Source organism: Microbacterium sp. NPDC077391 (assembly GCF_040686955.1).
Taxonomy (GTDB): Bacteria; Actinomycetota; Actinomycetes; order Actinomycetales; family Microbacteriaceae; genus Microbacterium; species Microbacterium commune.
In genome coordinates this window covers 169,132-224,343 of the sequence record NZ_JBFBMI010000005.1, presented here as the reverse complement: position 1 = coordinate 224,343, position 55,212 = coordinate 169,132, and the positions used below count along the sequence as shown (strand labels likewise).

General features: G+C 67.6%; 60 protein-coding genes (2 of these 60 cut by a window edge). 28 read left to right on the top strand and 32 right to left on the bottom strand.

All coding sequences use genetic code 11. The annotated features are described in order from the left end of the window. The 14 genes from AB0O65_RS13590 to AB0O65_RS13525 form a co-directional block, all read right to left on the bottom strand. A protein-coding gene (locus tag AB0O65_RS13590) for a TraM recognition domain-containing protein (RefSeq protein ID WP_363385866.1) crosses the window boundary here: on the bottom strand, positions 1 to 499 show its start. 1,229 nt of this gene lie to the left of the window's left edge; the window shows 499 of its 1,728 coding nt (coding positions 1-499); it begins with the start codon at positions 497 to 499; its stop codon lies off the left edge, out of view. Between the two features lie 20 nt (positions 500 to 519). Beyond that, on the bottom strand, positions 520 to 1,002 hold the full coding sequence (locus AB0O65_RS13585; RefSeq protein ID WP_313480972.1) for a hypothetical protein: 483 nt from the start codon (positions 1,000 to 1,002) through the stop codon (positions 520 to 522). A gap of 71 nt (positions 1,003 to 1,073) precedes the next feature. Continuing rightward, positions 1,074 to 2,564 (bottom strand): ATP-binding protein, encoded by a 1,491-nt coding sequence (locus AB0O65_RS13580; RefSeq protein ID WP_363385863.1) that lies wholly within the window; start codon positions 2,562 to 2,564, stop codon positions 1,074 to 1,076. A gap of 72 nt (positions 2,565 to 2,636) precedes the next feature. Then, positions 2,637 to 4,106, bottom strand: coding sequence for an SCO6880 family protein (locus AB0O65_RS13575; RefSeq protein ID WP_179430668.1), 1,470 nt, complete (start codon positions 4,104 to 4,106; stop codon positions 2,637 to 2,639). 3 nt (positions 4,107 to 4,109) lie between these two features. Next, positions 4,110 to 5,573: a conjugal transfer protein TrbL gene (locus AB0O65_RS13570; RefSeq protein WP_363385858.1), complete on the bottom strand. Its 1,464-nt coding sequence runs from the start codon at positions 5,571 to 5,573 to the stop codon at positions 4,110 to 4,112. Positions 5,574 to 5,612: 39 nt separating this feature from the next. Next, on the bottom strand, positions 5,613 to 5,885 hold the full coding sequence (locus AB0O65_RS13565) for a DUF6112 family protein (protein ID WP_071644218.1): 273 nt from the start codon (positions 5,883 to 5,885) through the stop codon (positions 5,613 to 5,615). Positions 5,886 to 6,092: 207 nt separating this feature from the next. Next, positions 6,093 to 6,407: a DUF6112 family protein gene (locus AB0O65_RS13560; RefSeq protein WP_071644125.1), complete on the bottom strand. Its 315-nt coding sequence runs from the start codon at positions 6,405 to 6,407 to the stop codon at positions 6,093 to 6,095. 7 nt (positions 6,408 to 6,414) lie between these two features. After that, positions 6,415 to 8,034, bottom strand: coding sequence for a M23 family metallopeptidase (locus AB0O65_RS13555; protein WP_363385855.1), 1,620 nt, complete (start codon positions 8,032 to 8,034; stop codon positions 6,415 to 6,417). 13 nt (positions 8,035 to 8,047) lie between these two features. Beyond that, on the bottom strand, positions 8,048 to 8,737 hold the full coding sequence (locus AB0O65_RS13550; RefSeq protein WP_071644127.1) for a hypothetical protein: 690 nt from the start codon (positions 8,735 to 8,737) through the stop codon (positions 8,048 to 8,050). 79 nt (positions 8,738 to 8,816) lie between these two features. After that, on the bottom strand, positions 8,817 to 9,992 hold the full coding sequence (locus AB0O65_RS13545; RefSeq protein WP_071644129.1) for a ParB N-terminal domain-containing protein: 1,176 nt from the start codon (positions 9,990 to 9,992) through the stop codon (positions 8,817 to 8,819). Next, complete coding sequence (locus AB0O65_RS13540) at positions 9,989 to 10,792, bottom strand: hypothetical protein (protein WP_363385850.1); 804 nt, start codon at positions 10,790 to 10,792, stop codon at positions 9,989 to 9,991. Before AB0O65_RS13540 ends, AB0O65_RS13545 begins: the two co-directional genes overlap by 4 nt. A 625-nt stretch (positions 10,793 to 11,417) precedes the next feature. Next, positions 11,418 to 12,269 (bottom strand): AraC family transcriptional regulator, encoded by an 852-nt coding sequence (locus AB0O65_RS13535; protein WP_143187215.1) that lies wholly within the window; start codon positions 12,267 to 12,269, stop codon positions 11,418 to 11,420. A gap of 138 nt (positions 12,270 to 12,407) precedes the next feature. After that, on the bottom strand, positions 12,408 to 12,659 hold the full coding sequence (locus AB0O65_RS13530; protein ID WP_071644135.1) for a serine hydrolase domain-containing protein: 252 nt from the start codon (positions 12,657 to 12,659) through the stop codon (positions 12,408 to 12,410). A gap of 438 nt (positions 12,660 to 13,097) precedes the next feature. After that, complete coding sequence (locus tag AB0O65_RS13525) at positions 13,098 to 13,748, bottom strand: M23 family metallopeptidase (protein ID WP_256221118.1); 651 nt, start codon at positions 13,746 to 13,748, stop codon at positions 13,098 to 13,100. 457 nt (positions 13,749 to 14,205) lie between these two features. Here AB0O65_RS13525 and AB0O65_RS13520 point away from each other — a divergent pair, with 457 nt between their 5' ends. From AB0O65_RS13520 to AB0O65_RS13455, 14 genes are all read left to right on the top strand, one after another. Further along, positions 14,206 to 14,658, top strand: coding sequence for a hypothetical protein (locus AB0O65_RS13520; RefSeq protein WP_363385845.1), 453 nt, complete (start codon positions 14,206 to 14,208; stop codon positions 14,656 to 14,658). Positions 14,659 to 14,751: 93 nt separating this feature from the next. Further along, the gene (locus tag AB0O65_RS13515) at positions 14,752 to 15,459 is read left to right on the top strand and encodes a thioredoxin domain-containing protein (protein WP_363385842.1); all 708 of its coding nucleotides are present in this window, start codon (positions 14,752 to 14,754) and stop codon (positions 15,457 to 15,459) included. 26 nt (positions 15,460 to 15,485) lie between these two features. Then, positions 15,486 to 17,192, top strand: a complete 1,707-nt coding sequence (locus AB0O65_RS13510) for a copper resistance protein CopC (protein WP_363385839.1) — start codon at positions 15,486 to 15,488, stop codon at positions 17,190 to 17,192. Then, positions 17,176 to 17,700, top strand: a complete 525-nt coding sequence (locus AB0O65_RS13505) for a signal peptidase II (RefSeq protein WP_363385836.1) — start codon at positions 17,176 to 17,178, stop codon at positions 17,698 to 17,700. The genes AB0O65_RS13510 and AB0O65_RS13505 overlap by 17 nt, the downstream gene beginning before the upstream one ends. Further along, a complete protein-coding gene (locus AB0O65_RS13500) occupies positions 17,697 to 18,032 on the top strand; it encodes a DUF6804 family protein (protein WP_071644150.1) in 336 nt (111 codons plus the stop codon). Before AB0O65_RS13505 ends, AB0O65_RS13500 begins: the two co-directional genes overlap by 4 nt. Before the next feature lie 8 nt (positions 18,033 to 18,040). Further along, a complete protein-coding gene (locus tag AB0O65_RS13495; RefSeq protein WP_363385832.1) occupies positions 18,041 to 18,628 on the top strand; it encodes a TlpA disulfide reductase family protein in 588 nt (195 codons plus the stop codon). Continuing rightward, positions 18,625 to 19,389 carry a cytochrome c biogenesis protein CcdA gene (locus AB0O65_RS13490; RefSeq protein ID WP_292735321.1) on the top strand — a complete coding sequence of 255 codons (765 nt, stop codon included), beginning with the start codon at positions 18,625 to 18,627 and terminating at the stop codon, positions 19,387 to 19,389. Before AB0O65_RS13495 ends, AB0O65_RS13490 begins: the two co-directional genes overlap by 4 nt. Next, positions 19,370 to 21,076: a cytochrome c biogenesis protein ResB gene (locus AB0O65_RS13485; RefSeq protein ID WP_292735324.1), complete on the top strand. Its 1,707-nt coding sequence runs from the start codon at positions 19,370 to 19,372 to the stop codon at positions 21,074 to 21,076. Before AB0O65_RS13490 ends, AB0O65_RS13485 begins: the two co-directional genes overlap by 20 nt. Beyond that, complete coding sequence (locus tag AB0O65_RS13480; protein ID WP_071644158.1) at positions 21,060 to 21,299, top strand: zf-TFIIB domain-containing protein; 240 nt, start codon at positions 21,060 to 21,062, stop codon at positions 21,297 to 21,299. The genes AB0O65_RS13485 and AB0O65_RS13480 overlap by 17 nt, the downstream gene beginning before the upstream one ends. A gap of 22 nt (positions 21,300 to 21,321) precedes the next feature. Continuing rightward, positions 21,322 to 22,260, top strand: a complete 939-nt coding sequence (locus AB0O65_RS13475) for a cytochrome c oxidase assembly protein (RefSeq protein ID WP_292735329.1) — start codon at positions 21,322 to 21,324, stop codon at positions 22,258 to 22,260. Positions 22,261 to 22,263: 3 nt separating this feature from the next. After that, positions 22,264 to 23,844, top strand: coding sequence for an apolipoprotein N-acyltransferase (lnt, locus tag AB0O65_RS13470; protein ID WP_292735331.1), 1,581 nt, complete (start codon positions 22,264 to 22,266; stop codon positions 23,842 to 23,844). 11 nt (positions 23,845 to 23,855) lie between these two features. After that, positions 23,856 to 24,881, top strand: coding sequence for a c-type cytochrome biogenesis protein CcsB (ccsB, locus tag AB0O65_RS13465; RefSeq protein WP_292735334.1), 1,026 nt, complete (start codon positions 23,856 to 23,858; stop codon positions 24,879 to 24,881). A 75-nt stretch (positions 24,882 to 24,956) separates the two neighbouring features. Next, positions 24,957 to 25,859 carry a cytochrome c oxidase assembly protein gene (locus AB0O65_RS13460; RefSeq protein ID WP_292735337.1) on the top strand — a complete coding sequence of 301 codons (903 nt, stop codon included), beginning with the start codon at positions 24,957 to 24,959 and terminating at the stop codon, positions 25,857 to 25,859. A gap of 60 nt (positions 25,860 to 25,919) precedes the next feature. Next, positions 25,920 to 26,297, top strand: a complete 378-nt coding sequence (locus AB0O65_RS13455; RefSeq protein ID WP_292735340.1) for a hypothetical protein — start codon at positions 25,920 to 25,922, stop codon at positions 26,295 to 26,297. An 8-nt stretch (positions 26,298 to 26,305) separates the two neighbouring features. On the opposite strand, the gene AB0O65_RS13450 is transcribed toward AB0O65_RS13455, so the two are convergent. The 7 genes from AB0O65_RS13450 to AB0O65_RS13420 form a co-directional block, all read right to left on the bottom strand. Then, complete coding sequence (locus AB0O65_RS13450; protein WP_363385823.1) at positions 26,306 to 26,746, bottom strand: hypothetical protein; 441 nt, start codon at positions 26,744 to 26,746, stop codon at positions 26,306 to 26,308. Between the two features lie 219 nt (positions 26,747 to 26,965). Continuing rightward, positions 26,966 to 27,301: a metal-sensitive transcriptional regulator gene (locus AB0O65_RS13445; RefSeq protein ID WP_292735346.1), complete on the bottom strand. Its 336-nt coding sequence runs from the start codon at positions 27,299 to 27,301 to the stop codon at positions 26,966 to 26,968. A gap of 43 nt (positions 27,302 to 27,344) precedes the next feature. Beyond that, positions 27,345 to 27,635: a YHS domain-containing protein gene (locus AB0O65_RS13440; RefSeq protein WP_349675957.1), complete on the bottom strand. Its 291-nt coding sequence runs from the start codon at positions 27,633 to 27,635 to the stop codon at positions 27,345 to 27,347. A gap of 47 nt (positions 27,636 to 27,682) precedes the next feature. Further along, positions 27,683 to 29,956 (bottom strand): heavy metal translocating P-type ATPase, encoded by a 2,274-nt coding sequence (locus AB0O65_RS13435; protein ID WP_292735349.1) that lies wholly within the window; start codon positions 29,954 to 29,956, stop codon positions 27,683 to 27,685. A 46-nt stretch (positions 29,957 to 30,002) separates the two neighbouring features. After that, positions 30,003 to 30,578, bottom strand: a complete 576-nt coding sequence (locus AB0O65_RS13430) for a YdhK family protein (protein ID WP_363385818.1) — start codon at positions 30,576 to 30,578, stop codon at positions 30,003 to 30,005. A gap of 41 nt (positions 30,579 to 30,619) precedes the next feature. Beyond that, positions 30,620 to 30,829 (bottom strand): heavy metal-associated domain-containing protein, encoded by a 210-nt coding sequence (locus AB0O65_RS13425; RefSeq protein ID WP_292735354.1) that lies wholly within the window; start codon positions 30,827 to 30,829, stop codon positions 30,620 to 30,622. A 251-nt stretch (positions 30,830 to 31,080) separates the two neighbouring features. Continuing rightward, entirely contained in the window at positions 31,081 to 31,464 is a 384-nt protein-coding gene (locus AB0O65_RS13420; protein WP_292735414.1) for a metalloregulator ArsR/SmtB family transcription factor, read from the bottom strand. Between the two features lie 176 nt (positions 31,465 to 31,640). On the opposite strand from AB0O65_RS13420, the gene AB0O65_RS13415 reads away from it, so the two are divergent. Then, on the top strand, positions 31,641 to 32,585 hold the full coding sequence (locus tag AB0O65_RS13415) for a cation diffusion facilitator family transporter (protein WP_292735357.1): 945 nt from the start codon (positions 31,641 to 31,643) through the stop codon (positions 32,583 to 32,585). Between the two features lie 71 nt (positions 32,586 to 32,656). Further along, positions 32,657 to 34,297 (top strand): acetolactate synthase large subunit, encoded by a 1,641-nt coding sequence (locus AB0O65_RS13410; protein ID WP_292735360.1) that lies wholly within the window; start codon positions 32,657 to 32,659, stop codon positions 34,295 to 34,297. 349 nt (positions 34,298 to 34,646) lie between these two features. On the opposite strand, the gene AB0O65_RS13405 is transcribed toward AB0O65_RS13410, so the two are convergent. Genes AB0O65_RS13405 through AB0O65_RS13395 form a run of 3 tightly spaced genes read right to left on the bottom strand, consistent with a single transcriptional unit; the run spans position 34,647 to position 39,218 of the window. Then, a complete protein-coding gene (locus AB0O65_RS13405; protein ID WP_363385813.1) occupies positions 34,647 to 36,938 on the bottom strand; it encodes a heavy metal translocating P-type ATPase in 2,292 nt (763 codons plus the stop codon). After that, positions 36,935 to 38,998: a cytochrome c oxidase assembly protein gene (locus AB0O65_RS13400; RefSeq protein ID WP_292735365.1), complete on the bottom strand. Its 2,064-nt coding sequence runs from the start codon at positions 38,996 to 38,998 to the stop codon at positions 36,935 to 36,937. Before AB0O65_RS13400 ends, AB0O65_RS13405 begins: the two co-directional genes overlap by 4 nt. After that, positions 38,991 to 39,218, bottom strand: coding sequence for a heavy metal-associated domain-containing protein (locus AB0O65_RS13395; RefSeq protein ID WP_292735368.1), 228 nt, complete (start codon positions 39,216 to 39,218; stop codon positions 38,991 to 38,993). Before AB0O65_RS13395 ends, AB0O65_RS13400 begins: the two co-directional genes overlap by 8 nt. Positions 39,219 to 39,374: 156 nt before the next feature. Between AB0O65_RS13395 and AB0O65_RS13390 the strand changes: the two genes are divergently transcribed. Next, positions 39,375 to 39,992, top strand: coding sequence for an isoprenylcysteine carboxylmethyltransferase family protein (locus tag AB0O65_RS13390; RefSeq protein WP_292735371.1), 618 nt, complete (start codon positions 39,375 to 39,377; stop codon positions 39,990 to 39,992). Between the two features lie 47 nt (positions 39,993 to 40,039). On the opposite strand, the gene AB0O65_RS13385 is transcribed toward AB0O65_RS13390, so the two are convergent. Genes AB0O65_RS13385 through AB0O65_RS13375 form a run of 3 tightly spaced genes read right to left on the bottom strand, consistent with a single transcriptional unit; the run spans position 40,040 to position 41,911 of the window. After that, complete coding sequence (locus AB0O65_RS13385) at positions 40,040 to 40,801, bottom strand: M48 family metalloprotease (RefSeq protein ID WP_363385808.1); 762 nt, start codon at positions 40,799 to 40,801, stop codon at positions 40,040 to 40,042. Positions 40,802 to 40,850: 49 nt separating this feature from the next. Further along, a complete protein-coding gene (locus AB0O65_RS13380) occupies positions 40,851 to 41,234 on the bottom strand; it encodes a BlaI/MecI/CopY family transcriptional regulator (protein ID WP_363385933.1) in 384 nt (127 codons plus the stop codon). Positions 41,235 to 41,293: 59 nt separating this feature from the next. Then, the gene (locus AB0O65_RS13375) at positions 41,294 to 41,911 is read right to left on the bottom strand and encodes a DUF5134 domain-containing protein (RefSeq protein WP_363385805.1); all 618 of its coding nucleotides are present in this window, start codon (positions 41,909 to 41,911) and stop codon (positions 41,294 to 41,296) included. A 98-nt stretch (positions 41,912 to 42,009) separates the two neighbouring features. Here AB0O65_RS13375 and AB0O65_RS13370 point away from each other — a divergent pair, with 98 nt between their 5' ends. The 5 genes from AB0O65_RS13370 (at position 42,010) to AB0O65_RS13350 (ending at position 47,115) form a co-directional block, all read left to right on the top strand. Further along, entirely contained in the window at positions 42,010 to 42,387 is a 378-nt protein-coding gene (locus AB0O65_RS13370; protein WP_363385802.1) for a metalloregulator ArsR/SmtB family transcription factor, read from the top strand. A 221-nt stretch (positions 42,388 to 42,608) separates the two neighbouring features. After that, positions 42,609 to 44,498, top strand: coding sequence for a cation-translocating P-type ATPase (locus tag AB0O65_RS13365; RefSeq protein WP_363385930.1), 1,890 nt, complete (start codon positions 42,609 to 42,611; stop codon positions 44,496 to 44,498). 192 nt (positions 44,499 to 44,690) lie between these two features. After that, positions 44,691 to 45,347 (top strand): thioredoxin domain-containing protein, encoded by a 657-nt coding sequence (locus AB0O65_RS13360; RefSeq protein WP_363385799.1) that lies wholly within the window; start codon positions 44,691 to 44,693, stop codon positions 45,345 to 45,347. Positions 45,348 to 45,434: 87 nt separating this feature from the next. Next, positions 45,435 to 46,715: an Nramp family divalent metal transporter gene (locus AB0O65_RS13355; protein WP_363385927.1), complete on the top strand. Its 1,281-nt coding sequence runs from the start codon at positions 45,435 to 45,437 to the stop codon at positions 46,713 to 46,715. Between the two features lie 13 nt (positions 46,716 to 46,728). Beyond that, positions 46,729 to 47,115, top strand: a complete 387-nt coding sequence (locus AB0O65_RS13350) for a hypothetical protein (protein WP_363385796.1) — start codon at positions 46,729 to 46,731, stop codon at positions 47,113 to 47,115. 38 nt (positions 47,116 to 47,153) lie between these two features. On the opposite strand, the gene AB0O65_RS13345 is transcribed toward AB0O65_RS13350, so the two are convergent. Continuing rightward, positions 47,154 to 49,184, bottom strand: a complete 2,031-nt coding sequence (locus AB0O65_RS13345) for a heavy metal translocating P-type ATPase (protein WP_363385793.1) — start codon at positions 49,182 to 49,184, stop codon at positions 47,154 to 47,156. A 79-nt stretch (positions 49,185 to 49,263) separates the two neighbouring features. Here AB0O65_RS13345 and AB0O65_RS13340 point away from each other — a divergent pair, with 79 nt between their 5' ends. Beyond that, complete coding sequence (locus tag AB0O65_RS13340; RefSeq protein ID WP_363385790.1) at positions 49,264 to 49,593, top strand: metalloregulator ArsR/SmtB family transcription factor; 330 nt, start codon at positions 49,264 to 49,266, stop codon at positions 49,591 to 49,593. 97 nt (positions 49,594 to 49,690) lie between these two features. On the opposite strand, the gene AB0O65_RS13335 is transcribed toward AB0O65_RS13340, so the two are convergent. From AB0O65_RS13335 to AB0O65_RS13320, 4 genes are all read right to left on the bottom strand, one after another. Beyond that, positions 49,691 to 49,921 (bottom strand): hypothetical protein, encoded by a 231-nt coding sequence (locus AB0O65_RS13335; protein WP_071644184.1) that lies wholly within the window; start codon positions 49,919 to 49,921, stop codon positions 49,691 to 49,693. A 59-nt stretch (positions 49,922 to 49,980) separates the two neighbouring features. Next, positions 49,981 to 50,199, bottom strand: coding sequence for a zinc-binding dehydrogenase (locus tag AB0O65_RS13330; RefSeq protein WP_071644186.1), 219 nt, complete (start codon positions 50,197 to 50,199; stop codon positions 49,981 to 49,983). A 75-nt stretch (positions 50,200 to 50,274) separates the two neighbouring features. Beyond that, entirely contained in the window at positions 50,275 to 50,709 is a 435-nt protein-coding gene (locus AB0O65_RS13325) for a hypothetical protein (protein ID WP_363385785.1), read from the bottom strand. Further along, positions 50,706 to 51,260: a helix-turn-helix domain-containing protein gene (locus AB0O65_RS13320; protein WP_363385782.1), complete on the bottom strand. Its 555-nt coding sequence runs from the start codon at positions 51,258 to 51,260 to the stop codon at positions 50,706 to 50,708. The genes AB0O65_RS13325 and AB0O65_RS13320 overlap by 4 nt, the downstream gene beginning before the upstream one ends. On the opposite strand from AB0O65_RS13320, the gene AB0O65_RS13315 reads away from it, so the two are divergent. The 5 genes from AB0O65_RS13315 to AB0O65_RS13295 all read left to right on the top strand — a co-directional run. Next, positions 51,163 to 51,933: an amino acid ABC transporter permease gene (locus AB0O65_RS13315; protein ID WP_363385779.1), complete on the top strand. Its 771-nt coding sequence runs from the start codon at positions 51,163 to 51,165 to the stop codon at positions 51,931 to 51,933. The genes AB0O65_RS13320 and AB0O65_RS13315 overlap by 98 nt on opposite strands. Further along, positions 51,930 to 52,700 (top strand): amino acid ABC transporter ATP-binding protein, encoded by a 771-nt coding sequence (locus AB0O65_RS13310; protein ID WP_191713113.1) that lies wholly within the window; start codon positions 51,930 to 51,932, stop codon positions 52,698 to 52,700. The genes AB0O65_RS13315 and AB0O65_RS13310 overlap by 4 nt, the downstream gene beginning before the upstream one ends. Beyond that, positions 52,700 to 53,785, top strand: coding sequence for a Gfo/Idh/MocA family oxidoreductase (locus AB0O65_RS13305; protein ID WP_363385774.1), 1,086 nt, complete (start codon positions 52,700 to 52,702; stop codon positions 53,783 to 53,785). Before AB0O65_RS13310 ends, AB0O65_RS13305 begins: the two co-directional genes overlap by 1 nt. Beyond that, positions 53,782 to 54,957, top strand: a complete 1,176-nt coding sequence (locus AB0O65_RS13300) for an FAD-binding oxidoreductase (protein WP_363385771.1) — start codon at positions 53,782 to 53,784, stop codon at positions 54,955 to 54,957. The genes AB0O65_RS13305 and AB0O65_RS13300 overlap by 4 nt, the downstream gene beginning before the upstream one ends. Positions 54,958 to 55,155: 198 nt before the next feature. Next, positions 55,156 to 55,212: the 5' end (the start) of an acyl-CoA desaturase gene (locus AB0O65_RS13295; protein WP_313480359.1), read on the top strand. It continues 1,071 nt past the right edge of the window; the window shows 57 of its 1,128 coding nt (coding positions 1-57); its start codon is at positions 55,156 to 55,158; its stop codon lies beyond the right edge, outside the window.

Sequence of the window (55,212 nt, the reverse complement as noted above, 5' to 3'; positions counted from 1 at the left end):
GGGGCGGGCCGATAAGCAGGATGGAGTCCTCCACGGTCGCCCACACCTCCTGCCCTTTCGACCGGCCGAGGAGGTAGCCGACATCCACGGGGGAAGGGTCTTCCAGCGAAGGCCGGAACGTGCCCGCTCGTTTCCTGAGGGCCTTCGTTCCTGCGGCTTTGGCGACATCGCGCGCAGTGGCGATGCCGCGGAGCAGGCGCGGATCCTGCGCCCGGTTCTCTTTCGCTCGCGCGATGACTCGCCACACCCACCACACGATGATCCCGAGGACCGCGACTGCGATGGCGAGGACCAGCCAGTACACGACCGGGCTCAGGCCCGGCGCGCCGATCGCCTCTCCCGGGGTAGCCGGGGTGAGCAGCACACCGAGCCCCGTTGAGGGCCCGCCGGTGGGTTGCGGGAGCCCGGTGAAGAACGCAGCGGCACTACCGGCGGCGCGAAGCAGCCCGGCCAGGACAGCGAACCCCGCCAGGGCCGCAATTCCCAGGTTCGCGAGCATCTGGGACGGCTGGTGCGGGTTCATCCCAGCCCTCCGACGATGTGGGTGGTGCCGGAGATTCGCCCGAACAGCAGCACCTCACTGCCGCCGCCTTGCAGTTCACGGTCCTCGATCACGTGCCGCACACGTCCGTATCCGTCGGAGGATGAATGGCGGATGATCACCGCGAGAGCGACATCTTCACCGGGGACGAAGCCTTCCCCGACTGCCTCGAACAACACCGGCAGCCTGGGGTCCTGTGCGGTCATTCCCGCGGTCTCGGAGGCCAGTTCGGGGTCGGGCTCTGGGACGGGTGGGGTGAGGACATCGGTGTAGGTGGTGCCGCTGTGCTCGACGATCTCCACCCGCACCGGCACCTTCCGCCGTCGCAGGATCTCGTCTATCAGCCCGCCGAGCGCGTGCCTGCCGACGGGCTCCCCTGTGACGGGTGCACCGTCGAGGGTGACGTTGATCTGGTCGTCCTCGTCTACCCGGACGACCAGGTGCGGGAGTGTGATGGGCACCACGAGATCCCCATCAGTTTCGCGTGTCGTGGCGCGATTGCGGCGGGAGCGGCGTGAGGGTGCAAGTTCGCTCATTTTTGCCGGCCGATCATCCGCGTGGTCGTGTCGAACGTGGACAGCTCGTCCGGATGCAGCTGATGCTGGACGGCGAAAGATCGCTCCTTGATCCGCCACAGTCCTTGCCCGGTGCCCAGGCCCGGTAGGAGGGACTGTTCGGTGCCAGTGAGGCCGAGCGCGGTCGCGGTGGTGCCGAGCTGGTCGGCTTCCTGCCGGTAGATGATCCGCGTCTCCGCGTTCGCCAGTAGGGACGACGCCAGGGCCCGCATCGCGGACCCACTGTCGCTGACGTTGTCGAGGTCTGTCAGCTTGTGGAAGATCAGCATGTTCGCGATCCCGTAATGCCTGGCGAGCCGCCACTGCGCGTCCATGCGCTTGAGCAGCGCGGGATGGGACATGAGACGCCAGGCTTCGTCGTAGATCACCCACCGCTGTCCGCCTTCGGGGTCCAGGAGGGCCGATTCCATCCACGCCGACGAGCACGTCATCAGTACCGAGATGAGGGTGGAGTTCTCCGCCACCCGGGACAGGTCCAGGGAGATCATCGGCAGGGACGGGTCGAAGGTGACAGTGGAGGGCCCGTCGAACAAGCCCTGCAAGTCCCCGGCGACGAGGCGCCTCAGTGCGTGCCCGACGAGCCGGCCGTCCTCAGCGAGCCGCCCGTCGGTGTCGTCTGTGCCGTCGGGGTTGAGGATGCGGTCCACGATCATTGGCAAGATCGGGATGTCGTTGTCGGCGACGGCGGCGGAGAGAGCGACGTCGATCGACGTGTGTTCCAGCGGTGACAGCGACCGCTCGAGGACGGTCTCGGCCAGTGCGCCGATCAGCTCCCGCCGCCGGGAGGCGACCTGGGAGCTCCATTCGATGTCCGTCAGACTGGAGGGCCGGTGGCCCTCATCGAGGGGGTTCAGCCGGTTCTTCAGCCCGTGGCCGAGGACGATCGCCTTCCCGCCGACAGCCTCCGCGACGGGGGTGTGCTCGCCTTTCGGGTCGCCGGGGACGTAGACGCGACGCCCGAACGGAATCGACCGCGTGTATAGCGACTTCGCCAGCGAGGACTTTCCGGAGCCGACGATGCCGGCCAGGACGATGTTGGGGGCGGTGATGACGCCGCGCTTGTACAGCTCCCACGGGTCGTAGACGAACGACCCGCCCGAGTACATATCTTGTCCGACGAACACGCCTTCCGGCCCGAGTCCGCCTTCGGCGAGGAATGGGTACGCACCGGCGAGCGCGGCGCTGGTGTCCTGATGGGAGGGAAGCCGCAGCCCTCGGTGCGAGCGCAGCGCGGCGGGACCTGACTCACCAGATCGGGGGAGGTAGGTGGTGGCGCGGCGCTCGGCCTGCTCCGCCTCCCACTGGGCGCGGGCTTCGGCCTTGCGGGCGGCGACGTCCTTCGCTTGGATCTGCGCGGCGGCCTTCCGGCGGGCTCGGCGCTGCTTGCGGTGCTCGGATTCCGGTCCGATCAGCACGGTCGAGTACACGCGAGGTTTCGGGATGCTCACAGCACGACTCCTTCCTGCACCCGCCCGGGCAGGCGGTGTGCAGGAAGGAGGTGCGGGACCGGCGCCCCAGGGTCAGACGGTGCGTGCGAGCGGCAGTGCGGCCGCGGTGAACGCCTGCGCCTGTTGGCCCACCAGCCGCCGGGTCTCGCAGGAGGCTTGGATGGCGGCCTGCTCGATCTTTGAGACCGCCGCTTCCAGCTCGTCCGGGGTGGGGGCGCTGACAGAGATCAGCCCGGTGTAGCGGAGGATGCCGTGCCCGCTGGTGAGGTCGGCTTCTTGCTGCAGCACGTCCTGATACTCGGCGGACTGTTGGGCGTCCTCGACCTGTCCGATCTTCTGGCGTTGTGCGGCGTCGGAGATGTACTCGACCTTCTTCTTCCGAATGTCACGGGCCGCTTGATCCGACCGGATCGGCGTGCACAGTAACGAGAACGATCTCCGCACCCCGGAGGCGAGGAGCACCGGGGACAGGAACCCCGGGTACACGAGCGATCGGGGCCATTCGCTGACCCAGAGCACGGCATGGTGTGCGCTGTCGGAGCGGAGCCCGTTCCAGGTCTCCTCCAACGCAACCGGTCCTGCCGTGGCCAGGTCCTGCCCGAGGTTCCCGGAGCGTTCCAGGGTCGCGGCGATCGCCGGGTCGTACGCGGAGCGTAGGATCACGGCGAGCTGGCCGGGTGTGAGCCATCCGATGGCTTTCAGCTCGGCGGAGTGGAGCGCGGCGGTGAGGGTGTTCATCTCCTGTCGCAGCACGGCGGCCGCACCTTTCATGCCGCCGCCGGCGGTGCGGATCGCCCGGGCAGCGGCCTTCATGTCCAGGGCGAGGGAGATCGTCGTCGCGTGGCGTTCCCCGGCAGGGCCTGCCCGGTTGATGAGCTCGGCGTAGGTGCGCGACGTCCACGACTCGTCGTCAGAGTTGCCGTGCTCGGCCCACCACTGCGCCAGCCCGCTCCCTGAATCCGGGAGGGTGCGCTCCAGCACCTGTAGGCGGGCGATGCGCCCGGACCTGCAGCATGTCGCGAGGACTCGCCCCCAACTGGCCACGCGGCGTTCCTGCTCGCCAGGGTCCAGGAGCACGAACGCGGGATGGGTGACTTCCAGCAGCGCTGTCAGCGTGGCCGCGTAGGGGTGATGCACCATGACCGCTCCGGTGATCGGGTCTTCGTACTGACGCAGCGCTGCCATATCCCCCGGGAGCGCGAGGGTCCCGGCGGGGCGGGGCTTGACGACCCGCATCCGGTAGATCGTCTGCTTCACGGTGACCCGCCACAGCCAGTGCACCCCGACGGGCAGCCACTCGACGGTCTTGCGGCCTGCGATCGGGGCCCAGGTGATGCCCAGGCAGGTGACCCAGATCGGGGCGGTATAGGCGAGGATCATCCCGCCTCCCGCGTACAGCGACCCGATGAACGCCAGCCCGGCGATCGCGAGCGCGATCACCTGCGATAGCGACAAGCCGAGGATGAGGCCACGCCGGGTGAGGCGGGAGAACTTCACCGCCGTCAGCGGGTAGTCGTCTTTCGTGTTCTGCGGTTTCGCCACGGGTTACTCCTTCCTTTCGGGCGCCGTGTTCGGTGGCGGCGGGTCCTTCGGCGGTGGCGTCGATGACGGGCCAGACGATGCCGGCGGTGTGCTGGACGGCGGGCCCTGCGGTGCCGATGGGTCAGACGGCGGGGGTGCGTTCCCGGACGGAGGCGGGGCGCTGTCCTGGCCGGCCGCTGATGCCTGGTCCTCTGCGGCACCGCCGATCGCACCGCCGAGCTTGGGGCCGGCGGTGGCGGCTTCCTTGACGGCTGCCGCTGCGACGACCGCGACTGCGGCGGGTGCTGCTGCAGCCGCACCTCCCGCAGCAGCACCGCCACCCCCAGCAGCCCCGCTACCACCGGCAGCACCACCGGCTGCGCCGCCACCAGCCGCAGCGCCGACTCCGGCTCCACCGGTACCAGCGGTCGCACCGCTCCCGCCGTCCGGGGGCGGGGGCGGCGTGCCGCCGCCTCCACCACCCCCGCTGCCGGGCGGTGGGCCATCGCCTTGACCTTTCCCGTCGAGGACTTTCTGTGGGCCGTCGCCAGCGGGCTTGGACGGAGTGGGAACGGGCCGGTTCATGGACTGCTTGGCCTCTTGCTCCGCGCTCATCGCGTGGTACATGTCAAATCCGATGAATGAGATGAACTTGTAGACCATGTAGGGCGCGAATGCGGCGACGAACATGAGCACGATCCCGGCGATGGGGTCGGCGATGGATGCCAGGTCGAAGTCGATCGGCTGGGAGACCTGGGTGATCGCGACGAGGAACACCACGACGAGGACGAGCTTGGACAGAATCAGGGCGATCACGAACGACACCCATTTCCCGAACCAGCCGCGGGTGACGTCCCAGCTCGCGCCGCTGATCGCGATCGGTCCTAGCACGATAGCGACGAGCAGCAGCGCTTTGCGGATCAGGAGTGAGAACCACACGATCGCCGCGGCGGTGATCGCGAGGCCGGCGAAGAAGATGGTGATGATCGCGCCGACACCGGGGGCTGTGAGGTTGATCGCGGTGAGTCCCGCGGCGAGCAGGGCGATCTTGTCGCCCATCGCTTCCATCGAGTTGCCGGTGGCTTGGATGATGCCGATCGTCAGCTGGTCGGTGATCTCCAGCAGCGTCGCGGTGAGCGTGATGATGAGGAACGACCCGAGCACGCTCTTGCCGAGTCCGAGCGCCGCCCGAGAGAGGGCGGTGGGGTCTCGGCGGATGAGGCCGGTGATCAGTTGCAGGCAGAAGAACACGAGCATGATCAGCACGGCGACGCCGAAGAGGATGTTGTAGACGCCGACGTACTCCGGGGACTGGACGTCGACGAGCGTGGTGGTGTCGAAGACGTACCAGACGCCTTCGAACAGCCAGGCGGCGGCTTGTCCCATTGCTTGGGCGAGCCAGTCGAAAGGGGCCGCGACGAGCGTCGCGGCCCCTTCTCCGACGGCGTCGCAGACGTTGGAGATGACCGGGACGTCGCACAGTGCCATGACGGTGTTCCTCCTTCCGGGACCGGTGAGCGGGCCTACTCAGACGGCCTGGCCGACGTTCCAGAAGAAGTTGATGAGGGTGACGCTCGCGCCGCAGATGATCGCGGCCCCGCAGGAGACGAGGACGCCGATCTTTCCCCGCCCGGCCAGATGCGGGTTGCTGCTGTTCGCGCCGAAGCCCCAGATGATCGCCGAGATGATCAACGCCAGGACGCTGAGGATCAGGCCGACCGTCATCACGGCGCCGACGATGGTGCGCAGCTGGGCGATGCCGGGCAGCCCCGAGCTGTTGGGGTCGATATCGACCTGCATCGGGACGAGCGCGGCCAGGTGAGGCAGGACGGTGGTGGTGAGATCGAGAATGGCGGACACGGGTGCTCCTTCATGAACCAAGCGGGGATACCCGGCCGGCATCGGCCGGGTATCGCACAGGTGCGCTCCCCGCACCCCACGGCGCAGGAAGCGGGGGCGGTGGAGCCCCGTCGCCTCCACCGCCCCCGCCGGTTCGTCGCGTCCGGGCTAGAGTTGCCCGCCGAGAGCGATCAGCCAGTTCATCCACGCGATCCCGGCGCCGGCGAGAGCTGCCGCGCCGAGCGCCGTCCACACGCCGATGCGTGCTTTCGTGGCGACCTGGTGGTGCCCGTTCGCGGAGCCGATCGCCCAGATCACCGCGCTCACCACGATCATCAACACCGACAGGATCAGCACGATCGTCAACAGCGCGCCGATGATGCTCTCCAGCTCGTTGGAGCCGCCCACGGCGCCGAAGTCGGGGAACACATTCCCCGAGACCAGGAATCCGGCCGGTTGCAGCCGGGAGAAGGAAAACGTCATCGGCGGGTCACCCTTCTTTCACGGAGATGTGGATGTGGTCGAAGTGCCCTCCGGTGACGTTCCCCGGGTCGTGCATCCCACCGTCGCCGTACGGCTGCCACCCCTCGTCTGCGCGAGCAGTCGACCAGATCTGTCCTTGCCAGATGAGGTAACTGATCCCGAGGGTCTCAGCGTTCGTCTCGAGCCAGTCGGTCAGTCGCCACCCGTAGTCGACCTGCTCCGCGCTCGGGTAGTGACCGATCTGATTGCCGACGGTGACATCGCAGGCCCGCCCGAGCGGATGATCCGACCGTGTCCCGGGACGTGGCGAGTAACACGCCCACCCGGTGCCGGGGAACGCGTTGCGGGTCTGGACGACCATATGCGCGGTGCGGGCGGTGACCTGCCCGCCGGTGCCGGTCGGGTCATCGACCAACTTCCCGCCGTCCCCGGTGAACTCCGCCGCGTCCGCCCCGGCCCCGCCAGGTGCGCAGCCGGGCCCGGGGGTGCTGGTGCCGTCGGGTTCGGTGGCGCCGTGGTCGGCGAGCCACTGGTCGGCGTCGATCGACTCGGTGCCGGTGGAGCCGGGCCGGATCTCGAAATGCAGGTTTGCGCCGGTGGAGCGGCCCGAGGAGCCGACGTCGCCGATGTGAGTGCCAGCGGTAACAGTCTGTCCTTCTTGCACGTGGATGCCGCGTTCCCACATATGCGCGTACACGGAGCGGACGGCTTCGCCCTGCACGGTGTGCTCGATGATGATGAGGCCGCCGTAGCCGCCGTTGAACTCGGCCCACACGACCCGCCCGTCGGCGGCCGCGTAGATCGGGGTGCCGTCGGCGGCGGCGTAGTCGGTGCCGGCGTGGTAGGTGGTCTCCCCGGTGAACGGGTCAGACCGATACCCCCAGTCGCTGGTCTTCGTCCACGTCCCCTCAGGCAGCGGGAAAATGATGCGGGTGGTCTCCGGCACCGACCCCGTGCCGCCGCCAGTGCCGGAGGGAGCGGGCACGGTGAGGGCATCGAGGATCGCTTCGGCGACGGGCTGGTAGTTCTGATACCGCTCCGGGAACGCGCTGACCTCGACGGCCTGCGCGACCTCGCCCATGTCCATCGTTTCCCAGCCCGGGATGTCGAGCATGCCTCGTGGGGAGGGGAAGTTCGGACCCGAAGGCCCGCCGTAGAACGCTCTGGCCTGGTAGGTGGTGTCCATCAGCTCGGCGACGGTTCCCCACCCGGCCTGCGGGCGCATCTGAAATAAGCCGAGCGAGTCGTGGTCGGACCTGTTGCCGTCGTTGGGATAGCTCCCCGACTCCGGGTAGGTGCCGGTGTTCGCCAGCTGCCGCAGCGTCGATTCGGTCAGCGCCGCCATGAGGGCGATCGTGGCCCCGCGGGCATCGACGCCGTCGGTCTGCCCGCCGACGGTGATGATCGTGGCGGCGTGAGTGAGCTGCTTCTTGTTCAGCGCAAATGTCTCACCGTCCCGCGTGGTCACTTCCAGCTCGTCCGGGATCGGCCCCACAGTCATCGACGACCCGGGACCGCAGGTTGCGTTCGCGGCGGGATTCATCAGCACCCCGACCCCGACCAGCGCGGTCGCCGGTCCCACGCACAGGACGAGGAACGCCAGCGCGGCAAGGATCTTCTTCAGCACGACGGCGTCCCGATCAGCGCAGCGGGTTGTCGAGCTTGGACAGGCGCAGCGTGTGGCACGACTCGAACGCGGGCTCGCACGCGAGGAACACGGTGAACGACACCGGGTGTTCGCTGGTCGCTTCCTGCCCGGAGACGGTGCCGGTGCGGTGCCGGGCGCCGTCGATGGTGACCGCGATCATCCCCTCCACGAGCGTGCCGGACCGGTCCTGCGCGACCGCGTCGGCCCAGGCATCGGGCACGACCGCATCCGCGATGGTGAGGCGCTGGGTGGTGGCGTGCCCGGTGAGCTGCCGCCAGGCGTCTGACGCCGGGTAGTAGCCGGCGATGTCCGAGGCGAGACCGGGGGTCTCGGTTCCGGTGGGGTCGGCGTCGGAGAGCACCACCTGCCCGTAGTCGGCGGGACCGAGCCCGGAGGCGGTGTCCCAGGTGAAGAGAGCCTCGGCGACGGCGCGTGCGTACCGGATCGGATCGTTCGTCCGCGGCAGCGGCGTCAGATCGGGCGGTCCGGACGGCGCCGGGGCAGTTGGCCGCTGCTCAGAGGTAGTCGGCACCGGGGCGGGGGTGTTCTCGTGGGGGCGGGCGATCAGCCCGTACACACCCAGCCCCACTAGGACGACGAGGATGACCGTTCCGGAGATACCGGCGATCAACAGGGCGCGGCCCCGCTTACGCGGGGCCGCATCGGAGAAATCAGTCGACATGGCAAGGGACGTCCTTTCACAGCAGAACGGTCAACGGTGTGTGCCATGCAGGTGCGGACGCCTGACCCCACCGGTCACTTCACGGCAGGACGCCCGCCCCGCTGGTGGCGCCCCGTGCGTGGGCGGCGGTGTCGAGGAACGCGTTCGCCTGGTCACGGTGGCGAGTGATCGCGTCCCACTGCTCGTCGGTGGCGTACTGGCCGACGAGGGCGGCGTCGTTGATCTCCCACCACCCCTCGGCCTTTGCGAGGATGTCGACCAGTCGGCGGGCGTGGTAGCGGCCCCGTACCCCGTCAGCGGACATCCCGTCGTCCTCCGCGCCCGACTCGCCGCTCTCCGCGGTTGTCGCAGCGGAAGTCGGGGTGAGGGCGAGCTTGCGGACGCGGGCGATGGCGGCTGCGACCGCCCGGGATCGTTCTACCGGCCGGTCGATCTGTCGCACCGCGCGGAGTTCGTCGTCGGCGGCTTCCCGGACGGCGGCGGTGGCGGTCTCGTTCACTGCGGTCTTCTCCAGCCAGCACACCCCGCGCAGGGCGATGACCTCGTGGTAACGGCCGTGGACCTTCGCGTCGCCGTTGATCTCCACGACCGCTTCGGCTGCTGCTCGCCGGACCCGTTCGTCTTCGTCCTCGTTGGTTGCCAGCCTTTCCAGCGCGAGGACCTGCTCGAGCTGTTGGGAAGAGTCCCGACCGGTCACCGCGGTCGCGGCCTGCACACGGGACTTCCGTTTCGACGGCGGTTGTGAATCCCAACGGCCGCTGCCGCTGCCCTGATAGGTCGCGACGATCATCGCTTCTCGTTCATCCGGGTCGGTGTCATCGGCCTCGCCGTCGTCCGAGCCCGGGAGGGCGGCGGCGCCGAACCGGGTCGCGGCCTGACGGCGGGCGTTCTCCTCGGTGAGGAGCGTCTTGTACTCCGCGTACAGGGCTGCCTTCTCCGTGGTGGTGAAGTGCTTGTGCAGAAGGTTGTCGTCCTGGATCGCCAGCAGCGTCCGCAGCTTGTCCGACACCTCAGACGCGATCCACACCGGGACGGTCGCGTGCCCAAGCTGCCGCATCACTTCCAGGCGGCGCCTGCCGGAGATGAGGACCCCGTCGGAGGTGATCACGATCGGGCACAGCAACCCGAGCGTTTGGATCGACGTGGTCAGGTCGGTCAGGTCACCGAGCTCACGCCGGTAGGAGCGACCCAGGACGAGGCTCTCGATGGGGAACTGGGCTACGGTTTGCTCGCTCGCGGACGCCGTGGTGTTCATGCTGCGGTCCCTCGCGTGAACTTGCGGGAGATGGCGGCGAGTTGGTGATCCGCGAGGAGGTCTTCGGTGCGGTCGCCGAGCAGCAGCCGCGCGAAGATCCCCAGCCGTGCGGGGTCGGCGCCGGTGGCTTCTTTCTTTGACCGCGGCCCGAGTAGCAAACGCAGCAGCCCGTTCCAGTCGCGGGCGGAGAACCCGAGTCGTTGCCGCATCGCGTCGTCTTTGCGGAGCACGTCGATCGCGGACTGGGCGCTCGCCAGAGTCGTGAGGCGGTGGCAGATGTATTCCACCGCGGTCTCGATGGTGCGGGGATACCAGCCGGTGGTCACCAGGAAGACGGACGCGGATCGCACCACCCTCTCCACAGCCACGGTCGGTGAGGCAGGCGGGGTTGCGGCGGCGAGCACGTGGTAAAAGAACGTCTCGTAGTGGCCGGCCCGCATCGGGTACTCGTCGGGACGCTGATCGGGCCTGCGGGCCTTGTCGGTTGAGGTGAGGAGACGTTCGGCGTGCACCTCGGCGGCGATGCCAAGCTCCACCGCGCGAGTGATCGCGGCCCACGGGTCCGCGGCACGGCGGATCGCTGGCGTCCGCATCGCCATGAACGCCTCATACGCGGCATCGGCGGGGTCACGGTGCCAGGACCGTGCCAGCGGAAGGTACTTCTCCTGCGCATACTGCATCAACGCGCGGGCGGCGGGGTGCGTGCGCCAGAGCTGCTCGGCGGTGAGCTGCTCCAGCAGGACGCGGAGTCCTTCGCCGGTGGTGAAGTCGGGAAGCGGTTCAGATGAAGGCTCTCTCATGAGGTCAACTCCTTAGGACGAGGTGACCAATAGGTGTGTGACCGCGACCCCAGATTCTCTTCGCGGCACGGAATCGATCCTTTGCACTCGGGCGACGGGTCTGCCATGAGTGTTGCTCTTCGCTCACGCTCGACCATCACCACCTCCGCCAGTGGACATGCCGCAGCGAACTCGCGGCCTACAGCTTTGGCCGACTGCCGCTGGCGTAAGTTGGTCATGACCTTCGCGAACCCGTGGCCGGTCTTGCGAGCGTCGTCCCGTATCGCCTCTATAGCCATGCGCTACTCCTTCCCAGGGCTCCCACAAGATGCGGACGGCCTTGCGACCATGTGGTGCACCGGGAAGATCAGCGGAGCGAGGACGGATGGCGGACGGAGTGCCGACCGTCAGGCTCCACAACGAACCCGACGTGTCTGCTTCGGTCTACTGGCCTGCGGCGCATCCGTCGAGATGCACATGACGAACGTGAGCCCTTCGTCGAGAATCACGGTTCATGCGGCGAGTAGCGGTAAGAGACGCCGAGGTGGCCAGCCAACAGTAGTTTCCGAGAATCTGATGAGCAAGTTCGTTGGGACAACGACGTCGGATCGAGCTCCGTGCGGTTGACTGGGATAACGTGGCCTTGTCAATCCTCAGCAACCGTGTGTGGCGTGCGCCGGTACTGCGTGGGCGTGGTGCCGTAGCGACGACGAAACCAGTGGGACGCGACGCGCGGATCGTTCCATCCAACATCGTTCGCGGCACGCATCACTGAAAGATCTGTTTCTTCTATGAGCCGTGTGAACTCGGTGAGCCGGAGTTCAGTGAGCAGGCGCATCGGTGCGGCACCGGCGTGCTGTACGAACAAGCGGGTGAGGTGGGTTCGTGAAAGCGAGAGTTCTCGTGAGAGTGCCGCAATAGTCCACGGTTCTGCGATGCGCCCGCGGAGCAACTGGATTGCCCGACCGATGTAGCCGATAGATCCAGTGTCGGTCAGTCGTCCACTAATGGGCGTCCACGGGGCTGGGGGAGTGGCTGGCGCCGCATTCAAGAAGGTCGGCAGCACCAGCCTCATCCACCGTGCGAGAAGCTCGAGAGTGTGAGTTGCGACGACTTCGGGTGATTCGGCTTTGCTGCGTATGGCGCTCATCTGTCGCCATAGCGGTTCGGCCTGTTGCAGTGCGGCGACGCCCGGTGCAAGGACAATCGCGCGACCGTCCCACTCGAGGGGGTGCACTCCTCGGAGCACTCGATCCGCATCGGGGAGAAACCATGCCATCTGTGTGCGCCAGAACTGTTCGTCGGCGTAGATGGCCCAGATGCGTGCTGTGGGTGCTGGCCAAACACGGCACCACTTGCCGGTGCCGAGTGCCAGCGACATGCCCGGGCGCAGGATGTGCATGCTCTCTGCGGTCTCGAAGGCGCAAGAGCCCTCGACGACATTGATCACCTTCACATGCCGGAAAACGGTACGGCTTGACGGGATCGTGCGCACCATCTCGATGGCCGCGATGTCACCTGGTATCTGGATCGCTGGGTAGGAGAGCGTGACCCCGAGCGGCGGAGGGAGCGGCAGGTCATGCCTGGCCTCGAATGAGTCCTCTCGCGTAGCCGCGAAGCGGCGCACGGCGCGCTGTCAGCGGTCGGTGAGCGCGAGCACTGTCAGGGCAGTGGCGAGCTCGGTAGTCGAGAAGGCGTTCATGATGGTGTCGCGAGTCCAGGGGTTGGTCCGCTCGGGATTGCGGTAGCCGCGCCAGAAACCGAAAACCCGCTGGCCGTCGATATCGAGCGCGATCGACGCGCCCAGCTCTTGGTTGCTGTCGAGCTTGCTCTCGAACAGTTCTCTGATGTCAGCGAATGAATCGGTCGCGGTACGTTCTCTGGTCATGGCGTGCTCACTTTCTGTTGGGCGATGAAGAGTTGCCCGTTGATACGTCTGCTCAGGTGGGGTATGTTTGGTCAGTTCAGATAGGGGCGCAGCACGGTGAGGCAGTAGTCCCAGACGGTATTCTCCTTCGCGGGGTCGTCCCAGCCGAGAAAACATGAAGGCCACCACCTGAATTGCGGCACCAGAAGCGTTCCATATCCCGATAGTGTCCCGCATCCTGCTGTGCACTGCCCTGGGTTCTGCGAGACGTTGGCTTCGGGCTCACCGACATAGCCCACGCCGCGAGTGTACGAGATGGGGAGTGGCCCAGTAGTGTGCTGCGGCCGCTGAGGAGGGATGCCCCGGGCGGACCATCCTTTCTCCCCACGGGCGTCGGCGCGCTGTTCGGCCTCAGTAGGTCGATAATTGTTCAGCCCCTTTTCCGGAGCTGAACTGATCTCACTGCACGTTCTTCCTGAGCCACGGCATGGGATCGATGGGGCGACCGTTGATGTCGACCTCGAAATGCAGGCAGGATCCGAAGACGTAGCCGGTGGAGCCGACGTCGCCGAGATACTGGCCGGGAGCGACGCAGTCCCCGACTTCTACCGCGCGGGTCCCACTGTTCAGATGTGAGTAGAGGGTGCTGACTGTCTCTCCGTTGAACAGGCTCTCGACCTGAATGCTCACGCCGTAGCCACTGTTGCTCTCGGTTGAGAGCGAAACACAGCCTTCGACAGCCGCATAGATGGGCGTCCCGACTGACGCCGCGAGATCTTGACCCATGTGCGAGCGACCCGGACGAGAGGCACCGAACCCGTCGCTGACCGAGTAGGTTCCGGAGGGTAACGGCATGAGAACCTGTTGAGCTGTTGGCAGGTTCACAGCTGTCGAGAGGGGCCGGCCAGATGCGACGGCGGCAGCGGTTGCCTTCGCGCGCGACGCGGCGATCTCCTTCTCTGTCGTTGCGGAGAAGTCCCCGCGAGGGAAGACCTCGACCCGGATGTCTTCTCCTGCGGTGTAGGACTGTGCGTCAACGGTGGCCGCGGCCTCGACCTGCTCCGGTTCTGCGTCGGATATTCCCGGAAGGGCGGCGCCGGTGATCAACACGCTGACGGCGAGGACGGCTCCGAGTGCCTTCGCTCGAGCCCACGAGCTCCGGGCGCGCGGGCGGTGGGGAGGTGTCGCAGACACTGCCTGTACGGGGGCTTCAGTTCCGTGCCGCGGGATGACGGGGGCCTGGCGGGTCGTCGGAGCTTCCTGTGACACCGGGCGGCCTTGGCCGCGGAGATCGCGACGAAGGAGGGGGCGATCGGGGAACCCGGGGTCTGTCGACGTCGTCGTCGCCTTTTCGGATGCGCGCTCGGGTAACCCAGAAATGATCGTGATCCTTCCGGTGGAGCAGAATACTTATCTCGATCGCAGACCCGATCGTTACTGATCTGTAACGGTAGATAGTCCGATTCGCTTAGGTCAAATTGAGATGCGCTTTCACAGCATCTGCTTAGAGAGCTGGATCCGCGTACATGGAGGAGACTCAGAAGGTTGGCACGGTACCCTTGGAGAGATGATCTCCTCGGCTCAAGTGCAACCCTTAAGGGTGCTCAGTGAGCAGCTTCTGATAACGAGGATCATTACGGCAGTCGGCTTGGCTCTCCTCCTGCTTCTGGGGGCAGCGGGTGCATCGCATTCCGAGAGCGAGGAGGCTTCGTCTTCACTGCTCGTGGCGAGCACACTCCTCGATCCGCACCTTGCTTCGGGAGAGCCCGGGAGTACCGTCGACGAGCATATGGCAGCCGCCGATGCCTCGACGGCGGGGGTCCTCGTCGGGGCAGCGCTGTGCGCCCTCGGCATGTTGTGCGGGCTCGTCTTCGTGATCTTTGCTCGGATGGTTTCGCGCCGTCGGGGGGTCGCATATCTCGTCCCTCGATGGATGGCACTCTGGCTCGTCCCGGTGCGCATCATCGTTGCCCGGACCGGGGCACTGTCGCTGACACAGTTGGGTCTTTCCCGAACCTGATATTTGGCATGCCGTCTCGTGCGGACGGCACTTCGCACCCGGATACCCTCCCGGTGCCTGTTCCATGCCGATTGTTCTTGTTTGGAGTAATTGATGAACCCTTCTGGAAAGCCGCGCGACCCCGCTTTCAACTGGCGGCCGATCCTGATCAGCGCAGGGATCGTCGCCGCCCTTGTCGTGGCAGCGATCATCTATGTGGTGATCAACAGCCAAGGCCCGACCGCCCCTTCAGCCGAGGTACCGGACGGGCAGACAGTCCCGCCCCCCGCGGTTGTTGACGCTAGTTCGCACATCCTCGACGACGGTGGGGAGGGTGCTGTCGAGGTCGTGGAGTTCCTCGATTTCGAGTGCGAGGCCTGCGGGATGTTCTATCCGATCGTCGAGGATCTTCGTGAGAGATTCGCGGGAGAGATCACCTACGTGGTGCGGTACTTCCCGCTTCCCGGACATTTCAACTCACAGAACGCGGCGTTGGCCGCGGAGGCTGCTGCCCAGCAGGATCGGCTGGAGGAGATGTACAGCCGACTGTTTGAGACGCAGGCGGAGTGGGGCGAGGCTCAGGAATCCCGTGCTGATCTCTTTCGGGGTTTCGCTGAGGAGATCGGACTGGACATGGCCGCGTACGACACCGCCATCGCGGATCCCGCCACATTGGAACGAGTCGAGTTCGACTTCAACGCGGGACAGGAGCTCGGCGTCAACAGCACGCCGACGTTCTTCCTCGAGGGCGAGCAGCTCGATTTACAGCAGCTGGACGACCTCGAGAACGCCATCGAAGCAGCGGTGAACGGTGATCGGTGATGCGGGCAGGACTGTCGCATAGACGAGTGATCGTCATCGGCAGCGGTCAGGCCGGTCTCGCCGTGGCGGCCGCCCTGATCGCGAAAGGGCTGCAGCCCCAGCAGGATTTCGTCGTGATCGGCGAGGCCGCACCAGGCTTGCGCAGCTGGGCTTCTCGATGGCACTCGATGGTGCTTCTTAGCGATGCCCGTCACAGCGCTCTGCCGGGCCTACCCTTTCCAGGCGATCAACGACGGCGGCCGCGTGTCGACGAGATGATCGAATACCTCAGCGATGTCGAGGGCGATCTCGGAGTCAAGACTCTCTGGGGTGTCCGGGCGACAGGTTTGGAGCGGCGCGGGTCCGGCTCGGTCTTGCACCTGTCGACCACGGAGGGTGAGGTGCAGACCCGAAACGTCGTGTGCGCAACGGGTGCCGCCACACATTCGTGCACTCCGGCGTGGGCAGCGGAGCTTCACGTGCCTGGAGTTGTGCTGCACAGCAGCGAGTATCTGTATCCGCGGCAGATTCCCACGAACGATGTGCTCATCGTCGGCGGCGGGAACAGCGGTGTGGAGTTGGCCCGTGAACTCGCACCGTCGCATGCGGTGACCTTGGCTGTTCGCACGGCTCGTAGGCACAAGCCGGCATCGCGGTACCTGCGAAGGCAACTCTTTGCCCGAGGATCGCGACCGGAGCCGGTGTTCGGGGACAGCTACAAACAATTGCGTGAAGTTGGCGTCAGCATCTGCCCTGCAGTGGCAAAGGCGGGGAGGAACGCTGTCACATTCGTCGACGGAACAGTGGCAACGCCGGGGTCCGTGATTCTCGCGACCGGATTCGACCCTGGTGACGACTGGCTACCGGATGACGCCCGGACCGTTCCTCCCCAGCGGACGATGACCGGGCTGCCGGGATTGTTCGTCGCCGGGATCCCCCAGTACGGCGGTGGGGGGCTCGGACACCATCGCAGGAGTCTTTCGAGATGCCACGATCATCGCCCGCCACATCATCGAACGACCGTGAAGAGAGCAGAACCCATGAGATCCGTCCACCGTAGAAGGCTTTCCACCTCTCGAAGGTCGAATAGGCGTGGCCGCGGCTTCGCCGCATCTGCTGGCTTGTCTGCTCTGCTGATCATCGGCGGAACCGTTTTCGGCACGGCGAGTCCCGCCGCTGCTCACGACGAACTGCTCTCCACCTACCCCGAGGCATCCGCGACCGTACCTGGCGCCCCGGCGGAGATCTCCCTCACCTTCACGGGCGAGCTGCAGACGCTCGAGGGTGCCACGGCGATCGAGGTCATCGCAGAAGACGGCAGCAGCCTCGTCGACGGCGTTCCCGAGGTCTTCGAGGCGACGGTCACGCAGAACCTGTCCGACCAGCTGGTCGTCGGAGAGGTCACGGTGAGGTGGCGGGTGGTGTCCAGTGACGGACACCCGATCAGCGACGAGTACACCTTCACGGTGGAGACGACGGGGACGCCGACGAGCAGCCCCACGCCGACGAGCAGTCCCACCCCATCGGAGGAGACCACGACGCCGGCCGCGACGCCGACCGCCGAGTCCGGCTACGGCGACATCCACAGCCAACCGAGCACGGATCTCGATGCGCTTCCCATCCTGGTCGTCGCCGGGGGAGCGGCCCTCCTGGGCAGCGCAGCACTCCTGATGTTCATGGCCGGTCGCGATCGGCGCCGGCGTGATCGGGCGGCACAGCAGAAGAAGGAGAAGGAGAATGCCGATGAGTCCTAACCGGCCAAGACACCTCGCGGTCGCCGCCATTGTGGCGGCGGGGATCGTCGTGATCGATCAGGCCACGAAGGCGGCCGCACTCGCGACGCTGAGCGAGGAGACGCGGATCCCGCTCCTGGGCGACCTGTTCGGTCTCCAGCTCGCGTTCAATCCGGGTGCGATCCTCTCCCTCGGGTCTGGATTCACCGGAGTGCTCACCCTGGTCGGAGCGGGCGCGGTGGTCTGGCTGATCATCGCCGCGCTCCGTGCACGCACGGCTGGGCTCGCGGTGGCGTTCGGGTTCATCCTGGGCGGGGCGCTCGGGAACCTGATCGACCGGCTGTTCTCACCGCCCGGCTTCGGGGTCGGGCACGTCACCGACTTCCTCGCCTACGGGACCCTGTTCATCGGGAACCTCGCCGACGTCGCGCTCGGCATCGGCGTCATCCTCCTTCTCGGCATCACCTGGACCCGGCGGCGCAAGGTCGAGCTGGCTCCTTCAGCACGAGTGGAAGCAGGTGCCGCATGAGCGCGAAACAACGCACGCCGTCCACCTTCCAGCGCAACGCGCTCGCACCGGGGCTGCTCGCGGGAGCGGTGCTCTTCACCGCTCCGCTGTGGACCGAGGCCGGCCTGTTCCAGGTGGTGCTGTTCGTCACAGCGATCCTCGCGGCGATCGTGGCCTGGTTCGCGGGACAGGCGCGCCAATGGTGGTGGATCCCGGTATTCGTCGCGGTCCTCGTGCTGTGGAACCCGGTCGCGCCCTTCCCGTTCACCGGGCCCGTCTGGGCGGCGGCGCAGCCGGCCGCAGCCATCGTCTTCCTGGTCGCGGGGGCAATTATCAAGGTGCGTCGCACATGATCCGCCGGATGATCGCCGCAGCCACAGCGCTGCTCCTGGGCGTCATCGCCCTGACGGGATGCTCCGCGAACGACTCCCTGGCGCAGCAATACCAGGAGGGGAACGAGAAGGGGTACATCGCCGGAGACTTCCGCGTCGTGGAGATCGCGGCGGGGGAGCGGGGCGACCCGGTCGTCTTCGAGGGGGTCACCGAGACCGGGGAGACGGTCTCCAGCGACGACTACCGCGGCGAGGTGCTGGTGGTGAACTTCTGGTACGCCGCCTGCGGGCCGTGCATCGTCGAAGCGCCGCTGCTCGAGGAGGTGTGGCAGGAGTACCAGGACCAGGGCGTGTCGTTCCTCGGAGTGAACACCTACGATCAGCCCGCCACGGCGCTCTCCTTCGCTCGGGACAACAACGTCACCTACCCCAGCGTGATCGACGTCAACGACGGCAAGGTCAAGCTGGCATTCGCGCAGGTCACCCCGATCCAGGCGACTCCGACAACGCTCGTGGTCGACAAGGAGGGGCGGGTCGCCGCGCGCATCATCGGGCAGCTGCAGAGCGCATCCATCCTGTCGACCCTCGTCCGCGACGCTCTCGGGGAATTGCCATGAACCCCGGCGATCTCGTCGCCGACGGGGCGCTGTGGGTCGCGATCCCCATCGCGGTCCTTGCGGGGCTGATCTCCTTCGTGTCCCCGTGCGTGCTGCCGCTGGTGCCCGGATACCTCGGATATCTGGGCGGCGCCTCGAGCGCCACCGCGGTCGGGGGCGCCTCGACCCGCACGGCGACGGCGGAGCGCACGCGGCTGCTGCTGGGAGTGACGCTTTTCATCGCCGGGTTCACCGTCGTGTTCGTCACCGTGACGATCCTGGGCGGAACGTTCGGGTTGTTGCTGCTGCAGTACGCGAACGTCCTGACCCGTGTGTTCGGCGTCGTGGTGATCATCCTCGGCCTGGTGTTCATCGGGTTCTTCGGCGTCGCGCAGCGCACCGTCCGTCCGCGCATGCAGTCCCGTGCCGGGCTGCTCGGCGCGCCGCTGCTCGGGTTCGCGCTCGGCGTCGGGTGGACACCGTGCATCGGCCCGACGCTCGCGGCGATCCTGTCGGTCTCCTGGAACCTCGGCGACCCGGCCCGTGCGGGCCTGCTGGGCCTGGCCTATTCGCTCGGGCTCGGTCTGCCCTTCCTCGTGCTCGCCCTCGGCTGGGGGTGGGCGTCCCGGTCGGTCGCGTTCCTGCGCCGCCACATCCGCACCCTGAACATCGTCGGCGGGGGAGTGCTCGTGCTCCTCGGCGTCCTGATGGTGACCGGGCTGTGGACCGCGCTGATGTCCGCCCTCCAGCAGGTGGTGATCAATGTCCCCCTCCCGCTCTGAGACCGCCACCGACGCGCCCGTCGACCCCCTGCGCCCCGACGACCACGCCGACGGCAACGATTCCGGTATCGCCCAGCCGGCGCTGGGGATCGTGGGATGGGCGAGATGGGCGTGGCGTCAGCTGACCAGCATGCGCACCGCTCTGCTGCTGTTGCTCCTGCTGGCAGTCGCCGCCGTGCCCGGATCGCTGTTCCCGCAGCGCAGCGCCGACCCCAACGGGGTGATCCAGTGGCAGCGTGACAACCCCGAGGCCTATCCCATCGTGGATGCCATCGGGCTGTTCGACGTATACCTGTCGCCGTGGTTCTCGGCGATCTACCTGCTGCTGTTCGCCTCGCTGATTGGATGCGTTACCCCGCGCACGAAGCACCACTACAAGGCCCTGCGATCCCAGCCGCCCCGCACGCCGGTGCGGCTGTCCCGGCTCGATGACTACGAGGAGCGCACCGTCCCGGCCGCCGACCCCGCGAGCCAGGCGCGAGAGGCCGTCGACGTCGCCGAGCGGCAGTTGCGCCGTGCCGGCTACCGGGTGCACCGCTACGACGGCCGCGGATGGCTCTCCGTGTCCGCCGAACGCGGGTACCTGCGCGAGACCGGCAATCTCGTCTTCCACACGGCGCTGATCGGCGTGCTCGTCTCGGTCGGTCTGGGAGGCGGGTTCTCCTACACGGGCCAGCGGGTCGTCGTCGAGGGCACCACCTTCGTCAACGCCCTCAGCGACTACTCCTCGTTCGACGCCGGCCGGTTCATCGACGGGACCGGTCTCGCCCCGTACTCGCTCACCCTCGACGAGTTCCAGGTCACGTATCAGCGGCCGGGCACGCCGGGGGCCGGGCAGGCAGGGGACTTCTCCGCCGACGTCACCGTCCGCATCCCCGGTGAGGAGGATCGGACCGAGAGCGTGATCGTGAACTATCCCATCTCCGTCGCCGGCGACCGCATCCACCTGCTCGGCAACGGCTACGCCCCCACGATCACCGTGCGCGACGCGGCTGGCGAGCTCGTGTACACCGAGTCGCAGCCGTTCCTCCCGCAGGACTCGAACATGACCTCCCTCGGGATCATCAAGATCCCCGACGGGCTGCCCGAGCAGGTCGGCCTGGTCGGGTTCTTCTACCCCACCGCGGGCGTGCTGGACTCCGGCGCCTACACCTCCATCTACGGCGACGTCGTCAACCCGCTGCTCACCTTCAACGTGTACAGCGGCGACCTCGGCATCGACGACGGAACCCCGCGATCGGTGTACACCCTCGAGACCGACGGCCTCACCCAGCACACCGGCGGTCAGACCGGAGTCGACTCCATCGAGCTGACGCCGGGGGAGACCGCGGAGCTGCCGAACGGATGGGGCACCGTCACCTGGGAGATCGCGTCGCCCGAGGATCCGGTCAAGCGATTCGCGTCGCTGCAGATCCAGCGCGACCCGACCGCCGGATGGGTGCTGGCCTTCTCGATCCTCGCGATGCTCGGCCTCTTCGCCGGGCTCTTCGTGCCCCGACGCCGCGTCTGGGTCAAAGCCCACCCGACCGACGAGGGCGTCCGCCTCGAGTACGCGGGACTGGCCCGCGGCGAAGACCCCACCCTCCGCAAAGCCGTCGTCGACATCGCCGACACCCACACGGAGGCGCTCACCGGCGTCTCCGACCCATCCCCAGAGAAGGAGAGAACCGATGAACTGCCCCGTTGACGGCACGACGCTCCTGGTCACCGACCGTTCCGGCGTCGAGATCGACTACTGCCCGCAATGCCGTGGCGTGTGGCTGGACCGCGGTGAGCTCGACAAGATCATCGACCGCTCATCCGGCTACCAGGCCCCGGACTACCCCGAAGACGAGCATCGCCGCTCCCGGCATGACCGCGGCGGCAAGAGACGACGCGAGGGCTTCCTCGGCGATCTCTTCGACTTCTGAGCCCGCCGACCGATGACACGCCATGAACGACTGGATTTCCGACACACCGCCGACGCTGGAGGCGTTCCTCACGCCGATCCTGCCGCCGGTTCCGGTGCTGCCGGTGCTCGGTCTGCTCATGGCCGTGATGTACCTGGCCGGCGCCATCCGGCTCTGGCGTCAGGGACGGCGGTGGTCGGTCGCCCGCACGGTGTGCTTCCTCCTCGGATGCATCGTCCTGGTCGCCGTGACCGGCCTGGCGGTCGAGGGATACGGGTACCTGCTGTTCTCGGTCTTCATGTTCCAGCAGCTCACCCTGATGATGGCCATCCCGCCGCTGCTCGTGCTCGGCTCCCCAGGCACACTGCTGCTGCGCGCCACCCCGCATCGCGGCCTCGGGCGAGTGATCCTCCGCCTCGCCCTGGCCGGGCTGCGCAGCCGCATCGCACGATGGGCGCTGAGCCCCTGGATCGCGATGCCGCTGTTCCTGATGTCCTTCTACGGCTTCTACCTTGGAGGTCTCGCCGACCCGATCCTGCAGACCCCTGGCGGGCATCCGCTGCTCGAGATCGCCTTCCTGGCAGCCGGCGTGCTATTCACAATCCCGATCCTGTCCAACGACCCGCTCCCGGTGCGGATGACGTACCCCGGCCGGGCGATGGACCTGTTCGCCGAAGCAGCTCTGCACGCGTTCTTCGGCGTGTTCCTGATGATGAGCCCGACGCTGTTCGTCGAGACCTTCGCCGGCCCCACGACGGCGCTGGGCATCGATCCGCTGGACGATCAGTGGCTCGCCGGCGCCCTGGCCTGGTCCTACGGAGAAGGCCCCACCGTGGTCATGCTCCTCTACGTCATGCACCGGTGGTTCCGTGATGACACCGCCCGTGCCGCCAAAGCCGACAAGTACGCCGACGCCCACGGCGATCCCGAGCTCGACGCCTACAACGCCTATCTCGATGCCCTCCGCAAGAAGGACACCTGACCGATGCACCCGACCTTGACACCAGCCGCGGCCGTCGCCACGCCCGCCGGCGGGGCGTCGTCCTCCCCGCCGAGCGGGCTTCCGCTCTGGGCAGCGGTCCCCGCCGCGATCATCGGAGGACTCGCCCTGAGCCTCGCCTCGCCGCCAGTCGGATGGTGGCCGCTGGCGCTGCTCAGCGTGACTCTGGCGCTGATCACCCTCGTCGGCCGGAGCATCGGCGGGGCACTGCTGGTCGGCGCCGCCTTCGGGGGAGTGTTCTTCTTCACCCACCTGATCTGGGTGGGGGAGTTCCTCGGCCCCCTCCCGTGGATCGCCCTCGCCGGCCTCGAGACAATCCTGTTCAGCACCGGCGCCGTCCTGATCACGCTCGCCTACCGGTGGACGGCGCGGTTCCCGCACCGGGGCACGGCGCAGCTGGTCGCGATTCCCCTCCTGGTGGCCGGCCTCTGGGCGGGCAGGGAGGTCGTTCTCGGCTCGTGGCCGTACACCGGGTTCCCCTGGGCGCGCATCGGGATGACGCTCGTCGACGGCCCGCTGTCCGAGGTCGCATCCTGGACGGGCGTGACGGGACTCTCCTTCCTCTTCGTTGCGATGTGCGCCGGCGTCGTGCAATGGGCACGCGCCGGCGGGCCGCGGTTCCTGCGTGGCGGCGTCTCCGCCCTGGCCGTGATGGTCCTCCTGCTTCTCGTCCCGCAGTTCCCGACATCGCCCGCGGGCACGCTCGAGGTCGGGTGGGTGCAGGGCAACGGCCCGGCGGCCTACTTCGACACCCGAGAACGCGGCGACGTGCTCGCCGCACAGGCGGAGGCGACCGCTCCGCTGCTCGGACAGCCGATGGATCTGCTGGCCTGGCCGGAAGGGGGAGTGGACTCCGATCCGCTCGCCGACCCCGCCACCGCCGCCACGCTCGACCGCATCGTCCGCCAAGCCGACGCTCCGCTGCTGATGAACGCCGCGACCGCACGAGGAGCGGACGTCTTCAACTCGTCCCTGCTCTGGACCCCGGAACCCGACGAACGCCAGCGGCACGACAAGATCAATCCCGTCCCGTTCGGGGAGTACGTGCCGGATCGCTGGCTGTACGAGATGATCGTCCCCGACCTGGTCGGGCTGATCCAGCGCGAGTACACCCCCGGCACCCTCCCGCCCCTGGTCACCGTCGACGACGTCGGGGTCGGCCTGGCGATCTGCTTCGACGTGATCTACGACCAGGTCATCTGGGACGGCGCCCGCGCGGGCGCGCAGCTGTACGTCTTCCAGACCAACAACGCCGACTTCCGCGGCACCGCCGAGAACCTGCAGCAGCTCGCCTTCGCCCGCATGCGCGCGATCGAGACCGGCCGCGCCGTCGTCAACATCTCCACGACCGGCACCAGCCAGGTGATCGCCCCCGACGGTACGACCATCGCCAGCATCCCCATCGACACCGCCGCCGCGGCGATCACCACCGTCCCACTGCGCACCGGCCTCACACCCGCCACGATCCTCGGCCCCTGGATCAGCGCGCTGATCCCGCTCGGGGCCATCGGAGCCCTGACCGCACTCGGGATCCTCCACCGCATCCGCAACCACTCGTCCGTATGAAGGAGCTCACCATGCCCGGAACAGAAACGCTCTCCCTCGATGGCCTCTCACTGCTACTGGTGTGGACGGCCATCGCCACCTACGCGCTGGCGTTCGTCGCCTACACCGTCGATCTCGCACAGCGTTCCGCACGCCCCGCCCCGGTTCGGGAGCAGCAGCGCGCACCGGTCCTCGTCGGCGCCGTCGACCAGGCGTCTCCGAGCGCTCCGGCCCCGCCCGACCAGGCGCACCCGGACGACATCCATGCTCCGCCCTCGCAGCGTCCCCGGCTGCTGTGGGCGAGGATCGGCACCGCGCTCACCGTGCTCGCCTTCCTCTTCCAGCTCGGCGGAACCGTCGCCCGCGGCATCGCCGCAGAGCGGGTGCCGTGGGCCAACATGTACGAGTTCGCTCTCACCGGGACGGTCCTGATCGTCGCCGTCTACCTCCTCGCCCTCCGCTGGTACGACCTGCGCTTCCTCGGCGCGTTCCTGGTGGGCATGATCGTCCTGCTGCTGGGCGGCGCCACGCTCAGCTTCTACGTCGAAGTCGTCCCGCTGATGGATCCGCTCAAGAGCATCTGGCTCGTCATCCACGTCTTCGTCGCCTCCCTCGCCACCGCCCTGTTCGCCCTCGCCTGTGGCCTCTCCGTCACTCAGCTGCTGCAATCCCGCCGTGAACGCCGCACCAGCGTCTCGCCCGATTCCGCAGGGCGCCGAGGCGGGTTCCTGCGCACGCTGCCCGCCGGCGAAGTCCTCGAGACGCTCGCCTACCGGTTCGTGATCGTCGGCTTCATGTTCTGGACGTTCACCCTGATCGCCGGAGCGATCTGGGCCAACGACTCCTGGGGACGCTACTGGGGCTTCGACACCAAAGAGGTCTGGACCTTCGTGATCTGGGTGCTCTACGCCGGCTACATCCACGCCCGCGCCACCCGCGGCTGGCGCGGCAACCGCTCCGCCTGGCTGTGCATCGTCGGATTCGCCGCCGTGCTGTTCAACTTCACGGTCGTCAACGTGTACTTCCCGGGCCTGCACTCCTACTCCGGCCTCACTTGACCCCGCGCTCCGGCCGCGCCATCGCCGCGGCCGGAGTCGCCGACGCATGATCGCCTCGATGAAGGGAAATCCGCCATGCCGCCGATCGACCAGTGGGTCGTGTTCGAGCCCCTCGCAGGCTCGCCGGTCGCCATCGCCGCCCTGCTGCTCGCGGCGCTGTACCTGCGAGGAGCGATCCGGATGTGGCGGCGCCGCCGCCGCTGGGCAATCGCCCGCACGGCATCGTTCCTGATCGGGTGTGCCCTGATCTTCGCCGTCACGACGTTCGGCGTCAACCGCCTCGCGACGGAGTCCATCACAGCCCTGGTCTTCCAGCAGATCACCCTGCTGACCGTCGTCCCGCCCCTCCTGATCGCCGGGTCACCGGGGCGGCTGCTCCTGCACAGCACACCGCACACCGGCCTCGGACGTCTCGTGCTCCGCGCAGCACACGCCGGACTCCGCTCACCGTTCTGGAGCGCCGCGCTGCACCCCGTGGTCGCCATCGTCACCGCGATGGTGCTGTACCCGGTCCTCTACCTGACCGACGCCATCAGCGTCGTCATGCGCGTCCCCTTCGGCCACGACGCCCTGCTCTTCATCGTCCTCGTCCTCGGCGTCGTCGCGGCGACACCCCTGTGGTCGTCCGACCCGCTGCCGCGTGTCCCTTCCTTCGCCGCGCGATTCGTCGACATCGCCGTCGAGATCCAGATCCACGCCGTGTTCGGCCTGATCCTGCTCCGCACCAGCACACCCCTGTTCAGCGCGTACGCCAACCCCGCCGGCGGCCATGACCCCATCCTGGACCAGGCGATAGCCGGCGCCCTGGTATGGACCTACGCGGAACTGCCGCTGTTCGTGGTGCTCATCGTCTGCCTCTCCCGCTGGCGTGCCCGCGAGGTGCGCACCTCGCGACAGCGGCAGAAGGTCGAGGACGCCGAGCTCGACTCCTACAACGAGTACCTCGCGAGCCTCTCCCGTGGACGGAATCGGAGCTAGCTCCCGGTGCGTCGCAACACTCCCAACATCTCTACTCGCTCACCCACCCCTGGAGGAAGAATGCCCCGTACAACGCTCGCCTTCGCCGCCGCTCTTATCGCCGTAGGAGTCATCTCCTATGCCACGACCGGCTTCACCAGCTGGACGGCGCTGATCCCCGCCTTCCTCGGATTGCTCATCGAAATCTGCGGGCTCATCGCACTCAAGAACCGCAAGATCGGCCTCTCGATCGGACTCGTGATCGCCGTCATAGGAGTCCTCGGCACCAGCATGAACGTCCTGAAACTCGGCGAGCTCATCGCCGGTGAAGCCGAGCGCCCGATGGCCGTGGTGGCCAGCACCGTGACGTTCGTCCTGCTCATCGTCTACATCATCCTCGGGGTCCGAGCGTTCATCACCGCACGGCGAGAGGACGAGGCCAACGCAACGACTGACTGAGCATCCTGTCAGCTATTTCGCACGACGGAAAGAACGATGCCGACAGGGATGCTGACAGCAAGGATTACCAACAGCAGCCGATAGGCAACGGTCCAGAGCGGTCCTCGCGGATGCACTCTATCGCCGGGCTGACGGTCTACAAGAAAGGCCAGCAGCACGGCGACGAGAAGCGCCGCAGATCCGATCCAGACCGCCATCACGGTCCTCGCGAGCGCGCCCACCATCACCGCGAGACCCCCCAGATTCCAGAGGCCGAACTGAACCCACCCCAGGGGGACTCCGGTGACTCCTTGGCCGCATCGGCGTGCGGCGCCCATGCTGTACTGCGCAACGCCGACGACGAGCACGAGATACGCGGCCAGCCAGCTGCCTCGAGCAAGTGCCAGCGGGCCAGTGACGGCTGCGACGATCCCTCCGGCCAAGACGGCTGCACCGCCGACGGCGCGCATCGCCGTCGCTACGGCCGCGTCACTGAGCGACGCGCTCGACGCGAGCGGCCAAGCGTCTTGATCTCCGGGTCGACTCGTCATAGCTGGTTCCCGCGTGCGTCACCATCCTGAATGCGGTAGCGGAATCGGCTGACCGGGATGCTGGTCAGCATCAGCACGACCTCCTCTTAACGGTATTTCCCCGCGCGCAGTCACTCGCGATTGGGAGATCGTGTCGCTCTACGATCGCACGAGTCGTGCGATTGCTTGTGACGCTTCGGCTAGTTTCTGCTCGGCTTCGGGGCCGCCGTTCTTAGCCGCGTCGAGGACGCAGTGCTTCATGTGGTCGTCGAGCAGGCCGAGCGCCACCGACTCGAGCGCCTTGGTCACGGCGGAGATCTGGGTGAGGATGTCAATGCAATACCGCTCGTCCGCCACCATGCGGTCGATACCCCGCACCTGCCCTTCGAGTCGGCTCAGCCGATTGCGGTACTTCTCCTTCTCGGAGATGTAGCCGTGGTGCGCGTGCGTCTCGCGATGGTCGTCGGCTGCCGGAACAGTGATTTGAGTAGTCATGGGCGTATCTCCAGTATCTCGGGTCCCCGGTCTGGGTCGGGGACTAGACCATGTTCGCTGCGTACTTGGCGGGGTCGACGTCGAACTTCTGGTCGCAGCCGGGGCAACAGAAGTAGTAGCGCTCACCTTCGTAGTCGCGAAAGAGACCGGCCTCGATGGCCTTCTTCTTGCTGACAGGTGAGCCGACCATGACCGGGCAGGTGGTCATGTCCTCGTCGGCCGCGGCGGCTCCGCCGCAGCAACTGCTTCCAGCGAGCAGGTTCTCGGGCGTCTCTGTTGCGGCCTTTGAGGCGGTGGTACTGCAGCAGCTGGTTGCGGCAGGGGTGTCGTTCATGATGTTGTTCTCCCTCTTCGATCGGGGTTGCGGTTGATTGGTTCGGATTAGTGCTTGGCGATGCTCGTGAATCCGCGGAGGCGGAGGCTGTTGCCGACGACGAATACGCTGGAGAAGGCCATCGCAGCTCCGGCGAGCATGGGGTTGAGCATGCCGAGCGCTGCGACGGGAATCGCGGCGACGTTGTAGGCGAAGGCCCAGAACAGGTTCGTCTTGATCGTGCCGAGGGTCTTCCGTGACAGACGGATCGCGTCGACCGCGCTGCGGAGGTCACCGCGCACGAGGGTGATGTCGGATGCCTCGATGGCGACATCCGTGCCGGTGCCCATGGCGAGTCCCAGGTCGGCCTGAGCGAGCGCGGGGGCGTCGTTGACGCCGTCGCCGACCATCGCGACCGTCTTGCCCTCGCCCTGGAGTCGGGCGATGACGTCGACCTTGTCCTGCGGCAGCACCTCGGCGATCACCTGATCGATGCCGACCTCGGCGGCGATCTGGCGCGCGACCGCCTCATTGTCGCCGGTGAGCAGCACGGGGGTGAGCCCGATCTGCTTCAACTGCGAGATCGCCTCGGCGCTGGTCGGCTTCACCGTGTCGGCGACGACGAGAATGCCGCGGGCCTGTCCGTCCCAGCCGACGGCGACGACCGTCTTCCCCTCGCTCTCGGCGGCGGCCTTCGCATCGGCGACGGCAGGACTCAGCTGCTGTGACCAGTCGGCCAAGAGCGACTCGCGACCGACGAGCACGGCGGTTCCGTCCACGACGCCCTGAACGCCCTTGCCCGGAACATTCGCGAAGCCCTCGACCGCTGGCAGCTGCCCGACCTCGGCCGTCGCGCCCTTGGCGATGGCCTGCGCGATCGGATGCTCGGATGCCTCCTCGAGGGCACCCGCGAGCCGCAGCAGGTCGGTCCGCTCGACGCCTGGTTCGGCGACCGCGTCGACGAGGGTCATCTTGCCGGTGGTCACGGTGCCGGTCTTGTCGAGCACCACGGTGTCGACCTTGCGGGTGGACTCCAGCACCTCTGGTCCCTTGATGAGGATGCCCATCTGCGCGCCGCGTCCGGTGCCGACCAGCAGCGCGGTCGGGGTCGCCAGGCCCAGGGCACAGGGGCACGCGATCACGAGGACCGCGACCGCGGCGGTGAATGCGGCTGCAGGCGGGAAGCCCGCCCCGAGCCATGCGCCGAGAGCCGCGACAGCGATGACGATCACGATCGGCACAAAGACGCCGGAGATGCGGTCAGCAAGACGCTGCACCTCCGCCTTGCCCGTCTGCGCGTCCTCCACGAGCTTGGCCATCTGCGCCAGCTGCGTATCCGATCCCACGCGGGTGGCGCGAACGACCAGCCGGCCGCCGGCGTTCACGGTGGCACCGGTCACGGGATCCCCCTCCGCCACCTCCACGGGCACCGACTCGCCGGTCAGCATCGAGGCGTCCACCGCCGAGGTGCCGGAGACCACCACGCCATCGGTCGCGATCTTCTCGCCCGGTCTGACGACGAACTCATCCCCCACCTGCAGCTCGGCGGTCGGGATCTTCACCTCGACCCGAGATCCATCAGGGCCGTCGCGCAGCACCGAGACCTCCTTCGCCCCGAGCTCGAGCAGCGCGCGCAGCGCAGCACCGGCCTGACGCTTGGAGCGCTTCTCGAAGTAGCGCCCGGCGAGGATGAACATCGTCACCCCGGCACCGACCTCGAGATAGATGTTGGCCGCCCCATCCGACGGCGCGATCGTGAACTCGAAGGGGTGGGTCATGCCCGGCGTACCAGCGGTACCGAACAGCAATGCGTACAGCGACCAGAGCAGCGCGACGGAGGTACCCATCGAGATGAGCGTGTCCATCGTCGCGGTGCCGTGCTTGAGGTTCGCCCACGCCGCCCGGTGGAAGGGCCACGCCGCCCAGATGATGACGGGTGCGGCCAACGCCAGGCTGATCCACTGCCAGTACGTGAACTGGAAAGCAGGAACCATCGCCATCGCGATCACCGGCACCGTGAGCACGATCGACCCGATCAGACGCTGCCGCAGTGACACGAGCTCGAGATCCGGCGCATCCCCATCGCCATCGGCTCCCGCCGCCGGACCCGGGTTCTTCGGCTTCGGCAGGGCCGCCGTGTATCCCGCGCCCTCCACCTCCTTGATCAGCAGTTGCGGGTCGAAGCCCTCAGGAGCGATGACCTTGGCCTTCTCGGTCGCATAGTTGACCGTCGCCTGCACACCGTCGAGCTTGTTCAGCTTCCGCTCGATCCGGTTCGCGCAGGACGCACAGGTCATCCCGCCGATCTCCAGCTCGATGTCAGGTCCAGCCGTGGTGCTCATCCTTCGTTCCTCGATCCTCTTCAATCCCGCGATCCGGCGACCTCGCTCAGTGCGCCGGCTGCATCTCGCTCTCGACGACCCACTTGTGGTTCGTCATCCGCATGCCGTCGGCATCGAGATCGACCATGTACACCGTCTCGTCGGTGGAGTAGTCGATCGCCGCATCCGCACCCTTCATGCCCGTCATGTGCTCAGCCAGCAGCACCGCCTGCGCCCCATCGGCGAGCGGCGCCCGGCCAGGATTCTCCAGCTCTTCGTGAACGACCCAGCGATGGTCAGTCACCGGCTCACCACCCGTGGTCGGCGTGTAGCTCACCGCATAGGCAGTCGTGGTGAACGCCCCGGAGACCGTCGCCTCTGCGCCATCCATGCCCGGCATGTGATCAGCCGACAGGATCACCCTGCTGCCCACCGGATAAGTCGGATCGATCGCGTCCTGGATTCCCGCCGGCGCTGGTCCGCCATCAGCCGGATGATCGTGCGCGGAGTGCCCGGACCCAGCCGCGTGGTCGCCGCTATCGGCACCGTGCTCATTCATGTCACTCCTCTCCGTCCAGGACTGGACGAAACTGTCGGGAACGATGACGCCGGCGAGGCCGTAGGCCGCGCCGAACGCCACCACCAACCCGCCTCCGAAGAGCGCGAGCCTCCCTGCCGCATTCATCAGACGCGCGCCGCCTGGTAGCCGGCCTCCTCGACGGCGGCGATCACCTTCGCGTCATCGACCTCGCCATCGGCGGTCACGACCAGCTTTCCGGTCTGAGCGCTCACCTGGATATCGGTGACGCCCGCGATCTCGCCGACCTCCTCGCGCACCGACTTCTCGCAGTGCCCGCAGGTCATCCCGGTCACCTGGTACTCATTCGCAGCCATCGTCGATCCTTCCCAGTAAGGATACCCGGTAGGGGTATCTAAACGATGCCAACAAGGATACCCCTACCGGGTATTCCCAAGTCAAGACGAAGCGCCCTGGGTGTCAGCATCGCTGTCAGTGAGTTTGGGCTGAAGCAAAGCGGTGCGATCCTATGTGGGACCGTTCGGCGAGCACCGGACACAGCTGCCAGGCGACAACGGCGTGCTCATGGTGGTGGGTCGTAGACGGCCGTGACGGAGGATGGCTCCGTCTACTCCTCGTAGTGTCGGGCCAGGGCGTCCGCCCCGTGGAGCGGGCACAGTGTCACGGCGTCGCCGGTCAGCGCGAGTAGACGTTCGGCCGCGGAGAGTAGATCGACAAGTGCCTCGGGGTTGTTGAGCGAGTAGACCGAGGCGCGGCCTTCCGGTCGGGATTCCACCATGCCGGCGTCCTTCAGGCAGGCGAGGTGCTTCGAGACGGTGCTCTGCGAGAGCCCGAGGTGTTTGACCAGGTCGACGACGCGGTGCTCGCCCAGCTGCAGGTGCTGCAGGATCACCAGTCGGGAGGGATCGCTGAAGCTGTGGAACAACGACGCAGCCGGGATCACCGCGTCGGCTTCCGCGACAACCCCGCCGGACTGTTCCTTGAATGTCATCGTCATATCTCGATGTTATCCCGAAGTGGCGCCGGATGGGGGCCGTCCGTGGTTGCCAAGGCCAACCTGACTTTCCGGGGGATGCCGGATGCGCTATTATCGTCGTTGAGCGATGATATCGTTGATATTCGTATTTTGTTCAGGTATCGAGATCCAAGAGAACGGAGTCCCCTCTGATGGGCGCAGGTCATGACCACGGACCGTCACTGGACCAAGCCGCCGGGCATCCAGGCGATTATCGCAAGAAGCTGGGGATCGCTTTCGGCATCACCGCGACGATCGTCGCCGCCCAGGCCGTCGGATCGGTGGTCACCGGCAGTCTCGCGCTGCTGACCGACACCGCGCATGCGATCACGGACGCGACCGGGCTGCTGGTCGCCCTGATCGCGGCGACCCTGATGCTCAGGCCGGCGACCTCGAAGCGGACCTGGGGGTTCCGGCGCATCGAGGTGCTCGCCGCGCTGGGGCAGGCGACGCTGCTGATCGTCGTCGGGTTTTACACCGCGATCGAGGGCGTGCGCCGCCTGTTCGAGCCGCCGGAGGTGCCCTCCACCGAACTGCTGATCTTCGGGATCATCGGGCTGGTCGCGAACATCATCGCCATCACGATCCTCTCCTCCAGCAGGGGCGCGAACTTCAACATGCGCGCGGCGTTCCTGGAGGTCCTCAACGACGCCCTCGGCTCACTCGGCGTGATCGTCGCGGCGATCGTGATCGCCACCACCGGGTTCCAGCAGGCGGACGCCATCGCCGGCCTGTTCATCGCGGCGCTGATCGTGCCGCGCGCGTTCAAGCTGATGCGCGAGACCACCAGCGTGCTGATGGAGTTCACGCCGAAGGGCCTCGATCTCGATCAGGTCCGCGCGCACATCCTGGAGCTCGACCACGTCACCGACGTCCACGACCTGCACGCCTCCACCGTGGCCACCGGGCTGCCGACGATCACCGCGCATGTGGTCGTCGAGGACGAGTGCTTCACCGACGGCCACGCCGCCGAGGTTCTGCACGACATCAGAGCCTGCGTCGCCGAGCACTTCGACGTCTCCGTCCGGCACTCGACCTTCCAGGTCGAGACCGCCCACCTCAGTGACGACGAGCCCGACTCCATCAGACATCCCTGACCGCAGCACCGCGCGATCGGCCGGGCGCGCCCGCCGACCGCCGCGGACGCCGGCACCATCGAAAGGCGACCATGGACCTGAGAGCGTCGGACGCGCTGGTCAGAGCACTCGAGAACGAGGGAGTGGAGCGGATCTTCGGGCTGCCGGGGGAGGAGAACCTGCACCTGGTCGAGTCCATCCGCCGCTCGGGCATCGAGCTGGTGCTGACGCGACACGAGCAGGCCGCGGCGTTCATGGCGGCGACGCACGGCCGCCTGACGGGACGCCCGGGGGTGTGCCTGACCACGCTCGGGCCGGGTGCGCTCAATCTGTCCACGGGCGCCGCTTACGCCCTGCTCGGGGGGATGCCGATGGTGATGATCACCGGGCAGAAGGGGATCCTCTCGGCCGCCCAGGCGCGGTTCCAGATCGTCGACACCGTCGCGGCGATGACACCGCTGACGAAGATGACCAGGCAGATCGCCTCGCCCGCGATGATCCCGACGATGATCCGTGAGGCGTTCCGCGTCGCCCAGGCCGAACGCCCCGGGCCGGTGCACCTCGAGCTCCCCGAGGACATCGCCGCGGCGCCGGTCGAGGAGATCCGCCTGATCCCGCCGCATCACACCGAGCAGCCGGTGGGATGCCCGGCCGCGATTGCGGCCGCCGCGGAGGTCGTCAGGGGCGCTGAGCGGCCCCTGATCATGCTCGGCGCGGATGCCGCCCGGCCGCGATGCTGTCACGCCCTGTCCGGTTTCGTCGCGCGGATGCAGATCCCGTACGTCACCACCCAGATGGGCAAGGGGACGGTCTCCGGGGCCACGGACCTGTACCTGGGGACCGCGGCGCTGACCGAGGACGACTACGTGCACGACGCGATCGAGCAGGCGGACGTGATCGTCACGATCGGCCACGACACGAGCGAGAAACCCCCGTTCGCGATGAGCGACCCGTCCAAGACGGTCATCCACATCGGATTCCGGCCCGCCGTCGTCGAGCAGGTGTACTTCCCGCAGCTGGAGGTGGTCGGCGACATCGAGCCCACCCTGCAGGCCCTCGGCGACCTCCTGGATGGCACCGTGCCCCACGCCCAGGCGCTGCTGCCGCTGCGGGAGGGGATCCTCGCGAAGATCGCCGAGCGTGCCACGGAGGACCGGTTCACGCCGCAGCGCATCGTGCACGAGGTGCGCCGGATCATGCCCCAGGACGGCATCGTCGCGCTCGACAACGGCATGTACAAGATCTGGTTCGCCCGCAACTACCGCACCACCGTGGCGAACACGCTGCTGCTGGACAACGCGCTGGCGACGATGGGCGCCGGGCTGCCCTCGGCCATGACCGCCGCGATGCTGTACCCGCAGCGCCGGGTGATGGCCGTCTGCGGCGACGGCGGGTTCATGATGAACAGCCAGGAGCTCGAGACCGCGGTGCGCCTCGGCCTGGACCTGGTCGTGATGATCATCGAGGACAGCGCCTACGGCATGATCCGCTGGAAGCAGGCGGCGGAGGAGCTGACCGACTACGGGATGACCTTCGGCAACCCGGACTTCGTCGCCTACGCGCAGGCGTACGGCGCGACCGGACACCGGGTCGACGACATCGCGGACCTCGGCGACGTGCTGGAGGGGGCCTTCTCAGCCCGTGGGGTGCACCTGGTCGTGGTGCCCATCGACTACACGGAGAACACCAGGGTGCTGATCGACGAGCTGCAGAACCGACGAACGGCGAACTGAGCACGGCGAGACGGGCACGATGCGAGAGAGCATCCCGACGGTAACGCAGGCGTCCCAGAACGCACACCGCTGAGCGGACATCCCTGACCGTGCCGGGGCCGGTGCCCGCCGGTGTCGCTGTGACCGTCACCACGCAGACAGGACCCGCCGAATCGCCCACCGACGAAGTGTCGTAGCCGGGTACGGCACCGCGTTGACCGCCGGCAGCGCCGTCCTCCTGACCGCCGCGATCCTCGCGCTGCTCACCCTCAGCGGCCGCACGACGACGGCCGCACGACAGGGCGGAGGGCTGACCCGGCGACGCTCGGTGACTGAGCAGGCAGCGGGACAGCGCCGGTGTGGGCGACTATCAGCCTCGGCGTGGCTGCGTGGACGCCGCGGAGTGCTCTCCGCGTCCGCTGCCCTGCACCCGCTGGATGCGGAGGCTGTTGTAGACGACGAGGACGGAGGACAGCGACATTGCGGCGGCGGCGATGAGTGGGTTGAGCAGGCCGGCGGCGGCGATGGGGATGGCAGCGACGTTGTAGCCGAACGCCCAGATCAGGTTGGTGCGGATCGTCCGGAGGGTTCTGCGGGAGATCGTGAGCGCGTCGGGGACGACCAGGAGATCCTCGCGGACCAGGATGATGTCGGCCGCTTTGAGCGCGATGTCAGTTCCGGCGACGAGGGCGAGGCCGAGATCGGCAGTGGCCAGTGCGGTGGCGTCGTTGATCCCGTCGCCGACCATGGCCACGCGCCTTCCCTGCGCCTGCAGGTCGCGGATGACGTCTGCTTTCGCCGTGGGCATAACGCCGGCGTGCACCTGGTCGATGCTGAGCGTGTCGGCGATCTGTCTGCCCGCAGCTGGGGAGTCCCCAGTGAGCAGGACGGTGTGGAGCCCTTGGGAGCGAAGGGCGGTGATGGTCTCGGCGGCGTAGGGCTTGAGGGTGTCGGCGAGCTGGAACGCACCGATCAGCTCTCCGTCGCGAGCGACGAGCACGACCGTGCGCCCGTTCTCGGCTGCGGCGCCCAGGTCTGTGTCCGCCCGGGTGATGTCGATGCCGCGCGTGCGGAGCAGCTCGGCGTTGCCGATGAGCACGCGGGCCGCGGCGATGTCCGCCTCGGCGCCGAGGCCGGGGAGTGCGGTGAATGTCTCGAGGGGGAGCAGGTCGGTGACGTGACGGGTCGCGGCGTTCTCGATGGCGCGGGCGATGGCGTGCTCGGATCCTCGTTCCACGGAGGCGGCGATCCGCCACAGCTCGTGCTCGGGGACGCCGTAGGCGGTGGCGGATTCGACGGACATCCGGCCGGTGGTGAGCGTGCCGGTCTTGTCGAGGACGACCGTGTCGACGCGGCCGGATGCTTCGAGCGCGTCGTGGCCCTTGATGAGGATGCCCAGGGACGCGGCGCGACCGATGCCGACCATGAGCGCGGTCGGCGTGGCCAGCCCCAGGGCGCAGGGGCAGGCGATGATGAGCACGCTGATGCCGATCCCGAACGCCTGCTGCAGCGGTGTGCCGGCCAGCGCCCATGCGGTGGCGACGATCACGGCGAGGACGATGACGACGGGCACGAACCAGGTCACCACGCGGTCGACGAGAGTCTGGACGCGGGCCTTGCGAGCCTGCGCCTGGTCGGTCAGCGCGGCCATCTGGGCGAGCCGGGTGTGCGCGCCGACCGCGGTGGCGGTGATCTCGAGGCGTCCGTCGGTGCTGATGGTCCCGCCGGTGACGTCGTCGCCAGCGGCGACCGCGGCGGGGAGGGGCTCGCCGGTCATCATGCTGGCGTCGACGGCGGCGGTCCCACCGCGGACGATGCCGTCGGCGGGGATGGTCTCACCGGGGAGGACGATGAAGACGTCTCCGGTTCGGAGCGTGCCCGCGGGCTCGATGGTCTCGACGCTGTCGCGGAGGACGCGGACGTGGGTCGCGGCGAGGGCGTTGAGGGCGCCGAGGACGTCGCCGGCCTTGCGGCGCGAGCGGGTCTCGAAGTAGCGGCCGGCGAGCTGGAAGGTGGTCATCCCGGCGGCGACATCGAGGTAGATCGAGTTCGCCCCGGCGGGCGTGAGGCCGAAGCCCAGCCAGTACCCGCCCTGGTCGTCGCCGAGGCCGAACAGCAGCGTCGCCACGGCCCATCCGAACGAGGCGGCGATACCGAGGGACACGAGCGTATCCATGCTGACCATGCCGTGTCGGAGGTTGCGGAGCGTGGCCCGATGGAAGGGCCAGGCGGCCCAGGTCACGATCGGCAGCGCGAGCAGCACGCAGACCCATTCCCATCCCGGGAACCGCCAGCCCGGAACGAGGGCGAGCACGATCGTGAGGTCCATCAGCGGCACGGTGAGCAGCGCGGCGAGCACCAGGCGGCGACGCAGCGAGGTGATCCGGTTCTCGGTGGCGCGTGCGGACCAGGTGTCGTCGGCGCCTTCGCGGACATGCGCCCCGTATCCGGCGTTCTCAACCTGCTGGATGGCGCGCGGCGCCTCGGTCAGCGGCAGGCCGGTGATCACCGCGCGTTCGGTGGCGTAGTTGACGGTCGCGGTCACCCCCTCGAGCTTGTTCAGGGCCCGCTCGACGCGGCCGGCGCAGGCCGCGCACGTCATCCCGGAGACGTCGAGCTCGAGCGCCTCGACGACTGGTGCCGCAGTGGGGGTGAGGGTCATGGTGCGGGATCCTCCGGGCGGGGCTGCTCGGGTCGCGCGGTTGCCGTGTCGCGGTCGCTGAGACGTTGCAGCATCCGGTTGTAGACGTCGAACTCGTCATCGCGACCGGTGTCGAGATGACGGTCCTTGCGGCGGGCCTCCCGAGCGTCCTGCCGTCCCCACTGGATCGCGAGGATCGTGATCACGATCATCAGGGGAATCTCCCCGCCCGCCCACGCGACCCCGCCAGCGAAGTATTGCTGCGCGGGCAGGTCTGCCCAGGGGAGCGCGAGGTTGAGGTAGAAGTCCTCGGCGATGATGAAGTTCCCGGTCATCAGGATGACGCCGAAGAACGCGTGGAAGGGCATCGCGGCGAGCACGTAGCCGAGCTTGCCGATGTGCGGCAGCGGCCGGGGAGGACGGTCCACGCCGATCACGAGGCTGTAGTACAAGTAGCCGATGACGAGGAAGTGCACGTTCATCATCTGGTGCGCCCAGTGGAACCGCATCAGGGTGTCGAAGATGCCGGTGAAGTACAGCCCGTAGTACGAACCGACGAACAGCACGAACACCAGCAACGGGTTGTAGAGGAACTTCAGCACCGGCCAGTTGAGCACCCAGGTGAGCCAGTCATGCCAGCCGGCCGGGGCGCCGCGGACCGAGCGAGTCGCGCGCAGCAAGAGCGTGACCACACCGCCGAGGACGAGGAGGGCGGGGGCGAGCATGTTCAGCGACATATGCACGATCATGTGCACCCCGAAGTCGGGAGCAGAGTACTTCCCGAAGCCGGAGCTGGTCGCGAACACGACGACCGCCCACCCGGAGATCCACGCGATCGTGCGCCCGACCGGCCAGGAGTCGCCGCGTCGACGCAGCGCCCGCACGGCAAGGAGGTAGACCGTGACCGCCGTGGCCGCGAGACCGAGGAACAGCAGATTCGGGCGCCACTGCGTGAACAGAACCACGGGAGTCGGCGCATCGGGCACGTCGAACCCCATGAAGACCTTCGTGATGCTGGACGGGGCGAAATACTGCGGCGGCGGCTGCCGGGTCATCGCCACCGCGACCCCGAGCCATCCCGCGACCGCCAAGGCCATGACCGTCATCAGCACGGTGATGTGATGAGCGCGCAGGAGCGAGCGCCGCATCAGCGACCACGCCCACAGCACCGCCGCGACAACGACGATCAGACAGGTGGCCCCGGCGATGATCAGCCACCCCGTCAACGAGGCGGTCACGACGCCACCGGAGAGCTTGAACAGGGCGATGATCAGATCGGAGACCAGCAGCACCGGCAGGGCGACCACGGCGACGGCGAACAGCCGCCGCAGCGTGACCGGTGCGATACGCCGACCCGAGGCTACCCGCAGCGCCGCCACGACCACCGACCCGAAGAACACGTTCACAGCCAGCGTCTGGAACACCGCCGCGTCGCCGCCGAAATCATGATCCGGGCCGACGAGCACCTGGCCGGTCACAACCGGCGCGAGCACCGCCACGATCGCCGCCCACAGCGGGATCAGCATCGCGGTCCAGCGGTCGGCGAAGTACGCGCCGAAGAAAACGATCATCGCCGCACCGAGACTGATCGTCCAGGCCCGCGGCGCATCGCTGGTCTGATACAGGAACTCGAACGCTCCAGGGATCATCAGCCGCGCAAGAGGAGAACCGCTCGCATCAAGAGACTCGAACACCACCATGCCGGCCGCGCACACCGCCCAGACGGCAGAGGACACGCGCAACACCTTGATCTCGAACCCCTCCGGGATCGACCATGCCGATCGCGCGGCCGCGTCCCGAAGGAACAGGATGTGCACGAGCGCCCCGATCGCGATCATGCTGCTGGCCTGGCCCACGACGTTCAGCACCGACGTGACGACGGCGACATCCACGCCCGGATAACCCAGATGGATCTGGTCAAAGGGTCGTTCGCCAAGCAGAACCGAGACGGTCACCGGCACCGCGACCGCGAGGACCAGGAAGCCGACGAGGAGGAGAGCAGCAAGACCCCGACGGACGGACGGCTGGGGTCGAGAACGCTCCGGAGTCGCAGCGGCGCCCTCGACGGCGAGGTCAGACATCAGCGCCGACGGGAAAGGACCTCAGCTCGAAACCGGCATCCTCCACCGCCCGCTGCACGGCCGTGCGCGTCACGGGGCTGTCGCTGACCAGCTGCACGCGACCCGAGGCGCTCTCGACCTGCACGCGGGTGACTCCGCGGAGGGTCGTGAGCTCAGCCGTGATGGCACTCTCGCAGTGCGAGCAGGTCATCCCGTTCACCCAGAACTCAAGCTCCGCCACTGCGCACCCTTCCCGCGACAATCCACGCAACTCTACATCATGTAGTTGTGGAGATTACGGGGGTCGAGCCCCGCTTACTCACTGTCCTCACGCCCCGAACAATAGTCAGCTTATACTGACCGTACATCGGCTGGTGACCAATGAGGGAGGGGTGTGATGATCGCCGCGGCAATCGCTCTGGGCCTGTACTTGGCCTACCTGCTTGTCACGTTCGGGCTGCGCGCATGGCTGCTCTACCGAGGCACCGGCACCACCGGATTCAACGGCTTCACCGAACAGCCAGGATCAGCGGGCTGGTGGGGCGGAGTCCTGTTCGCCGTCGCCGTCCTGACCGGCCTCGCCGCACCGATCCTGCAGCTGACCGGCGCCATGCGACCAATCGCCGTCCTGGACAGCACTCCGGTGTTCATCGCGGGGATCGTCGTCACCCTCGTCGGAGCAGCGATCACCCTGGTCGCGCAGCAGGCGATGGGCCGGTCATGGCGCGTCGGCGTCGACCACGATGAGACCACCGAGCTCGTTCGAGACGGCATGTTCGCCATCGTCCGCAACCCGATCTTCACCGCCGTCATCCTCACCGCGATCGGCCTCGCCCTGATCGCCCCGAACCCGGTCGCCATCGCTGCCGCTGTCATCCTGATCCTCGCCATCGAACTGCAAGTGCGCGCCGTCGAAGAGCCCTACTTGATCGACACCCACGGCACCGCGTATCTCGACTACGCGCAAACGGTCGGCCGGTTCATCCCCGGCGTCGGCAAGATCGCCCGCACCTGACGCGAAGGCCTGCGGAAGGTCGCGTCCGGATGCTGGCCTCTCCGGTGTCAGATCCGGATCGGCTCCGGCAGCCGGCGGCGCGCCGCCGTCGGCCAGCGCCGGAGCGTGAGGCGCTCGGCTCTGACAGCCAGGCCGGGGTCGTCCGTCGCGGCCGCGAGCCGGGTCAGGGCGTTGGCGAGGTGCGCGGCTCCCGCCTGCCGTGCCGCGGCGTCATCCGCGACCAGCTCGATCAGCAGGCTCGTGGCGCGCTTGAGGCCGCGGCCCGCTCGCAGTGCTCGAGGGAGGCACAGGGCATTCAGCTCGGCGATGCGCATCGCCCAGCCATGGCGAAGACGCAGATGGGCGTACTCGTGCGCGATCACCGCCTGCAGCTGTGGCGCCGTCAGCAGATCCCGCATACCGGAGGACACCAGGATCTCCGCGGGTCTCCCCGGCGCGGCGCACGCCACAGGGGAGGGGGCGTCGAACCAAACCAAGGTGAACCCGCGGCGCTCCTCACGCGCGACCGCAATCGGGACCAGACGAGCGAGCGCCTGCTGGTGGGAGTGAGCCAGAGGCTCAGCCGACACGCCGACGAACGCGATCCCGGCACCGATCGCACCGACCCCGAGCCACGCGGCCATCGTGACCATGATCGCCTCGGCCGCAGTGGGTGCCGCTCCGGCGTTCAGAGCCGCGGCGATCGTCGTGACGACGGAGCCGAGGACCAGCACGCCACCGCCGAAGAACGCCCCGAACCACAGCGTCAGAGCGATCCGCGGATGCCGCACCTGCCAGTGCCCAACGGTCAGCACGCGCGGAGCGAGCATGAGGACCAAGACGGACGCGGCAAGAAGGGCGCCAGCGGTGATCACGGCGTCACCGACGCTTCCGCGAGGATCCTGACGTGATCGCCGCGCGAAGGAGCTCGACGTCCTCTGCCGCGAGGTTGCCCGCGAAGCTCAGCAGCGCCGCCTGGCGATCCTCGGCACCGTCCAAGGCGGTCATCATGGACACGCTGGCGTGCTCATCCTCGCTCTGCGCCGCATGGAAGCGAACCTTTCGGGGCGAGTCCCCGGAGCGGACGACCTGCCCCTTCTGATGCAACCGCTCCAGCGCCGTCATCACCGTGGTGTACGCGGGCGTGTGACCCGTGAACTGTTCCTGGATCTCCCGCGCGCTCACTGGCTGGGCGGAGTCCCAGAGGATGCGCATGATCTCCGACTCGAGCTCGCCGCGTTCACGCGTGCGTTCACCGGGCATCGATCGCCTCCTCGCGGAAACTCTACAAGATGCGGATATCCGGATCAGGCTCCAGGGGGTCACCCATTCATCAACAGCAACATCGCCGCCATCCCCGCCGCCATCACCGCATGACAGGCGACATGCAGCCGGTGATGGCGAGAGGCGATGGAGCGGTAAGTCCACCACCCGAATGCAGCGACGCTGAGAACCACGAAGCATGCGTTGATCGCGTCAGCCCACGCCGGGGTGCTCATCAGGGTGAGGCCGGCGTCCGCCACGGTCTCATGCCTTGTGGTCATGCCCGCCTCCGGTGCATGACTCATGCCCATTCCTGCCATCAGCAGCGGCATCGCCGCGAGCATCCAGACCATTGCCGCATTCAGAAGAACGTGCCCGACCAGGTCGACACGCTGCGCTGCCGTCTCCCCCCGGCGAATCGACGGCAGGAGCGCGATCGTCAGGACGGTGAACAGGCCAGCCTGCACCCACAGGGCGAGCTCGGACTCCATAGACCACGCCATCCAGATCATCGCCGCAGACATCAGGAGGTGGTTGAGGTCGATCAGGATCTCCCCGCCGAACCGAGCCTGCTTGCGCCGAATCCGCCCCAGCCGACCAGCCAGATCGAACGCACAGACTAAGCCCGTGAAGGCGAACGCGAGCGTGAGAATGAGATTCCAAGGGGAGCCGATCACACGGCAGAATCTACTACAAGATGTAGAGATAACCCGGCCTCGCGGAGAATGACCATCCCAGCCGGCACATTGTTCAGCTGACGATGTATAGTCATTGCATGCTGACTATTGCTTCGCGCGTTGACGTCATGAACCGGCTGGGTCGGGCGATGGCCGATCCGACCCGGTCGCGGATCCTGCTCGAACTGCTGTCCGGACCTGGGTATCCCGCGCGTCTGTCGGAGTCCCTGGGGCTGACGCGCACGAACGTGTCGAACCATCTGGCGTGTCTGCGCGGGTGCGGGATCGTCGTGGCGACGCCGGAAGGGCGGCAGACCCGGTACGAGATCGCCGACCCGCACCTCACCAAGGTCATCACCCTGCTGGTCGACACTGTGCTCGCCTATGACGACGGCGAGCCCTGCATGGACGAGCACTGCGACGTGCCGCTGTGCTGCGCGCCCGTCGACGAGGCAGCAGGGGAGGGGGACCGGTGAGCGAGGAGTGCTGCGGCCCGGACGAGCCTCGCAAGCCCGTGGCGACGGTGCGGCGGATCCCGCTGCGTACACTGCCGCCCTCGGGAGACGCCTGCTGCGGCCCCGAGCCTGATGCCGTGCAGCGGAAGGCTCCCGCCCGTCATGACGCTGGTGACGCGTGCTGCGGCCCGGATGAGGCGGCGCACGGCCACGATGACGAGCACGGCGAGATCGAGCACGAGGTGCGGCCGCCATGGTGGCGTGACCCGGCGCTGCTCCCGTCCGCCATCGCCGGAGTGACACTCCTGGCCGGATACCTCTTCGAGTGGTCAGGAGTGCCGGTTCCGGCACTGGTGCTGCAGTGGATCGCGCTGCTCGCCGGCGCGTACACGTTCGTGCCCGGTGCGATCCGCCGGCTGCTACGCGGACGCCTCGGCGTCGGCCTGCTGATGACGATCGCCGCCGTCGGCGCGGTCGCCCTCGGCCACGTCGGCGAGGCGGCGACCCTGGCGTTCCTGTTCTCCCTCGCCGAGGCACTCGAGGACCGGGCCATGGACCGGGCGAAGGAGGGCCTGCGGGCTCTGCTCGCGCTGATCCCGGACTCGGTCCGCGCCTCCCGCCTGGCCGGCGACGTCACGATCCCGGCCGCGGAGGTCCGGGAGCTCGACATCCTTGTCGTCGGCGCGGGGGAGCGGGTCGCTACCGACGGCGTCGTCGTCGAGGGCCGCTCGAGCCTGGACACCTCGGCGATCACGGGGGAGTCCATCCCGGTCGAGGTCGGCCCCGGCAGCGAGGTCGCCGCCGGCTCCGTGAACGGGTCGGCCACACTGCGGATCGAGGCCACCGCCGACGGCCGGGACAACTCGCTCACCCAGATCGTCGAGCTCGTCGAGCAGGCCCACGCCCGCAAGGGCGAACGCGCCCGTCTGGCCGACCGCATCGCCCGCCCCCTGGTGCCGATCGTGCTGATCGCCGCCGCGCTGGTCGCCGTCTTCGGATTCATCGTCGGCGATCCCGGCCTGTGGATCGAGCGGGCGCTGGTCGTGCTCGTCGCCGCCTCGCCCTGCGCGCTGGCCATCGCCGTGCCGGTGACCGTGATCAGCGCGATCGGGTCGGCGTCGAAGTTCGGCGTCGTGATCAAGTCCGGCGAGGCCTTCGAGCAGTTCGGCACGATCCGTACCGTCGCGCTCGACAAGACCGGCACCCTCACCCGCAACGAGCCCCAGGTCGTCGAGATCGAAGCCGCCCCGGGCCACACGCGCGACGGCGTGCTCGCCCTCGCCGCAGCGCTCGAGGCGACCAGCACCCACCCGCTCGCGGCGGCGATCATCGCCGCCGCCCCCGGCACCGCCCCCGGCGAGGACGTCGTCGAGGAGGCCGGGCACGGCGTCATCGGCCGGGTCGGCGCCACCCGCGTGCGGGTCGGCAACGTGCGCTGGCTGAACCCCGGCCCGCTGCTGGGCAGGGCCGACGACATGGCCGGCGCGGGGATGACCGTCGTCGTGGTCGAAGCCGACGGCCAGATCGCCGGGCTCCTCGGCGTCCGCGACGAGCTGCGCCCGGAAGCGGCCGAGACCATCCGGATGCTGAACGCCCAGGGCATCCGCACCGTCATGCTCACCGGCGACAACGAGCGCACCGCCCGCGCCCTCGCCGCACAGGCCGGCGTCACCGACGTGCGCGCCGAGCAGCTCCCGAAGGACAAGGCCGACGCCATCGCCGCGCTCGTCGCCGAAGGTCCCACCGCGATGGTCGGCGACGGCATCAACGACGCCCCCGCCCTCGCGACCGCCACGGTGGGGATCGCGATGGGCGTGAAGGGATCGGCGGCCGCGATCGAGTCCGCCGACATCGCCTTCACCGGCAACGACCTCCGACTCATCCCCGGCGCCCTCGCCCACGCCCGCCGCGGCCGCCGCATCATGACCGTCAACATCGGCCTCGCGCTGGCGATCATCATCGTGCTGTTCCCCCTCGCCCTCTTCGGCATCCTGGGACTTGCCGGGGTCGTACTCGTGCACGAGGTGGCCGAGGTCGTCGTCATCCTCAACGGCGTCCGCGCCGCCCGCCGCCCCGCGTCGACCCGACTGCAGCAGCCGGCCGAACTGCAGCCGGTGCTGACGCATGCATAGATCGCACCGGGGCGGCCTCGTTGCGAGCTGCACTACCGGCCATCTGAAAGCGGTATCCATCTTCTCCGTCCTGATCCAGGATGGCCTGGACGAACAACCCTGACCGCCCGCCCTCTCGCCCGAAGGACACCCCCGCTGATGAGCACCCGGACGAAGCCCCGTTCTGCCCCGACCCCGCCGCCGAAGAAGCGCATGAGCACTCCGCTGCGGGCCGCGATGATCTCGATCATCGTGGTGCTCGTCCTCGTGATTGCCGCGACCATCTACGTGATCGCCACCCGCCCGCAGGCCCCTGACCCGGCCGGAGCCGAAGGTGCGCTGCCGGGCACCCGGAACAACACGCACGTCCTGGACGAGGCCGGCCCGGATGCGCCGACACTGGTGGAGTTCCTCGATTTCGAGTGCGAAGCCTGTGGAGCCGTGTACCCCGCAATCGAGCAGGTGCGGGAGCAGTACGACGGGAAGATCAACTATGCGTTCCGGTATTTCCCGATTCCCAGCCATGTGAACTCGATGAACGCTGCCCTCGCCGTCGAGGCGGCGGCGCAGCAGGGCCGGGCCGAGGAGATGTACGACATGATGTTCCAGAGCCAGTCGGGATGGGGCGACCAACAGGTCGACCACTCCGACCTGTTCCGAACGTTCGCCGAGGGGATGGGGCTCGACATGGCCGCATACGACGCTGCCGTCGCGGACCCGGCCACCAGGGAACGGATCGAGGAGGACTCGGTCGACGGCCAGTCGATGGGTGTCTCCGGCACGCCGACGTTCTTCCTCGACGGGGAGAGGCTCGAGCTGACCCAGCTCAGCGACCTTACCGATGCCCTCGACCGCGCCATCGGCGACTAGCTTTCCCCTCCTCCTCGGCCCCCGTCGACGTATGATTTCGGTGTGCCGAAAAATGCCCTCGCTGGGCATGTTGCTGACGAGGCGACGATCCGCCGGTCGCCTCGTCGCTTGGCATGGCTGATCGGGCCGGCGCTCGTTGCAGGGGTCGCCTACCTCGACCCTGGGAACGTCGCGAGCAACATGACCGCGGGCGCCCGATACGGCTACCTGCTCGTATGGGTCGTCGTCCTGGGCAACGTCATGGCGTGGCTGATCCAGTACCTCTCAGCCAAGCTCGGTGTCGTTACCGGTCAGAGCCTTCCAGAAGCGCTGGGCCACAGAATCCAGAGTCCGTGGGGGCGGCGCGCGTACTGGCTGCAGGCGGAGCTCGTCGCGATGGCTACCGATATCGCCGAGGTGATCGGCGGCGCCGTCGCCCTCTACCTGCTCTTCGGCGTGCCACTGCTCTGGGGAGGTCTCATCACAGGAGCGGTGTCGATGACACTGCTGATCGTGCAGTCGCGCGGTGGCGCCAAGCCATTCGAGTTCGTCATCATGGGACTCGTTGCGGTGATCGCGATCGGATTCGGCTACGGAGTCTTCGTGGCGCCCCCCGACGGCGCCGGAGTGGCCAGCGGTCTCATGATCCGGTTCGACGGCACGGATTCAGTCCTGCTGGCTGCATCGATCCTCGGGGCGACGATCATGCCCCACGCGATCTATGCTCACAGTGCTCTATCGCGAGACCGCTTCACTGCAGCCTCGGCGCAGAACGGAGCGAAAGCGGCCGCGACGGTGTCACGGGGGGTGCCCCTGGAGAACCTCCGCGGGATCTCGACCTCTGGACTGCTACGCGCCACCCGATGGGATGTCACGATCGCGATGCTGATCGCCGGCACGGTGAACCTCTGCATCCTGTTGCTGGCAGCAGCCAACCTTGCAGGTGTGAGCGGAACCGACACGCTCGAGGGCGCATACGCCGCCCTTCACGACGGCATCGGCCCGGCCGTCGCGACGCTCTTCGCGGTCGGCCTGCTCGCCAGCGGACTGGCGAGCACATCGGTCGGAGCGTATGCGGGCGCGGAGATCATGCGTGGCCTCCTCCGCGTCCGAGTCCCTCTGCTCACCCGGCGACTGATCACGCTCATCCCAGCTCTCGCGATCCTCGCCTTCGGCGTCGATCCGACACTCGCGCTGGTTCTGAGCCAGGTCGTGCTCTCCTTCGGCATCCCGTTCGCGTTGATTCCCCTCGTCGTCCTGACTGCGAACAGGGGATTGCTCGGCAGATTCCGCAATCACGGAATCACGACGGCGGCCGGGATCGCGGCATCGACCTTCCTCGTCGTGCTGAATGCGCTGCTGCTGTGGCTCATCTTGACCGGTAGGTAAGGCGGGCGCTCTCATGAATCCGTCTTCGACGTTCCGGCACATCCTCGGCGGTGTCGTCCTGGTGGCGTCAATATGGGGGTCGGGATGCCTGCCCGCCGTAGCCGCCCAGGAGGTCTCGGTTTCGCTTCCGCCCGTCGCAGCGACCGAGATCGTGGCCGAGCCCCTCGCTGCCGACCCGCCCGTGGCGAGCGTCATGTCCGGGATGCACACCGATCCGACAGCCACGACGGACAGGATTGCCGGCGGGTCAGAGGATCCGTCGACCGGGGGAGTGCTGGCGGCGATCATCGGAGGGAGCATCCTGCTCGGCGCCGCTGGCCTGATGATCCTGTCCGTCTGGTTGCGACGCTACGCAGCACGGATCGGACGCAAGCCTGAAGCGGATCCACCGGACCGCTGATCCCCGATCCTGCCCTTGGCAGCCAGACGCCCGCCGCCTCAGTGGGAGGGGCGGTCTTCGTGGTCGATGCCAGCGTGCTCCTTGCCACGCTCGAAGCCCAGGAGGCGAAGAGCGTTGGCCACGACGATGAGTGTCGAACCCTCGTGGATGAGCACCACGGCACCGATGTTCAGCCCGATGAAGGTCGCGATCACCAGGAGGACGACGATCGCGAGACTCGCGATGAGGTTCTGACGGATGATCCGGCTGGTCGCGCGGCTCAGACGCACGGCGAACGGGACGCGTCCCAGGTCGTCGCTCATGAGAGCGATGTCACAGGTCTCCAGCGCGACGGTGGAACCGGCAGCCCCCATCGCGATGCCGATGTCCGCGCGAGCCATCGCGGGCGCGTCGTTCACGCCGTCCCCGACCATCGCGATGGGGCGATGCGTCTCGGCAAGACGAGTGATGTGCGCAACCTTGTCCTCCGGTAGCAGCTCACCGATTGCGGTGTCGACGCCGACCTCGCGGCCGACGGCATCCGCGACACGCTGGTTGTCGCCGGAGATCATCACGAGCTGGCCGACGTTCGCGCTTCGCAACACGCGGAGCACCTGCGCGGACTCGGCGCGAGAGGTGTCCATCACGCCGACGACCCCCAGGAACCGATCACCGCGCCGGACGATCATCAACGTCTGGCCGGAGTCGCGCGCCTCCGTGTAAGCGTTCTCGACTGACGAGGGGAGGGTGAGGCCCTGCTCGTCGAACATCCGCAGGTTGCCGACCTCGACGATCTCTCCGTCGACCGTGGCGCGTACACCGCGGCCGACGACGGCGTTGAGGTCCGACGCCTCGACGCGCTCCGCCTCGGACACCTGACCCGCGAGGTCGCGGACGATCGCTGCTGCGAGCGGGTGATCGCTGAGAGACTCCACGGCGACTAGTGTGGGGACGAGGAGGCTCCCGTCCACGCCATCCACGGGAGTGACCGACGTCACCTGCGGGTTGCCCCAGGTGAGGGTGCCGGTCTTGTCGAAGGCCATCGCCCTGACGCGCCCCAGGGTCTCTAGCGGAGCGCCGCCCTTGACCAGCACGCCGGCGCGGGCCGCTCGGGCGACTCCAGCGAGAACGGCGGCCGGCGTCGCGATGGCCAGTGCGCACGGGCTCGCGGCGACGAGGACGGTCATCGCGAGGTAGAAGGCATCCGTGAACGGCTGCGAGAACACGGACATCGCGACCATCAGGGTGGCGGCCACGCCGAGGATCACCGCGGGCACGTACCACCGCTGGAAACGGTTGATGAACTGCTGCGTCGGTGACGCGGCCTGGTCGGCCGTGCGGACCAGCTCGACGACCTTGCTCAGCGTCGAGTCCGCGGCTGTCGCCGACACCACGACCTCGAGCACTCCGGAGCCGTTCACCGTGCCGGCGAACACGCGATTCGCGGCCGGAAGGGTATCCACGGTGCGCATCGCCCGCTCGCGATCCGTGACCGGTTCCTTCTCGATGGGCATCGATTCACCGGTGACCGCCGACTGATCGACCGCCGAGATCCCGGCGATCACGAACCCGTCCGACGGGATCCTCGAGTTCGGGCGGACCACAACGACATCACCCACCGCGATCTGCTCCACGGGAACCTCGACGGGATCGTCGTCTCCGCGGCGCACCAGGGCAGTCCGTGGCGCGAGTTCGGCCAGCGCTTCGATCGACTTGCTGGCGCGGCTCATCGCGTATTCCTCGAGGGCATGGCCGAGGCTGAAGAGGAACAGCAGCACCGCGCCCTCCGCCCACTTGCCGATCAGAGCGGCGCCGATCGCGGCGACGATCATGAGGAAGTCGACCTCGAACTTGCCCCGCAGTGTCGACGAGACCGCCGTGCGGACGGTGAAGAAGCCTCCGAAGAAGTAGGTGGCGATGTACAGGACCAAGGGCAGACCCATCAGCGGCAAGCCGACCGCATACTCTGCGATCATGCCCGCGGCGTAGGTGATTCCCGCGGCGATGGCGAACCACAGCTCCCACCGGGCGGAGCCGTGTGTGTGTTCCTCTGTGGCGTCGTGCGAGTTCGTGGCAGTCGAGCTGGTCATGCTTCGACAATACATCACAAGAACATGATATGTTGATATATGTGAATGATAATCGTGCTCATAGGGGAGGATGTCAACTATGACCGACTCGGCAGAATCGGCGTCTGCTCCGCTGTCAGCGGGGGATGCCGAGCGGCTGGCGGAGATCATGCGGGCACTGGCGTCACCGGTCCGGCTCCGCATTCTGAGCGTGCTGCGCATCCGGCCCAGCACGGTGACCGACCTCGGCGCGCAGCTGGGTATCGGACAGACGACGCTCTCCAACCATCTACGGCTTCTCCGGAATCTCAGCGTGGTCCGCGGTGATCGTGACGGACGGCACATCCACTACGTGCTGTTCGACGATCACGTCGCAGATCTCTTCGACGAGGCCATGGGACACCTCCGGCACCTTCCGAGTAATCGTTGACCACTTGACATTAGCCGAACAGCGCGCCGGGCCATTGGGCAACTGTGACAATCCTCATCAGTCGGTCGTCATTGCTCGTCTTATGGGGGAATGGATCTCAGTCGAGTCCGCCAGTGATCACCGCACGGGTGACCGCGGGGTCGTGCGGCGCGTCGCAACCGGCGTCGATTTCGTCCAGAGCGATCTCCTTCGAGATGAGCTCGTGGAGTCGGAAGCGGCCCTGCAGGTACAGGTAGGCGTAAAGCGGGATGTCGTGCTCGGGCGTAGTAGAGCCTATGTCGACGCCCCGGATGCACTTTTCAGCGCCGATGAGGCCGATCGTCTGCATCGGCATTGTAGCGGTCGGGTCCCGGATGCCGGTACAGCATAGGCCTTCACTCGGGCGAACTATGTCCAGGACCTGCTGGGTGACGGCGGGATTCTGACGAAATTGAACGCGCCATCCGCACCGCGTTCGGTGATCCGGTGTACTTCGACGACCCCCGGATCGGTGGTGGTCGAATTGATGGTGTGCGTGGCACAGAATAGCTTGGCCTTCTCGAGCTTGTTGTCCGCCACGTCGACGGCGATGATCGTGGCTGCGCCGGCGATCACGGCTCCGTTCATCGCGTTTAAGCGCACACTACCGACCGGCTCTTCGCTGCGCAGTGCACAAGGCGTCGGTCTCCGACGCGGTGCCGCTCAGATGCTCTGACGACTCACCAAAGGTTGGCTCTGCTGCGGTCGCCCGATGACGGGGCGCGGCGTGCCCAACCCTCGTACCCGCTCGCCGATGGCCTGCGCCACCTTCCTTGTACCGGCTACCGTGGTGTCCCGCACAGCCCGGTGCAGTCTGGCCTGCCCGTGACTGATCGCGTCCGCGGCACGTTGGCTGCTGTGTCGCATCAGTTCCGATGCGGGCATCCACGTCAGCCGCGAACGGTCCTTCACCTGAGCGGCGATGCGCTCTCGACGCGCCGCCAACGCCGGGTCCGACAAGCGAGCCAGCGCGTCCGAATCCATTTGCGCCGTCTCCACATGCTCCGGCTCCGCCGTTCGTCCCGACGCCACAGTCACTACCGCATCCCTGCCATCCTGCTTCAGCGGGATGTACCGCTCGTCGTCACCCATGTTCATGATTCCTCCTTCTCGACTATGGTCTCGGACCGTTTCCCGACTGATTTCAGCCACCGTCCGATGGTCGTCGGATGGACACCGAGCTCGATCGCGATCTGTCGGTTCGACAGACCCTGCTTACTCAATCGGATCGCCTCTTCGGTCCCGCCCGTATCCGTGGGCGCCCGGATCGGCGTAGATGATGCTGCGCGCGTGTCTTCCGCTGTGACTGCTGTGCTCATTGTTCCGGACGTCAACGCTCGAACCGGCGTACGCTCTGACCTTCCCTCCTGCACCAGGGTCGTGGCCGGGGCAACATCGGCATCCTCGCGGACGGTCGGCACGGCGCGGCGGTAGCGGCCCAGCTCCACGGTCAAGTGCGTGGCCGCAAGCAGTACGATCGGTGGCACCGATGCCACGAGTGCCGCCACTATGCCGGGCACGGTGTCGTCGGCGGCGACCAGGGCGTGCGTGATGTTCGCCGTGATCGACACCAGCGCCGCCCCGGACAGCAGCAGCCATGGATACCGGGTCGCCGCCCGTCCGTACGGTGACAAGGCGACCACCGACATAGTCGCGATGACGATTACCCCGTCCACGATCAACGGCCATACCCACGCGAGCCCCACCACCTGGCTGCGCGTGCCGGCACGCATCTACACCGACATCTTCCGCGGACTGCCCGCGATCCTCACCATCCTGCTCATCGGCCAGGGCTTCGCCTGGCTGAGCCGACAGATGTTCGGCCCCTCTCCGTACCCACTCGGCATCCTCGCGCTGAGCCTGATCGCCGGCGCATACATCGGCGAGATCTTCCGAGCGGGCATCCAGTCCGTCGAACGCGGGCAGCTTGAGGCGTGCCGGGCCCTCGGCATGAGCTACGGGTCCGCCATGCGCCTGGTCGTCGTGCCGCAGGGCATCCGGCGAGTTCTGCCCGCGCTGGTCAACCAGTTCATCGCGATCGTCAAGGATTCCTCGCTCGTCTACTTCTTGGGGCTGCTGGTCTCCGAACGTGAGCTGTTCCGCGTCGGGCAGGACGCGGCGGTGCTCACCGGCAACCTCTCGCCCCTGGTCATGGCAGGGGTCTTCTACCTCGTGATCACGGTTCCGCTCACGCACCTCGTGAACTACTTCGACAACCGCTTCCGCACGGGACGTCGCAGGCCCACACCTCCGAAGAGCGGCCTCGAGGAGGTCGCCGAGCAGTCCCTCAGCCCGGTCTACACCCGAGGAGAGAACACATGACCTACACCTCGCCCCTGCCCGTGACCGAGGGCCGCTTCTACGAGGGCTCCCGGCTATTGATCGAGAACCTCCGCATGGCCTACGGCGACATCGACGTCATCAACGACGTCTCGATCACCGTCGAGCCCGGCACGACGACCTGCATCATCGGGCCGTCCGGATCCGGCAAGTCCACTCTCCTGCGTGGTGTGAACCGTCTTCACGAGCCCAAGGCGGGGAGGGTTCTTTTGGCAGACGACGACGCACTCACCCTCAAGCCGGACGTACTGCGCCGCCGGGTCGGGCTCGTCTTCCAGCACTTCAATCTCTTCCCCGACCACACCGCCCAGCAGAACGTCGCTCTTGCGCTGCGCAACGTGAAGCGGATGCCGAAGGGTGAGGCCGAGCGGATCGCCCTGGCTCGGCTCACCGAGGTCGGTCTCGCCGAGCGCGCTGATCACCGTCCCCGCGATCTCTCCGGCGGACAGCAGCAGCGGGTTGCGATCGCGCGCGCACTCGCCATGGAGCCGGAGGTAATGCTCTTCGACGAGGCCACGAGCGCTCTCGACCCTGAACTGGTCAAGGGTGTGCTCAATCTCATGGCCGAACTCGCTCAGCGCGGCATGACGATGCTCGTCGTGACGCACGAGATGGGCTTCGCGCGCAAGGTCGCCGACCAGGTCGTCTTCATGGACGAGGGCCGAGTCGTGGAGGCCGGCACCCCCGAGCAGATCTTCGACGATCCGCGGAGCGACCGCCTGCGTCTGTTCCTCTCGGAGGTGCTGTGATGGCGACAGCTGCAAGCAACCGCCTCCGCACCGCCGTCGTCGGATACGGAGTATCCGGCCGGGTCTTCCACACGCCGTTCCTGCACGCCGACCCTGCGTACTCGGTCGACGTGATCGTCACGGCCGATACCGGACGTGCGAGCGAAGCGGCGCGGCGGCATCCGTCCGCATCCGTGGTCGCGACGGTCGAGGAGATGCTGGCGCAGGCCAGCGATCTAGACCTCGTCGTGATCGCAACGCCGCCGGCGACTCACGCCGGCATCGCGACCGCTGCGCTCGACGCTGGACTCGACGTGGTCGTGGACAAGCCGTTCACGGTCGCTTCGGACGAGGGACGGGCGCTGATCGCGCATGCCGAGCGGCTCCGACGCCGGATCACGGTGTTCCAGAACCGGCGCTGGGACGGCGACTTTCGGACTGTCCGCGATCTTGTCGAGACCGGCCGGCTCGGGGCGGTGCGTCGCTTCGAGTCGCGCTTCGAGTGGTACAAGCCGGAGGTCCGAGCGAGCTGGAAGGCCGAGGCGTCAGTGGCCGAGGGGGGCGGAATCCTGTTCGATCTGGGCACGCACCTCATCGACCAGGCCGTGCAGCTGTTCGGGCCCGTTGCCGAGGCGCGCGCCGAGCTCGCGGTGAACAGGCCTGGCGGCCTGGCCGACGACGACGCATTCGTCGCGCTGGAGCATGAGTCCGGCACGATCTCGCACCTGTGGATGAACTCGCTTGCACCGCAGTTCGGCCCGCGATTCCACGTGCTCGGCTCTCTCAACGGGTACACGAGCCACGGGTTGGATGGGCAGGAGGCGGCTTTGGACGCCGGGGTCCTGCCCTCTGATGAGGATTACGGCCTCACTTCCCCCGAACGTTGGGGGGTCTTCGGCATCGAGGGCTCGCTTGAGCCGCTGCCGACGCTCCGCGGCGATTACGGCGCCTTCTACCGCGCCCTCGCCGACGCGATCCGCGGCCATGCTCCGGTTCCGGTCGATCCGACGGACGCCGTCGCCGTCCTCGAGATCATCGAGCGACTGCACGCCGGCACGCCGCTGCGTCGAGCTGAACTCCATGAACACAACGAAGGACAAAGATGACCAACTCGCAACCTCTCCACGTCGTCGTGATCGGTGCCGGTATCCTCGGCACGTCCACGGCAGCCCACCTCGCGCGCAGCGGCGCCCGCGTGACTCTCGTCACGTCGGGGAAACCCGCGGACGGCGCGTCCGGCCGCTCGATCGCCTGGCTGAACTCGTCGGGCGCTCGCTCGACGGAGTACCGGTACCTGCGCCTGATTGGCCTCGATCGGTACCGCACCTGGCGTGAACGGCATCCGGACAGCGCTTCGTACCTGCGCTTCGACGGGGCACTGAAGTGGGGCGGGGAAGACGAGAGCTTCCGTGACACGTTCGACTACGAGCGAGCGGGCGGTTACGACTCGCTGTGGCTCGACCGCGAGCAGGTGGCCGCGCTCACCCCCGACGTGGATGCGGATGCGGTATCTGACGAGGGAGCGATCTTCAACAGGGGTGAAGGCTGGGTGAACCTTCCGGATCTCATCGACGCTCTCCTCAGCGAGGCGTCGGCCGACGGCGCGGAGGTCATCGAGAACGCGGGAGACGTGCGGGTCGACGTGCGGGACGGTGCCGCTGTCGGCGTCACGCTCGGCGATGGCACCGGACTCGCGGCCGACCGAGTGGTACTGGCGACCGGCGGCGATGTGCCTGCTCAGCTCGCGGCGCTCGGCGTTACGGTACCGGACGCCACTCCCGCTGCTTTCGTCGTCGTCACGCAACCGGTCGAGCCTCGGGTGAAGACCGTGCTGAACACTCCGCGAGTGGCCGTGCGTCCCATGCCGGATGGACGCCTCGTGCTCGATGCGGACTGGGCCGAGAAGTCGGTCGTCGTCGAGCCGGATGGGTCGCTCACGGTGCCGGAGGAGTCGGTGCGCGGGCTGCTGGAGGAGGGCTCTCGTGTGCTCGCGGGCCATCCCACGCTGGTCGCCGAGCGAGTCGCAGCCGGCCTCAAGCCGATTCCGGGCGACGGTGAGCCCGTTGTCGGACCGGTGTCGCCGATCGCAAACCTGTTTACCCTGTTCACGCATTCGGGTGCAACGCTCGGGCTCATCCTGGGCGAACTGCTTGCAGAGGAGATCGTTACTGGAAAGCCGTCCCCGGTGCTTGATGCCTTCCGGCTGGAGCGCTTCACTTCCGGCGGCGAGCTCGCGGAGGTGGGCATCGGAGCCTGGGCTCCGGTCATCAGCTCGTAACCGCTTCAGCGAGGCGAGAGGGACGGATGCAGTTCGGCGTCGGTCCCTCTCCGCGGTTCTGTGCGCGACGACAGCCGCCGCCTGCGTCGTCCGCTACATGCCGTCCGCCGTATACCGACCGGCGTAGCGTGGGCACCAGCGATCGGCATCCGCCCTTGGCTACACAGCTCAAGGGCATCCGATCGGCAGGAGAGCATCATGACTTCCACGCACATCGACACCGACGTCGACACCGCAGCAGCGACTCTCGGACCG

Excerpts from the sequence above, each read along its gene's own strand:
- AB0O65_RS13560 (WP_071644125.1), bottom strand. The coding sequence starts at position 6,407 with ATGACGTTTTCCTTCTCCCGGCTGCAACCGGCCGGATTCCTGGTCTCG.
- AB0O65_RS13490 (WP_292735321.1), top strand. The coding sequence starts at position 18,625 with ATGAACCCCGGCGATCTCGTCGCCGACGGGGCGCTGTGGGTCGCGATC.
- AB0O65_RS13330 (WP_071644186.1), bottom strand. The coding sequence starts at position 50,199 with ATGAACGGAGCCGTGATCGCCGGCGCAGCCACGATCATCGCCGTCGAC.
- AB0O65_RS13425 (WP_292735354.1), bottom strand. The coding sequence starts at position 30,829 with ATGGCTGCGAATGAGTACCAGGTGACCGGGATGACCTGCGGGCACTGC.
- AB0O65_RS13515 (WP_363385842.1), top strand. The coding sequence starts at position 14,752 with ATGAACCCTTCTGGAAAGCCGCGCGACCCCGCTTTCAACTGGCGGCCG.
- AB0O65_RS13480 (WP_071644158.1), top strand. The coding sequence starts at position 21,060 with ATGAACTGCCCCGTTGACGGCACGACGCTCCTGGTCACCGACCGTTCC.
- AB0O65_RS13325 (WP_363385785.1), bottom strand. The coding sequence starts at position 50,709 with ATGAACATGGGTGACGACGAGCGGTACATCCCGCTGAAGCAGGATGGC.
- AB0O65_RS13540 (WP_363385850.1), bottom strand. The coding sequence starts at position 10,792 with ATGAGAGAGCCTTCATCTGAACCGCTTCCCGACTTCACCACCGGCGAA.
- AB0O65_RS13335 (WP_071644184.1), bottom strand. The coding sequence starts at position 49,921 with ATGCAGACGATCGGCCTCATCGGCGCTGAAAAGTGCATCCGGGGCGTC.
- AB0O65_RS13500 (WP_071644150.1), top strand. The coding sequence starts at position 17,697 with ATGAGCGCGAAACAACGCACGCCGTCCACCTTCCAGCGCAACGCGCTC.
- AB0O65_RS13300 (WP_363385771.1), top strand. The coding sequence starts at position 53,782 with ATGACCAACTCGCAACCTCTCCACGTCGTCGTGATCGGTGCCGGTATC.
- AB0O65_RS13445 (WP_292735346.1), bottom strand. The coding sequence starts at position 27,301 with ATGACTACTCAAATCACTGTTCCGGCAGCCGACGACCATCGCGAGACG.
- AB0O65_RS13520 (WP_363385845.1), top strand. The coding sequence starts at position 14,206 with ATGATCTCCTCGGCTCAAGTGCAACCCTTAAGGGTGCTCAGTGAGCAG.
- AB0O65_RS13360 (WP_363385799.1), top strand. The coding sequence starts at position 44,691 with ATGAGCACTCCGCTGCGGGCCGCGATGATCTCGATCATCGTGGTGCTC.
- AB0O65_RS13505 (WP_363385836.1), top strand. The coding sequence starts at position 17,176 with ATGCCGATGAGTCCTAACCGGCCAAGACACCTCGCGGTCGCCGCCATT.
- AB0O65_RS13455 (WP_292735340.1), top strand. The coding sequence starts at position 25,920 with ATGCCCCGTACAACGCTCGCCTTCGCCGCCGCTCTTATCGCCGTAGGA.
- AB0O65_RS13565 (WP_071644218.1), bottom strand. The coding sequence starts at position 5,885 with ATGCAGGTCGATATCGACCCCAACAGCTCGGGGCTGCCCGGCATCGCC.
- AB0O65_RS13405 (WP_363385813.1), bottom strand. The coding sequence starts at position 36,938 with ATGACCCTCACCCCCACTGCGGCACCAGTCGTCGAGGCGCTCGAGCTC.
- ccsB (WP_292735334.1), top strand. The coding sequence starts at position 23,856 with ATGCCCGGAACAGAAACGCTCTCCCTCGATGGCCTCTCACTGCTACTG.
- AB0O65_RS13345 (WP_363385793.1), bottom strand. The coding sequence starts at position 49,184 with ATGACCAGCTCGACTGCCACGAACTCGCACGACGCCACAGAGGAACAC.
- AB0O65_RS13385 (WP_363385808.1), bottom strand. The coding sequence starts at position 40,801 with ATGCTCGCTCCGCGCGTGCTGACCGTTGGGCACTGGCAGGTGCGGCAT.
- AB0O65_RS13350 (WP_363385796.1), top strand. The coding sequence starts at position 46,729 with ATGAATCCGTCTTCGACGTTCCGGCACATCCTCGGCGGTGTCGTCCTG.
- AB0O65_RS13535 (WP_143187215.1), bottom strand. The coding sequence starts at position 12,269 with ATGGTGCGCACGATCCCGTCAAGCCGTACCGTTTTCCGGCATGTGAAG.
- AB0O65_RS13420 (WP_292735414.1), bottom strand. The coding sequence starts at position 31,464 with ATGACATTCAAGGAACAGTCCGGCGGGGTTGTCGCGGAAGCCGACGCG.
- AB0O65_RS13450 (WP_363385823.1), bottom strand. The coding sequence starts at position 26,746 with ATGCGCGCCGTCGGCGGTGCAGCCGTCTTGGCCGGAGGGATCGTCGCA.
- AB0O65_RS13550 (WP_071644127.1), bottom strand. The coding sequence starts at position 8,737 with ATGTCGACTGATTTCTCCGATGCGGCCCCGCGTAAGCGGGGCCGCGCC.
- AB0O65_RS13390 (WP_292735371.1), top strand. The coding sequence starts at position 39,375 with ATGATCGCCGCGGCAATCGCTCTGGGCCTGTACTTGGCCTACCTGCTT.
- AB0O65_RS13485 (WP_292735324.1), top strand. The coding sequence starts at position 19,370 with ATGTCCCCCTCCCGCTCTGAGACCGCCACCGACGCGCCCGTCGACCCC.
- lnt (WP_292735331.1), top strand. The coding sequence starts at position 22,264 with ATGCACCCGACCTTGACACCAGCCGCGGCCGTCGCCACGCCCGCCGGC.
- AB0O65_RS13415 (WP_292735357.1), top strand. The coding sequence starts at position 31,641 with ATGGGCGCAGGTCATGACCACGGACCGTCACTGGACCAAGCCGCCGGG.
- AB0O65_RS13435 (WP_292735349.1), bottom strand. The coding sequence starts at position 29,956 with ATGAGCACCACGGCTGGACCTGACATCGAGCTGGAGATCGGCGGGATG.
- AB0O65_RS13400 (WP_292735365.1), bottom strand. The coding sequence starts at position 38,998 with ATGTCTGACCTCGCCGTCGAGGGCGCCGCTGCGACTCCGGAGCGTTCT.
- AB0O65_RS13370 (WP_363385802.1), top strand. The coding sequence starts at position 42,010 with ATGCTGACTATTGCTTCGCGCGTTGACGTCATGAACCGGCTGGGTCGG.
- AB0O65_RS13380 (WP_363385933.1), bottom strand. The coding sequence starts at position 41,234 with ATGCCCGGTGAACGCACGCGTGAACGCGGCGAGCTCGAGTCGGAGATC.
- AB0O65_RS13340 (WP_363385790.1), top strand. The coding sequence starts at position 49,264 with ATGACCGACTCGGCAGAATCGGCGTCTGCTCCGCTGTCAGCGGGGGAT.
- AB0O65_RS13440 (WP_349675957.1), bottom strand. The coding sequence starts at position 27,635 with ATGAACGACACCCCTGCCGCAACCAGCTGCTGCAGTACCACCGCCTCA.
- AB0O65_RS13315 (WP_363385779.1), top strand. The coding sequence starts at position 51,163 with ATGTTCGCCGTGATCGACACCAGCGCCGCCCCGGACAGCAGCAGCCAT.
- AB0O65_RS13545 (WP_071644129.1), bottom strand. The coding sequence starts at position 9,992 with ATGAACACCACGGCGTCCGCGAGCGAGCAAACCGTAGCCCAGTTCCCC.
- AB0O65_RS13570 (WP_363385858.1), bottom strand. The coding sequence starts at position 5,573 with ATGGCACTGTGCGACGTCCCGGTCATCTCCAACGTCTGCGACGCCGTC.
- AB0O65_RS13460 (WP_292735337.1), top strand. The coding sequence starts at position 24,957 with ATGCCGCCGATCGACCAGTGGGTCGTGTTCGAGCCCCTCGCAGGCTCG.
- AB0O65_RS13495 (WP_363385832.1), top strand. The coding sequence starts at position 18,041 with ATGATCGCCGCAGCCACAGCGCTGCTCCTGGGCGTCATCGCCCTGACG.
- AB0O65_RS13320 (WP_363385782.1), bottom strand. The coding sequence starts at position 51,260 with ATGTCGGTGGTCGCCTTGTCACCGTACGGACGGGCGGCGACCCGGTAT.
- AB0O65_RS13475 (WP_292735329.1), top strand. The coding sequence starts at position 21,322 with ATGAACGACTGGATTTCCGACACACCGCCGACGCTGGAGGCGTTCCTC.
- AB0O65_RS13410 (WP_292735360.1), top strand. The coding sequence starts at position 32,657 with ATGGACCTGAGAGCGTCGGACGCGCTGGTCAGAGCACTCGAGAACGAG.
- AB0O65_RS13310 (WP_191713113.1), top strand. The coding sequence starts at position 51,930 with ATGACCTACACCTCGCCCCTGCCCGTGACCGAGGGCCGCTTCTACGAG.
- AB0O65_RS13305 (WP_363385774.1), top strand. The coding sequence starts at position 52,700 with ATGGCGACAGCTGCAAGCAACCGCCTCCGCACCGCCGTCGTCGGATAC.
- AB0O65_RS13530 (WP_071644135.1), bottom strand. The coding sequence starts at position 12,659 with ATGACCAGAGAACGTACCGCGACCGATTCATTCGCTGACATCAGAGAA.